This window comes from Marinifilum breve, assembly GCF_003202155.1.
Taxonomy (GTDB): domain Bacteria; phylum Bacteroidota; class Bacteroidia; order Bacteroidales; family Marinifilaceae; genus Marinifilum; species Marinifilum breve.
The window spans coordinates 1-57,671 of the sequence record NZ_QFLI01000009.1; the positions used below are offsets into that span (position 1 = coordinate 1).

A 57,671-nucleotide genomic window follows, 5' to 3' on the forward strand; every position below is an offset into this window, starting at 1 on the left:
GTGTTTATAGCGACGGGGTTCCACCTCTTCCCATTCCGAACAGAGAAGTTAAGCCCGTTAGCGCCGATGGTACTGCAGAGATGTGGGAGAGTAGGTCGACGCCAACCTTTAAAGAGTCTTATTCCAATTGGAGTGAGACTCTTTTTTTATAGAATACTTTTACAAATAAGATATACGGTTTTAATCAGTTTGATTAAGGCAAAACGATTTTAGGTGTTTATTGCAACAAGGTTCCACCTCTTCCCATTCCGAACAGAGAAGTTAAGCTTGTTAGCGCCGATGGTACTGCAGAGATGTGGGAGAGTAGGTCGATGCCGACCTTTAAAGGATAGCAAGTCTTTGGATTTGCTGTCCTTTTTTTATGTATTTGATTTTCTTTTTATAGGTAGTCAATTGTTGGAGAAAAAGAATTGCGATTTATTGACGACTTGTATAAGACATATTTTCCTTAATAGTATATCACATTCCTTTGGGAATATGGATGGATCATTAATTGTATAACCACTTTTGATATGTATTTTTGGAAGAGAGAGTAACCTGACAAAGCCAATAGTAATAAATGCAAACAAAAAAAGCAGCTACAACATCGTTGTAACTGCTTGATTCAGAGGGTGGGCCCACCTGGGCTTGAACCAGGGACCCCCTGATTATGAGTCAGGTGCTCTAACCAGCTGAGCTATAGGCCCTCGAATAACTTATAAAATAAAAGCAATGTTTTATCTTTGTTTTCGGTGTGCAATATTACATATTTGTATCGAATAATTCAATAATTGAAGGAAAAAAATTATGCAAAAATACGATTCAATACCCAATATTATCTTCGACTTTGGAGGAGTGCTATTAAATATCGATCCACAAAAAGCGGTTAACAGTTTTAAGCAGATTGGTTTACATGATGTGGAATTGATTAAAAGAGAATATTCGGAGAATGGATTGTTTGATAATTTGGAAAAAGGAATTGTCTCGCCAGATGAATTTAGAACTCAAATCAGAAAGTTTATTTCGAATGGTGTTACTGATGCTGACATAGACACGGCTTGGAATTCGATGCTATTGGATTTGCCTTTTGAGCGTTTAGAGCTTTTAAATCGTCTAAAAAAGAATCATAGGGTATTTCTACTTAGCAATACTAATATCATCCACTGGGAAGCTTATATGAGCATGATTCAGGATGTACATGGAGTTTGCTTATCAGATTTTTTCGAAAAGGATTATTACTCGCACAATATGGGCTTAAGAAAGCCGGATCAGAAAATATATACAGAGGTTTTGAATGCGGAAGGCTTAAAAGCAAGCGAAACTTTATTTGTTGATGATATGCTTGCAAATGCCGAAGCTGCAAGATCAGTTGGTATGATTGCACATCATTTAAAAATTGAGGAAGGAGAAACGGTATTGGATCTGTTCTCAGAATAGAATTACTTCTTTCGAAAACTTCCCATGGTGTTGTCGTAGTTGATGTAATATAAACCTGATTGAAGATTTTCAAGATTCACTTTATTTCCGAAACCTTTAAAAATGATATTTCCATATTGGTCATAAATCTCGTAAAGGGTTTCGGAGGTAAATAAAAGTTCATCTTTTACTTTTTCTGGTCCAAATTCAACTTTTGGCTTTTGCGACTCATGGGTTATTCTTGGAGAATAATTAGCATTTCCGGTATAATCGGTTTGAGATAATCTAAAAATATTTTTTCCGGTATGAGTTCTTACGTTTAACTTGTACTTGTTGATGGTTGGTAATCCGTTACCTTCAACTTCGCCCACAATGATCCATTTGTTCCATCTGTATTGTTGAACAACAAAAGGTATTGAACCACTTTCTTCTCTAGTAGTCCAATGTAAAATGCCATTTTTATCAACTTCGGCAGTCTGAATTTCAAATGTCGATTTTGGTTTTATAGCTTCCGGATTTGTAATACGTGGCAAACATCCACCTTTATAATGTAGAACGATGTTCACCTTTTCCCCTATATCAAAGCCAAATTGAGAAAGATCTATTTCGAATGCACTACTACCTATTTCATCAGAAGAGGTTTGACCGTTTACCGTAACCTGATAAACGCAATATCCCACCCCTGAATCTGAAAATGGATTCATTACATATACATTTTTCCCAAGATAAATTCCACTTAGCTCTAGTTTATCGGCATAAGCGAATGAAGTCAGAAAAATGAAAAATATGAATAAAAGATTCTTCTTCACACTGATAGATTAGTGGTTACATCTATCTGCAAGATATAAAACAATGTGTATTAAAAAAAAACATTAATCAAGTTAATTGATATTATCGTCAATCCAATCGCCATTATTTTTAATGATGTTCTTTAATTCTTCAATAGCAGTTTCACTTGGGATGTTCTTTATTAAAACATCATGACCTTTATACAATGATACTTTTCCAGGCCCTGCTCCTACATAGCCGTAATCAACATCCCCCATTTCACCAGGACCATTCACAATACAGCCCATTACTCCAATTTTTAAATGCGTAAGGTGAGAAAATGCCTTTTTCACTTCAGCAACTACTTCTTGCAATTGGAATAGAGTTCTTCCACAGCCTGGACAGGATACAAACTCTGTTTTGGTAGTTCTTACTCGAGCTGCTTGCAAAATCCCAAATTCGGTTGATAATACTTCGTTTTGAGGAAGATTTCCCCGGTTCACAATGCTGATGCCATTGCCCAAACCATCGAAAAACAAAGAACCTAAATCAGCAGATGATTTTAAGTGAAGATCTTCCAGATTTGCATCGGTAAATTCACGTTTAAAAATTACTGGCGCCTTGCATTTTGCTTGAACCAATTTGAAAACAAAAGCTCGTTGTTCGGCAAAGGCATTTTGGTGATTCGATTTACAAACCAAAACAATCTTGTTATTCTCTTTTACTTTGGAGATAAATTCCTCACTTAGATCTTCGTATTCACATTCTACAAAATGAATGCTGCTGGCAAAAGCTGTTAGATTGTCGTGAAGAAATTCCTCTGCCTGGAATAAAGGATAGGATTTATCGGTATACTGATCGGAATATTCCCAACACTCCTGATCCACTATAATTCCCAAATCTTTTGGGTAATCGGTGAAAACCGGATCGTAACCACTTACATAGATAAAGTCGGCGGCCAAGTTTCCTTTTTCCCATTCCAATGTATCCTGATCTTGTTTGAATCCTGCTTTTTCAGGCAAATCAGCAGTCAAGTATCTTTCGTGCGATAAATCGCAGATAACCACAGGAACTTTTGAACTGCCTATATTTTCAACCAAATTTGTTGATCGCTTGTAAAAATTTATCAAATCAAGCTCGGTGTTTTCAACCTGAGTAATTGGTGCGTGATTTTCTTTTTCCAATACGTAATCAACCAGTTTTTTTCCAACTGGCGATTCGATTTCCGGATCTTCAGTAAGAGAAATTCTAACCGTATCCCCAATTCCATCATTCAACAAAGCGCCTGTTCCAACGGCCGATTTAATTCTTCCATCTTCTCCTTCTCCAGCTTCTGTTACACCCAGGTGCAATGGAAAATGCATGTGTTCTTTTTCCATTTCGCAAACCAACAAACGAACAGTTTTCACCATCATTACCGTATTGCTGGATTTTATTGAAATGGCAACATCCGTAAAGTTTTGCTCTTTACAAATGCGAAGAAATTCCAAAGTGGCTTCAACCATTCCGCGCGGAGTATCGCCATAGCGACTCATGATTCGATCTGACAAAGAGCCATGATTGGTACCAATTCGAAGGGCCGTGTTGTTTTCCTTGCAAATACGAAGCAATGGAATAAATTTCTCACGAATTTTTTCTAAATCTTCCTGATATTTTAAATCTCCGTATTCGCTGTTCTTGAAATCGGCACGTTTGTCCACAAAGTTTCCCGGATTAATTCGAACCTTGTCAACATATTTTGCTGCAATTGTAGCGGCTTTGGGATTAAAATGAATGTCGGCAACCAAAGGTGTTTCATATCCTCTTTTTACCAATTCCTCTTTTATGAATTTTAAATTCTCAGCTTCTTTTGTTCCCTGTGTAGTTAAACGAACATATTCTGCTCCCGACTCTATCATTCTGATTGCTTGCTCAACACTAGCTTCGATATTATTGGTATCGGTGTTGGTCATCGATTGAATTCGAATAGGATTATTGCTACCCATTGGGGTATTGCCAATATTTGATTCGCTTGATTCGCGACGAGAATAATTGAAAAGATCTTTACAGAAATGATTATGCTGTGAAAAACTCATTGTTATTGATTTGAATTGAGCAACAAAGGTAAGTATTTCAATTATCAATTATGAGTGATCAATTATGAATTGTAATGGAAAGAGAGTTAGAATATTTAAATTTACACTTAATTTGTATTACAGTACTTAAATGATTTTAAAGTTTGATTTTCTTTAACTTTAAGTACTTGTAACTCTAAGTACTCTAGGCACTAAAAAATCTCTTATGTCGATTAAAGTTCAGGAATTAAGCAAGCTATACGGAAAACAAAAAGCACTTGACAATATTAGCTTTGAAATTAATCAGGGGGAAGTTGTTGGATTTTTAGGACCCAATGGGGCGGGAAAATCAACAATGATGAAGATTATAACTGGTTTTATTCCACAATCATCTGGTTTGGTTGAAGTAAATGGATTGAATATAGAGGAGTATTCATTGGAGGTGAGAAGGAAAATTGGATATCTGCCAGAGCATAATCCGCTTTATTTGGAAATGTATGTGAAAGAGTATCTCGACCATGTTGCTTCCATTTATAAATTGGGAAAAGCTAAAAAGTCGAGAATTGCTGAGATGATTGACCTTACTGGACTTGTTTTGGAACAGAACAAAAAGATTGGTGCACTTTCGAAAGGATACCGACAAAGGGTAGGAATTGCACAGGCTTTAATTCACGATCCAAAAGTGGTGATTTTGGATGAACCAACCACTGGTTTGGATCCCAATCAATTGGTTGAAATTCGAAATCTGATACAGGAAATTGGCAAGCAGAAAACCGTTATGCTTTCAACTCATATTATGCAGGAAGTGGAAGCCTGTTGTGAGCGCGCTTTAATTATCAACAAAGGAAACTTGGTTGCCGATAAAAAGATTGAAAACCTCAGTTCCGAATTGTCTTCAAAGATGATTGAAGTGGAATTCGCCAATGAGATTTCCTTGAATATCCTAAATCAACATGAGGGAATTAAAGAGGTAATTTCTTTGGGAGATAATAAATTCAGTATCTCAAGTTCTGATGATATCCGTAAGGAAATATTCCAAATGGCTGTGAAAAACAATTGGGAACTTCTTGAAATGAAGAGCCAAACCCAAAGGCTCGAAGACTTATTCCATCAGTTAACAGTTAACAATGATCAGTAATCAGTTATTTGTTTGAGATTTAGGATCGGATTCTAAATGATTTAACCACAAAGGGCACAAAGTGAAAAAACATGAAGGATGATGGAATTGCAGAAATATACAGATTTCGGGAATATTCTAAGTAATTTAGTAGCTTAAATTCACCCCTCTCCCTGTCGGGATCTCCCCTGAAAGGAGGAGAATGTTCTAATCAAGTGTAGCAAGTCTTTCAAACTGTTAATCTATTTCATTATTGAGTGTTTCCCTTTAAGGGAACCGGAACGAAGTGGAGCTCGTGAATACATTAATGTAAAAATTGTATGTGAACAAACTGTCGACAGACTAAAGGGTGAAGGAAGAGTTTAGTTTAACCCCTATAATTAAGACTTTATACTCTTTTTCCACCTGAAACCACCTGTTTCTCAGGACTACGAATTGTTAAAAAGCATTAAAAACACCTATTATAATATTGTTTCTTTCCAAAATAATGTTTTCCTTTGCCGAGAATTCAGTGGAAAGATTTGGCTGCTTGCAACCACAGAAAAAAATGCTAAATGGTGTTATTATCCTTTTTCTGCGTTAATACAACAACCAATTACTTTCCCGTAAATTTTATTTATAAAGTGCGTAATGTCTGGGGGACTTATGTTACTAAGTAGACTTTTATGCGCTCAAAACTTTAAAAATTATGGGATATTTATTTACATCAGAATCTGTTTCTGAAGGACATCCAGACAAAGTATCTGATCAGATTTCAGATGCCATTTTGGATAAATTACTGGCTTTTGATCCTAATTCGAAAGTTGCAGTTGAAACTTTGGTTACTACTGGTCAGGTAGTAATTGCCGGTGAGGTAAAAACAAAAACTTACATTGATGTTCAGGAAACTGCGCGTAAGGTGATCAACCGTATTGGTTACACAAAAAGCGAGTACATGTTCGATGGATCATCTTGTGGTGTTTTAAATGCACTTCACGAACAATCAGATGATATCAATCGTGGTGTAGATCGTGAAGATCCAATGACTCAAGGTGCTGGTGACCAGGGTATGATGTTCGGTTATGCTTCTAAAGAAACCGATGATTACATGCCATTGTCGCTTGAATTGTCGCACCGTTTGTTGATTGAAATGGCTGCCATTCGTCGCGAAGGCAGAGAGATGACATATCTTCGTCCTGATTCAAAATCTCAGGTAACCATTCAGTACAACGATCAGGATGCTCCTGAAAGAGTTCATACGATCGTAGTTTCTACTCAGCACGATGACTTTGGTCCAAACGATGAGTTGATGTTACAAAAAATCAAGAAAGATGTTCGTAACATTCTTATTCCTCGTGTAATTAAGCAATTGCCAGAAAGAGTTCAGGCTCTTTTCGATGATGAGTTCATTTTGCACGTAAATCCAACAGGTAAATTCGTGATTGGTGGTCCTCACGGTGATACTGGATTAACAGGTCGTAAGATTATTGTTGATACTTACGGTGGTAAAGGTGCTCACGGTGGTGGTGCTTTCTCAGGAAAAGATCCTTCGAAAGTAGACCGTTCTGCAGCTTATGCTTCACGTCATATTGCTAAAAATATGGTTGCAGCTGGAGTTTCAGATGAAATTTTGGTACAACTTTCATATGCAATTGGTGTTGCTGAGCCAGTAGGTATTTACGTTGATACTTACGGAAAATCGAACGTGGAATTAAGCGATGGTGAAATTGCTGAAAAGGTTCAAGAACTTTTCGATCTTCGTCCGGCAGCAATTGAGCAGCGTTTGAAATTGCGTAATCCAATTTACGAAGAGTCGGCAGCATATGGCCACATGGGACGTACGCCAAGAACAGTTACCAAGAAATTCGAATCTCCATATTTCGGAAATATCGAAAAAGAGGTTGAATTGTTTACTTGGGAGAAACTAGACTATGTTGAGAAAGTAAAAGAAGCTTTCGGGCTTTAATCTTTCAATAGAATGATATAATAAAGAGTCATTTCCTTTGGGAGATGGCTCTTTTTCTTGCCTATAAGTTTGATAAGATAAGCTGCAAGTGTGATTGTTGATGATTTTTTAGATAAAATGATTGATGAATTCGTGATATTGATTTAGAATTTTTGGAAATAAGCTAAATTATCTATGATAATCATGAGTAATCCTATATAAATCAATATTAGTTCATTAAAAATCAATAAATAATCATTAATATCTACTAAAAATTAGGATAAAGTATCGTAAATTTAGAAGAAAATCACAGCTAAAAGCATTAAAATCAAGCCTAAAATGAGTAAAAAGTATCCTATAAACGAGCTAATCTTAAAAGAAATGAAGAGACATGGGATGCGACCACCAGACTTGGCCGTAGACTCGGTTTAAGTGTATCAACAACCTATTATTTATTGAGTAGAAATACCATACAGGTGGATCGACTGCGTCAGATTTGTAGGATTTTGAATACAAACTTCTTTCAAATATTGGCCGATCAGATGAATATGGATAATGATTCGGATGCCTTTAAAGATGAAGAAAAAGAGGCATTAAAAGCCGAGAATGAGACTTTAAAGAGTGTAATTAGAATGTTGGGGGGAAAGTGATTTCCACGCAAAGGGCGCAAAGAATTATTTTCAAACTTTGCGATCTTTGTGAAAAACCTTAGTGTACCTCGTGGTTAACCTCATTAACTCTTCACTTTAGCCTGCAATGGATAATGCTGCACCGTATCCTTTATACTTTTTTCAATATCAATAAACTCAAAGTTTAGAGCATTTTTAATTTTTTGATTTGAATATTTTCTGATGTTGTGCGAAGCTCGCGCAGTTTCTTTGGTGAAACTTGGCTGTTTAAACAAAAATACCTTTTGCAAAGACGCCAAACGCCATCCAATTTCGGTCATTTTTGGAGAGGCATATTTTGTAGGTCCTTCTAGCCCAATATGTTTTGCGATGGTCTTAAATATGAATTCATAAGTACAGTCGTCGCCGTTTAAAACAAAGCGTTCGTTCACAATATCACTTTCCATCAATTGAAGCATGGCTTTGCTCACATCTCTAACATCAACATAGCCAGTAATTCCCCTGGTGAAATACTTTAAACCATTGGCAACAGTACTAAATAATAGCGAGCTGCCTTTGTCCCATTGTCCCGGACCCAAAATGATAGATGGATTTACTATTACGGCATTCAGCCCTTCCTCAATTCCTCTCCAAATTTCCAATTCCGATTGAAATTTACTAAGCGAATAACCCGAACGTTTATCCTCAGGACTCCACGGAGTAGTTTCGTTTACAGTATCTTCGCCTTCTTCCGGAGTCCCCAATGCAGCAATGGAACTTACCATACAAAACTTACGGATATTATTGTCGATGCAAGCATTTACCAGGTTTCGAGTTCCTTCTACATTGATGTCAAGTAGTGTTTTTTTGTCTTCTTTTTTGAAAGAAACCAAGGCTGCACAATGGTATACATCCTTTACTCCTTCCAAGGCCTCTTCCAAAGAATCGGAATCCAACATATCTCCATTAAACCATTCAATTGATTCGCAAAGCTGATCAGCATCTTGTGAGTAAAACGAAAAGGTTTTTCGAACCAAATCGATATTACTGCTCGATCTTTTTAAAGCACGAACTTTGTTGCCATTTTTCAGTAAATCAAAAAGTAGGTGTGAACCAACAAGACCGGTTCCTCCAGTAACTAAAATCATATGTTGGAGATATTTTAAAGATTAAAAAAAGGGGTGAAAATTATTTCACCCAATTCATTTTAATTGTCTGTTTCATATTGTCATGCACACTCAAAGGTACAGGACTTGTTCCGGCTACCGATTCAATAATTTTTTTCTCTTCATCGGTATATTCCTTATCTGGGAAATTGAATTCTACAATCACTTCAGCTACTCTTCTTGGATCACTTGCCATGATTTTGGTAATGTCCAATTCTGTACCTACAATATCAATATCATTATCGCGTGCTACAATGCCCATAATGGTCATGATGCATGAGCCTAATGAAGTTGCCAATAAATCGGTTGGTGAAAAAGCTTCTCCTTTACCTCTGTTATCAGTTGGCGCATCGGTAAAAATTTTATTTCCTGATTGTAAGTGAACACATTCGGTTCTTAAATCACCCAAATATTTGGATTTTATAGTAGTCATGGTAATTTGATTTAAAATTTAAAGCTAAATATATCTATTAATTTCGAATTATAAGCAAGATCATCACTTTGTCATTTTTCATTCATGGATGTGCTGATTAAAAAACGCTTAACTCTTTGAATATACTGGAAATATGATCATTCGCTTTTGTATTTTTTCTATATTTGTAAACTTTTTAGAAAATACAAGATTAAATTAATATAAATGAGCACGAAATTTCCAGAATACAAGAATTTTGATCTTTCGCAGATCAATAAGGATATCTTAAAAGATTGGGAAGAAAACAAGACTTTTGAGAAGAGTTTGGAGACCCGTGAAGGTCATCCATCGTTTGTTTTCTACGAAGGACCTCCTTCGGCAAACGGAATGCCAGGTATTCACCACGTTATGGCTCGTGCACTTAAGGATATTGTATGTCGTTACAAAACTCTTAAGGGCTTTCAGGTGAATCGTAAAGCAGGTTGGGACACACACGGTCTTCCTGTAGAACTTGGTGTAGAAAAAGAACTGGGAATTACAAAAGAAGATATTGGTACTAAGATTTCGGTTGATGAATACAACGAAGCTTGTAGAACCAATGTAATGAAGTACACTCGCGAGTGGGAGGATTTAACTTCTAAAATGGGTTACTGGGTGAATATGGAAGATCCATACATCACCTACGATAACCGTTATATCGAAACGCTTTGGTGGTTGTTGAAGCAATTGTTCGAAAAGGATTTGCTTTACAAAGGATACACTATCCAGCCATTCTCACCTGCTGCAGGTACTGGTTTGTCAACGCATGAGTTGAACCAGCCAGGTTGTTACCGCGATGTTAAGGATACCACTGCAGTTGGTATGTTTAAAGTAGCTCGTGACGAAAAGAGTGAATTTTTATACGAAGGTATTGATTGTGATGCATACTTTATTGCATGGACAACTACTCCATGGACACTTCCTTCAAACACTGCTTTGGCTGTAGGTCCTAAGGTTGACTATGTAAGAGTTCGCACTTTCAATCCATATACAGGAATTCCATGTGTGGTGATTCTTGCAAAAGATTTGTTCTACAATTTCTTCGATAAGAAATATGAAGGACTTGAGTTGGGTGAATACAAGCCAGGAGACAAGCGCTTGACATTCAAAACTCTTTCTGAGCACAAAGGAACCGACTTGGAAGGAATTCGTTACGAACAATTGATGCCATTGGTAAAACCAGAAGGTGATGCTTTCCGCGTAATCCTTGGTGATTTCGTAACTACTGAAGATGGTACTGGTATTGTACACATTGCTCCAACTTTTGGTGCGGATGATGATAGAGTAGCAAAAGCAGCCAACATTTCTCCACTTATTCTTCGCGATAAGGAAGGTAAGATGCAGCCAATGGTTGATCGTACTGGTAAATTCTTCTTGATTGAAGATTTAGATCCTGAGTTTGTGAAGAATTATGTGAATGTTGAAGCTTATGGCGAGTATGCAGGTCGCTTTGTGAAGAACGCTTACGATCCAAACTTAACAGAGAAAGATCCTACTTTAGATGTTGATATTGCAGTTTCTTTGAAAAAAGATAGCTTGGCATTTAAAGTTGAAAAGCATGTTCACAACTACCCACACTGTTGGAGAACTGATAAGCCTGTATTGTATTACCCATTGGATTCATGGTTTATCAAAACTACGAATGTTCGCGATCGCATGATCGAATTAAATAAAACCATCAACTGGAAACCTCAATCAACTGGTGAAGGTCGTTTCGGAAAATGGTTGGAAAACCTACAGGACTGGAACCTTTCTCGTTCTCGTTACTGGGGAACTCCACTTCCTATTTGGGTAAGTGAAGATCGTACAGAAATGAAATGTATTGGTTCGGTTGCTGAGTTGAAAGCAGAGATTGAAAAATCAATCGAAGCAGGTTTCATGACTGAAAACATTTTGGCTGATTACGTTGAAGGAGATAACAGCAAAGCGAATTACGAAAAATTCGACTTGCACCGTCCGTATGTTGATGGAGTATACCTTGTTTCTGAATCAGGTAAGAAATTGGTTCGTGAATTAGACTTGATTGATGTTTGGTTCGATTCAGGTGCTATGCCATATGCACAGCAGCATTATCCATTCGAAAACAAAGAGGAATTCGATAAGTTGTTCCCTGCACAGTTTATTGCTGAGGGTGTTGACCAAACTCGTGGTTGGTTCTTTACACTTCACGCAATTGCAACTATGTGTTTCGATGGTGTTGCTTTCGAAAATATCATTTCTAATGGTTTGGTATTGGATGCAAAAGGAAACAAGATGTCTAAGCGTCTTGGAAATGCTGTTGATCCATTCGAAACTATCGAGAAATACGGTTCAGACCCATTGCGTTGGTACATGATTACAAATGCTCAACCATGGGATAACTTGAAATTTGATTTAGGTGGTGTTGAAGAAGTTCGTCGTAAATTCTTCGGTACACTTTATAATACATACTCATTCTTCCAGCTTTACGCTAACATCGATGGATTTAATTATTCAGATGCTGATATCAAGATGGAAGAGCGTCCTGAGATCGATCGTTGGATTCTTTCTCTTCTGAATTCATTGATTAAAGAAGTTGAAGAGTGTTACGAAGCTTACGAGCCAACTCGTGCAGGTAGAGCAATTCAGAATTTCGTGAACGAAAATCTATCTAACTGGTACGTTCGTTTGTGTCGTAAAAGATATTGGGGTGGAGAGTATGATGCAGACAAGATTTCGGCTTACCAGACTCTTTACAAATGTTTGGAAACCATTTCTGTCCTTGCATCTCCAATTGCTCCATTCTACATGGATCAGTTGTTTAAGGATTTGAATTCTGTAACTGGACGTTTCTCTGAAGAATCAGTTCACTTGGTTGATTTCCCTAAATACAATGAGGAAGAAATTGACAAAGCACTAGAGGAAAGAATGGACATGGCTCAGAAGATTTCTTCTATGTCGCTAGGATTACGACGTAAGGTGAAAATCCGTGTTCGTCAGCCACTTCAGAAGATCATGATTCCTATTTTGGATGAATCAATGGTTCCTCAGTTGGAAGCTGTTAAGAATATCATTCTTTCTGAAATTAATGTGAAAGAAATGGAATTCATTACTGATACTTCCGGAGTATTAGTGAAGAAGATTAAGCCAAACTTTAAGACTTTAGGTCCTAAACATGGTAAAATCATGAAACAAATTGCAGCTGCTATTGGTCAAATGACTCAAGAAGATATCGTGGCATTTGAAAAGGCTGGAGCATACGCGATTACTGTAAATGAAGAGAATGTAGATCTTACTTTAGAGGATGTTGAAATCATTTCGGAAGACATTCCAGGATGGTTAGTTGCCAACGAAGGGAAACTTACTGTGGCAATGGACGTAAACATTACCGATGAGTTGAGACAAGAAGGTATAGCTCGTGAATTTATCAACAGAATTCAAAATTTAAGAAAGGATAGCGATTTTGATGTTACTGATAAAATCAAACTTGAAATTATGATGCATGATTCTATCAATGATGCGGTACTTGCTCATAAAGAATACATTGGAAGTCAAACATTGGCAGTAAGTGTTGAGTTGGTAGAAAAATTAGCAGAAAACGAAGCTAAGGCGGTAGAGATTGAACAAGGTGTAGAAAGCTTCATTAAGATTGAAAAAGTTAGTGAATAATCGATTTTTTGTTATCTTTAGAAAACGAATAAAACTATAGAAGCAATGACAGAAAAGAAGCGATATACAGACGAGGAGTTACAAGGATTCAAAGAATTAATTAACTCTAAACTTGCGAAAGCCAAGAAGGATTACGATACATTAAAAGCTGTTATTTCTAACAGTTCAGGTAATGATATTGAAGATACATCTCCAACTTTTAAAGTGTTGGAAGAAGGTGCATCTGTTCTTTCAAAAGAAGAAGCTGGCCGTTTGGCTCAGCGTCAGGCAAAGTTTATTTCTCATCTGGAAGGCGCTTTGATTCGAATCGAGAATAAAACGTATGGTATTTGTCGTGAAACAGGAAAGTTAATTTCACCTGAAAGATTACGTGCAGTACCACATGCAACTTTAAGTATCGAAGCTAAAAAGAAGCAGTAAACTATTCAACTTGAATATAGAAAATGATTGGAAGAGTATATTCTTCCAATCATTTTTGTTTAGAAGTAAAGGTTTTCATTTCTTTAAAACCTGAAAACAAACGAATAAAACATTTAAAGTTAAGATATGTCGCTATTTAAAAAATCGGTAGCATTTATTGTTGTACTTCTGATCTTGGATCAGGCACTAAAAATTTGGATCAAAACCAATATGATGTTGGGAGAATCTTACCACATTTTTGGTGATTGGTTTCAAATCTATTTTATTGAGAACAATGGAATGGCCTTTGGAATGGAATTGGAAGGCGAATGGGGAAAAATGCTATTAAGTTTGTTTCGCATTATAGCAGTTTGCGGAATTGGCTGGTACTTGCTTGATATTTGTAAGAAAAAAGCACCTCTGGGATTGATTATTGCTATTTCGTTGATTTTTGCTGGTGCTATGGGGAATATTATCGATAGTGCTTTCTATGGTATGGTATTTAATGATAGCTATTACCAGGTTGCTCAATTTTTGCCTGAAGGAGGTGGATATTCAAGTTTTCTGCACGGGAAAGTTGTTGATATGCTATATTTCCCATTGGTAGAAGGAAATTTTCCTGATTGGTTTCCAATTTGGAAAGGTGAACACTTCGTTTTCTTCCGCCCGGTATTTAATATTGCCGATTCTTACATCACCATTGGTGTTGCATTCATTTTGCTGTTTCAACGAAACTATTTCGTGAAAGAAGAAACTAACTAACGAGAAGATATTATAAATAGAAAAAGCCCTTTAAAGGGCTTTTTTTATGACTTGGCTTGTGCTGCTTTTCTTCTGCGCTGAGCTTTAAAATAATTAATCTGACTTCGTAAACTCCATATTCCACCAAGAATAACTACAAGGAATATCCATTGTTTACGTCCCCAACCTGCATCTCCAAAAATTCCTTTCGAGAGCATTACAACAGCTGTAATTACCAATAAACTTGTTAGCAGAGCTGCAACATGACCTATGGCTGCATTTTCTTTTCTGATTCCAGGAGTACAAAAGAATAAGATTACACCAAAGAATAGTGGAATAAGTGCTGTGAATTGCCAATCTCCTATTTCGTAGTACCTGGCAATAAAACCGAATGCTCCTGCCAATATTAGTATCAGCGAGTATACTTTGTTAATTTGATATGCTTCTTTCATATTTGCTATTTTTATTTAGAAAAAATCTAAATACTAAAATACAAAAAGTCAGGAACATTCAAAATGAACTTGGCAATTCATTAAAATAAGAAAGGCCGCCCTACTGGACAGCCTTTCTTGGACAACCTTAAAACTCAACCATGAATTGATTATCGTACCGCAACTACTAAATACTTTGAAGATTTCCAGAATTCAGCTGGATCAAGTATGGTAATTCCTTCAACCGTATCGGTTCCCTCAACCTTATAAGAACCTGTTGGATGACTTGTTACCAAACTAATCTTCTTTCCTTTTACAGGAATCGTAGTAGTTTGCGTGATATCAATTTTTTTAAATTCACTTTCTTTAAAATCTTTGTTAAGAACTGCAGTTTTACCAATTCCGATGAATCCACCATCCTTAGTAATTACCTGCTTTTCTTTTAATTCTTTGCTAGTACCACAAACGTAATAACCAGTGTTAAGAGCAGCAGTTTTTTCTACAATCTCTTGAGTTTTGGTTTCGTTCTCGGTATTAAGTGCTAAAACAGTACCGTTTAATTCAGTTACCTTTCCATTTAAGTTTTCAACTTCGATGTTTAGTTTAGCAACTTTATCATTTAATGCAATAATCTCAGTTTCTTTGGCTTCCAATTTTGTTTTTAAACGATCGGTAAGCTTGCGAAGCTTCGAGTTTTGATACCAGCTATTATTTAATTTCTTCTCTAAATCAGCAATTTTCTCTCTGTTTTGCTCTAATAAGTTATTGATTGAAGTAAGATCGCTAGCAATCTTTTGCTTCTGTGATTTATTAGGATTTTCAGAGTTTACTGATATAATTGTTTCCTTTTCTTTAATTATTTCAAGATTCTCTTCAATGGTATTTAAAGACTCAATAAAATCATTAATTGTAGAATCTTTTTGTTTTGCCATTGATGTTAGTTGCTGATTCTGCTCTCTTAGCTGTTTTAACTCTTTTTGGTTACATGCCACGAAAAATGGTAAAATCAACAATACTAATACTAGACGTTTCATATAAATATATTTTAGAGATTAGGTTTCGCAATGTATGTTACTACTAGTATGTGAATATCGTGCCGAAAAGGACAAAAGTTTAATAAAAAGCAAACTGTCAATTGTAAGTTCCATTAAATCAAGTGTATTTGATTATGGTATTTATTTTGCATTTTTTATTAAGTAAGCAATTATGGGAAACGAATTGGGGAATTATTCCACACTTTTCGTGTAAATATTCCACATGTGTGGAAACAATTTGATTGTTCTACACAAGCTGTTTTACTTAGAAAAATCTTTTTTTAACTTTACTATGTTGAGGTAAATAAGAAAGCGAACCTATGAGTCCAGAGAAAAGAAGTAATATTAAAATAAAAGTTGTTCTAGGATACATTCTAGTATTCCTGGCCATTATAGCTTCATTATTTATAGCAAACAAAGCATACAACAAATTACTCGATTCAGTAGCTATTCTATCTAAACCCGATGCTGAAATTACAAGAATGAATCGGGTACTTACCAATTTATCAGAAGCAGAAAATAAGATCAGGGTTTATTCTTTAACCAGGGAAGAAAAGTTTCTAGCTAATTTCTATGAGAATATTATTGAGATTCAGAATGATTTGGATTCGCTAAGAAAGTTTAGTCCCGATTCGGGTAGAGCCATTGTTTTGATAGATTCAATGAATTATTTGTTGGAAGAAAGAGCTGAGAAGTTGGAAAAGTTTGTGAAGTTGAAGCAGTCCAAAGAGCGAGTGAACCTTTCCCAAAATGCAATGAGGCAATTGAGTGAGGCTACAGATTCTGCAAAAACACAAATCAAAACCACAACCACCACAACCACCATTCTTGATACAGTAAAAACAGCAAAGAAGGTAAAACCCAAGAAAAACAATTTCTTTAATCGTTTATTGGGTAAAAAAGAAAAGGTAGATACCTTAGAAACTGTGATACAACGAACAGAAGTACAGGTGGATACTAGTTATTTACCTCAGTCGGATAGTTTGTTGATGAACTTGCAAAATCAGTTAGTAAGAGCGCAGGAAATTGAGAAGCTAAACAGAGAGATTGTTTATCGTGAAGAACTTCGCCTTGTTGAAGAAAATACACTCATATGGGATAAAATTAAGTTGTTGCTGAGGCAGCTGGAATCAGAAAGGTTTACTCAACTTCAGAAAGAATCTACTAAGGCGAAAGAAATTGCCAGTAATACCATTTCGATAATCTCCATTATTATTATTGTAGGATTTGTGTTGGGTATTTTATTCATCATTTTTATTCTAACCGATATCTCTAAGAGTAATTATTATCGTTCTGAGTTAATTATAGCTAAAGGAAAAGCCGAAAAATTAGCGAAGGTAAAGGAAGATTTCCTGGCAACCATGAGTCATGAAATTAGAACCCCTTTGAATGCCATAATTGGCTTTACCAATCAGTTGAACAAAACCAATTTGGAAAAGAAGCAAAAGAATTTCGTGAGTGTTTTGAAAAGTTCATCCAAACATTTGCTTGGGTTGGTAAATGAAATACTTGACCTTTCTAAAATTGAAGCGGGTAAACTGCATGTTGAGAATATTAATTTTAATCCTCAGGCTTTGGTTTACGAGGTATATGATCTTTTAAAGGTAAATGCAAGCAGCAAAAACCTCAATTTCGAAATTGAATATAGCGGAGAAAATGATATACGCTTGTTGAGTGATCCTTTCCGCATCAAACAAATACTATTGAATTTAGGATCGAATGCCATAAAATTTACAGAGCAGGGACAAGTATTGATCAAAGCATCGGTAACCTCTAAAGGTGATGTATACTTGTTCGAGGTGGATGTTGAAGATACGGGAATTGGAATTGCTGAAGACAAACAAGAAAGTATATTCGAAGACTTTAGCCAGGCTGATTCTTTTTCGGCAAGAAAATATGGTGGCACTGGGTTGGGATTGGCCATAAGCAGACGATTGGCTGTTTTATTGGGAGGTGATTTATTTGTAGACAGTGAATTGGAGAATGGGTCAACTTTTACATTAAGTTTGCCATTAAAAGAGGCTACAAAACCAGTTGCCGTGGAAGTTACGCAACAAGTAGTATCGATTTCGGAAGAGCTGAAAGACAAACATTTCTTGATTGCCGATGATGACGATTACAGTTTACTATTGCTACAAACCATTTTTAACACATGGAATTTAAAAGCTGAATTTGTTGACAATGGAGAGAAAGCTTGGAACTTGATTCAGAAGAAGCATTACGATATGATTCTTACCGATATCCATATGCCTAAAATGGGAGGAATTGAACTCTGTCGTAAAGTGCGAGAACTGAATAATAACTACAAGGATATTCCAATTGTGGCACTAACTGCAAACGTGTTGGAATCTGATTTAAAACAATACATTGCGTCAGGAATGACTGAATGCTTGGTAAAACCGTTTGATGAAGAACTTTTGCGTTCGATGATAAGCGAACTTTTATTGGGAGAGTACGAACTTCAGCCAAAGATTAATGATATTGATATCACTGCAATTGAAGATGAACCACTGTTTGACCTTTCTCAAATTAAGCAGTTTACCTCAGACGATCCAGAATTAATCAAACAGATTTTAAATCAGTTTATAGATTCAGCCAGGGAAAATTTAAAAGCTCTACGCGAGGCAGCTGAAGCCAAAAATTACCTTGAAATAGGATCTATTGCTCATAAAATGTTGAGCTCTTTTAATCAGTTAAAAGTGGTGAGCGTTGCGCCATTGCTTAAGGAGTTGGAAGATTTATTGCATAAAAAATCCGAAGTTGTTGAATCTCCGGATTATATCAATGAATTGGTTGATGAGGTAGAGCAGAACTCTCAAATTGTAATTTCATCAATTGCAGATGAAATTGTTGCTTAATTATACCTCAATCCCGTATTGTTTGATCTTATTATAAAGTGTTTTTCGGTCGATATTTAACAGTCTAGCAGCTTTCGATTTGTTGAAATTAACTTTGCGTAAAGTTGAGATGATCAATTCTTTTTCGTTTGCTGCCTGAATCAATTTTAAGTTCGATCCTTCAATAACAACATCATTTTTGGGTTGATCGTTCAGAATTTCAGAAGGCAAGCTGATGATTTCAACCTGATCTCCCTGACTCAACAGTACCGAACGACGTACTACATTACGAAGTTCACGAAGGTTACCCGGCCAGGAATAAGTCCTGAATTTTTCCAAGACTTCATCTGAGAACTTGTCAACTTCCTTATTGAGCTCATTGTTCGATAAATCCAAAAAGTAGTTAGCAAACAGAATAATGTCTTCTCCACGGTTTCGAAGAGCAGGAACTGTAATTTTGAATTCATTTAATCGATGATACAAATCTTCTCTAAACTCACCATTATTCACTGAAAGTGCCAGGTCTTCATTGGTAGCCACCACGATTCTAACGTCAACATCAATGTCTTTGTTGCTACCAATTCTACGAACTTTTCTTTCCTGTAAGGCACGTAAAAGTTTCACCTGAATTTCGTAGGATAAGTTCCCAATTTCATCCAGGAAAAGCGTGCCACCTTTTGCTGCTTCAAACTGTCCTTCCTTATCGGTAATTGCTCCTGTAAACGATCCTTTTACATGACCAAACAATTCACTTCCGGCCAAATCGGTTGATAGTGCGCCACAATCTACAGCTACAAATGTTTTGCCTTTTCGGTTACTTTCTGAATGAATTCTTCTGGCTGCAATCTCTTTACCTGTTCCACTTTCTCCTTCTATTATTACCGACATATCGGTAGGAGCTACCAAGCGGATGTACTGGTCTATTTGAAGAGAACTGGAACTTTCGCCACGAACAAAATCAACAGCTGATTTCTTCTTTTTTTCCTTCTTCTTAGGAGCCTCCTGTTTTTCCTGAGCTTTTTCCAATGCTGAGTTGATCAGTAATAAAATCTCATCAGGATTTAAAGGTTTGGTAACATACTCGAATGCTCCCATTTTTATGGCACTCACCGCTGTGCGAATATCTGCATATGAAGTCATGATAATTACAGGAACAGATGGATGCATGGCTTTTATTTTCTGCAAAAGTTCCAAACCATCAAAATCAGGCAATCGAAAATCGCTTAAAACCAGATCAAAAGTTTCATTCTCTAGCTTTTTAATGGCTTCGCCTGCCGAGAAAACAGTGTCGGCATCAAATCCTTTACGTTTAAGCAAACCCTGAAGCATCAGGCATATGGTAGCATCATCGTCTATAATTAGTATTCTCTTCATGCGGAACAGTAGTGTTTTGTTTATCAGATCTTAATCAGTGTAGCTTTTGTGGTAGCATCAGTATTAAGGCCTACAACCAAAATTACACAAAAAGCTCGGATGTATGAAATCCCGAGCTTTCTTTTATGATTTATTAAGATATTAACTTTCCTATTAAAATTCTGCTTTGTCTGCCAGAACAAAATCAAGTTGCTTTGCAACCAGATTGGCCTTGGCAACACGTATGTTAATCTTATCTCCCAATTGGTAAATCTTGCGATGATGACGACCAACAATGCAGTAGTTGTCTTCGTCGAATTCATAGAAATCATCCTCCAACTCTCGGATAGAAACCATTCCTTCGCACTTGTTTTCGTCTATTTCTACATAGAATCCCCATTCGGTAACACCAGAAATGGTTCCTTCGAATTCTTGTCCCAAGTGATCTTGCATAAATTCAACCTGCTTGTATTTGATGGAAGAACGTTCGGCATTTGCAGCCTTTTGCTCCATCTCACTACAATGCTGACAGAATTCTTCGTACTTATCTGCATTTACCGATTTGCTACCATTCGCATATTTTTCCAATAGTCGATGGGCCATCATATCCGGGTAACGACGAATTGGAGAGGTAAAGTGAGAGTAGTGATCGAAATGTAAACCGTAGTGACCAATATTCACAGTGGAGTATTCAGCTTTTGCCATTGATCGGATAGCCAATGTTTCTACCAAATTCTGAATGTTTTCACCCTTTACGCTATGCAGCAAATTGTTCATCGATGTTGAAATCGCCTTTGCATTGGCAGTTTTGATTCCATATCCAAACTTGCGAATGAATTGATTGAACGAATTCAACTTGTCAGGATTTGGTTGGTCGTGAGTTCGGTATATAAAAGTTTTTGCTTTTATACCTTTTGTTACTCTTCCAACCGATTCTGCAACTTTTTTATTCGCCAATAGCATAAACTCTTCAATCAGTTTGTTCGAATCTTTCGATTCTTTAAAGAACACACGAGTAGGCTTTCCTTTCTCATCAATATCGAACTTCACTTCATATCGATCAAAGTCAATGGCTCCTTTTTTGAAACGCTTCTCACGAAGAATTTTTGCCAATCTATCCAGGCAAAGAACTTCTTCTTTAAAGTCACCTTCTCCTGTTTCGATTACCTGCTGAGCTTCTTCGTAGGTGAATCTTCTGTCCGAGTTGATAACGGTTCTACCAATCCAGGTATCCAAAACTTCGGCTTTGTCGTTCATCTCAAAAACCGCGGAGAAGCATAGCTTTTCCTCATTAGGTCTTAGAGAACAAACACCATTGGAAAGTCTTTCCGGTAGCATCGGTACTACTCGGTCAACCAAATAAACCGAAGTTGCTCTTTCGAATGCTTCCTTCTCAATAATGCTTCCTTTCTTCACATAGTGGGTAACATCAGCAATGTGAACACCCACTTCCCAGTTGCCATTTTCCAATTTTCTTAATGATAATGCATCATCAAAGTCTTTGGCATCATGTGGGTCGATGGTGAAAGTGGTAATTTCTCTGAAATCTCTTCGCAAAGCAATTTCTTCCTCAGTAATCTTATCGGAAATTAGTTCGGCTGCTTCGTTTACTTTCTCAGGAAACTGGTAAGGCAAATCGTACTCAGCCAAAATTGCATGCATTTCCGTATCATTTTCACCTGGTTTACCAAGAACATTTACCACCTGTCCAACCGGGTTTTTCGATTTCTTCGGCCATTCGGTAATTTGTACAATTGCTTTTTCACCATCTTGTGCACCATTTAGCTTGGTAAGTGGTAAAAAGATATCGTAAGGCATTTGTCTGCTATCGGAAATCAGGAAAGCATAGTTCTTCGAAATTTCGATGATTCCCACAAAAGTGGTTTTCTTTCTCTTTACGATTTCGACCACTTCGCCTTCAGGTTGCTTGCTTTTTCTTCTGGCATATAGGTAGACTTTTACCACATCGCCATGAAGAGCTCGATTCAAATTGGCTTGCGATACAAATACATCTTCTTCCAAATCATCAGAAACAATGAATGCTGCACCTCTTGCGGTCATATCAACAGTTCCGGTGATGTGACCAATTTTTGATTTTAATTTGAACTTTCCAGTTGAAACTTCGTGAAGGAAATCAAGATCGGTAAGGTCATACAGAATGCCTACGACCAATTGTTTCACTCCCATTTCTTTAATTTCCAGTTGTCTGGAAACTTGCTTGTAGTTAAATGTTTTCTCAGGATTGTTGCTGAAAATCCCTACAATTAGATTTTCTAAGCTTTTGCGATTATATCTTTGACCTGATTGTTTTCTTCTTTTTCTAGTCATATTCTTTAAATCTTAGCCATAAGATTTTCTGAGTTTTTACCCAATTATTAATGTAGTGATAATAATCTTAAAAATGGGTATTGAACTCATTACTTCTCTTTTACTTTTTTATTATCTGCATAAAATACAAATGCAGAATTGTACTATAAATCAAATTTGTAGTACGTTTTGTTGAGTTCTGATAAAATTCCGTTAGAGAGGTAAATCCGGAATTATCAATCTTGTCGAAATTACTACCAAACAAGATGTTCAAGCGCGGTATTACTGTGACAAAGATAGAAGTACAAATCTATTTCAGCAAAAACTTAGGTAAAATAATTCTTAAACTTGGTTTAGCTATCTATCAGGATTCTAAAGATATTGGCAAGAATAAGCCACAAGAGCCATAATTTTTTATAATTTTACAGCCCCAAACAAAAATTCGAATTATATTACGGATATGGAAAACAAGTTGTTCATTTATAATACACTAAAGCGAAAGAAAGAATTGTTCGAACCACTTAACGCACCATTTGTTGGTTTGTATGTTTGTGGTCCTACAGTTTATGGCGATGCCCATTTAGGTCATGCTCGTCCTGCTATTACTTTCGATTTACTTTTCAGATATCTTACTCATTTAGAGTATAAAGTTCGCTACGTTCGTAACATTACTGATGTTGGTCACTTGGTGAACGATGCCGATGAGGGAGAAGATAAAATTGCTAAGAAAGCTCGTTTAGAGCAGCTTGAACCAATGGAAGTTGTTCAATTTTTTACCGATCGTTACCACAAGGATATGGACGATTTGAATGTACGCAAGCCAAGTATCGAGCCACGTGCATCGGGTCATATCATTGAGCAAATGGAAGTGATTGACAAATTACTGGACAATGGTTTTGCTTACGAAAGCAATGGTTCTATCTATTTTGATGTAGAAGCTTACAGCAAAAAGCATGAGTACGGAAAATTGTCAGGCCGTAAGATTGAGGAGTTGATCTCAAATACTCGTGAATTGGATGGTCAGAGTGAAAAGAAAAACTCATTCGACTTTGCACTTTGGAAGAAAGCTGCACCTGAGCACATCATGCGTTGGCCATCGAAATGGAGTGATGGTTTCCCAGGATGGCACTTGGAGTGTACTGCAATGGGCGAAAAGTATTTGGGTGAGCAGTTCGATATTCACGGAGGTGGATTGGATTTACAGTTCCCTCACCACGAATGTGAGATTGCACAATCAACCGGAGCAAACGGCAAGGAAGCTGTAAAATATTGGATGCACAACAACATGATTACCATTAATGGTCAGAAAATGGGTAAATCCTTGGGCAACTTTATTACACTTTCGAACATGTTCTCGGGCGAAAACGATGTGTTAGATCAGGCTTATAGCCCAATGACCGTTCGTTTCTTCATGTTACAGGCACATTATCGCAGTCCGCTTGATTTCTCGAACGATGCATTAAGAGCAGCAGAGAAAGGATTCAACAGAATGATGGCTGCAATTGCTACTTTAGATAAAATCCAGGCATCAGCTTCTTCGAGCATTAATGTTGCTGATTTGAAAACCAAATGTTACGAGGCATTGAACGATGACTTGAACACGCCAATATTAATCGCTCACCTGTTTGATGGTGTGAAAATGATTAACTCATTGGCAGCAGGAACAGAAAGCATTACTGCTGAAGATTTGGAAAGCCTGAAAACACTATACAATACTTTGGTATTTGATGTTTTAGGTTTGCAGATAGAAGGATCGGATGATGGTGGCAACAATGAATTGCTTGATAAAGTAATTGCCTTTTTGCTTGAAACCAGAAACGAGGCCAAAAAGAACAAAGATTGGGCTACGGCCGATAAGATACGAGATGAATTGACCAATTTAGGCATCGTGGTGAAAGACACCAAAGATGGTTTTGAATGGGAAATCACAAAATAAACATTGAAACTGTCCTGAGTAATCGGGACAGTTTTTTTATTTTTATCAAACCAAACACTAAACGAAATACAACAATGAAATTTCAAATTCTCTTCTCTTCTCTATTTTTTATTTTATCGGGATGTGGTAGCAATGGTGCTACAAAACCTGAAACTGAGAAAAAGGAAGTTGCTCCTGCTGCTAAAACCATCGAGTTTGTAAATAGTATGCGATTAAAAGCACCTAAAAGAGGAGATGTATTTGCTTATGGCGAAGAGATTGAAATTTTGGTTCATCCGAAGAAAAAATCTGGTGATATTGATTCCTTGCAATTGTGGGGCGATGGCGAATTGGTAAAAACCATTACTTCGAAACCCTGGAATTTAAAATGGACGCCAACAAAGGATAAAATGGGTAAGCACAATATGAAGTTGATGGCTTATCATGAAAATGGAACAGTTGGTTTGGTAAGCACTTACATCAACTTAAAGTCGAATCAAGCTCCTGCTGATTACGCTTACGAAATTGTAAATTCATTTCCTCACGATAGACGCGCTTACACACAAGGATTGTTTTTTCATGATGGATTTTTGTACGAAGGAACAGGCCAGCATGGCGAATCGTCTTTAAGAAAAGTGCGCCTTGAAAATGGTGAAGCCATTTCCATTAAAAATTTGGAGCAGGAATATTTCGGAGAAGGAATTACCTACAGCAAAAACAGAATTATTCAGCTAACCTGGCATGCACGAAAAGCATTTGTGGTTGACCCTGAAACTTTCGAACAAATAGATTTCTTCGAAGTGCAAACTACCAATGGCGAAGGTTGGGGAATTACCGCCATGAATAATGAATTGGTAGTTTCTGATGGCTCGAATGTACTTACCCTTCTTGATGATACCAATTATGGAAAGAAACGTACCATTGAAGTGTACGACAACAATGGTGCTGTTACCAACCTAAACGAGCTGGAGTACATTAACGGTAAAATTTATGCCAATGTATGGTTAACCGAGCGAATTGTAATCATTAATCCTGAAACGGGTAGAGTAGAAGGTAGCATTCACTTGGGAACAATTCTAAAGAAAAAGGATAGAATTAACCTGGACAAAAACGACGATGTTCTAAACGGTATTGCCTGGGATGAGGCTACACAAAGAATGTTTGTAACCGGTAAACGCTGGCCTAAGCTATTCGAGATTAAGATTGAGAAGAAGTAGGTTTTATAAACTTGGCGTAGAAAGTAATTCTTACTTGTTATGAATCAGTGCAGCTCTATATCAATAATATGATTTAATTCTGCCCATTCTACAAAATCATATTTTTCAAATTTCTTTTTCCATTCCATTCCATTTCCTTTCCCTCGGGAACATGAAAGAAAATTATACAACCAGCGGTTTCACCTTCTGTTTGTTCTTTTAGTTTTAAGATTTTCATAGAATCGAGCCAATCTAACTGATAAGGTTTGTTCTTAATATCAAAAAACCTAGGAAATATAGTTATCACTTTTGTTTGATAATGTAAGTATCCATTAACGAACCAAGTGTTGCCATCATTGGTATATGGCTTTTTATTTAAATAGTTCAGGACATACTGCAAACTATCTGAAGGAAGATTTGATGTATAAACTTGTGAGTGTATGTTTTCAACATCAAGATCTAAGCTATTTATAAAATCAAAGACTTTATTGATTGTAAAGGATCCTTTAATTTTTACTAAAACATCCGTAGGTACAAACTCATAATCTGGTTTCTCTATATCGTTGTCAGTATCTTGCTCACAAGCTAATACCGAGATCAAAACAATAATTAAAATGAATTTGTATGCTTTCATAGTAACGGCTTTTTTAGTAGATGTTATTATGAGTTAATGGTTGCGTTAGAAGCCTTAAATAGAGTCTGTTCTTTAAAGTTGGCTCAATGAATATGGAGTACTTTTCCGTTACATAGTTCAATTACGCCACATACAAAACTGTAACGGCCACATAGTTTCCAAACACATCCACATATAAAAATAATAGGGCCACATATGAGATGACTAACTCCACATACAAAACTAGTATTTGCACATATTGGTTTATAACATCCACATTATGTGGAGATGACTAAATATTATGTGGAAAGTATATGAATGTATGTGGAGCTAATAAAATACTATGTGGAGATGCTAATTAGATATGTGGAGATAAGGATTAAGTATGTGGTAATACTGAAATGGTATGTGGAAGATATTTTTATACACAAAGAATTACACTACTCCTCAATCTCAAGCTTGCCCTTGCGTTTTTTGAAAAAGGAATTTTTGGAGTTTCTCAGGCCCTCGTAGGAATCCAGAATTCCTTTTACACTTCCAACCAAAACCTTGGCTTCAACCTGTATGGGAATGCGGTTGTCGTCGTTGCTTAGCCAAACGGTCATGTCTTCACCGCCTTTAAACATGGTTCCCTTTACCAATAGTGGCGAAAACTTTAGGCATTCGAACCTTTCGCCCGATTTTGTTTTAATAACTTCCACCCCTTTGTAACGAATGTATAGCGAATGAATCTCGTTATCAACCAGCATCGATAGGGGAATTTTATCGCCCTTTTTGTATTTGCTAAAATCGAGGTTGCGCACATAGTAGGCCACCGATAGTATATCGAAGGTGCATGGCTTGTTGGCCAGGGTATCTAATTTTTCAGGCTTTTCACGCTTCTGAATTTTCGAAAGTATGGTGCTGTCAGCGTAATTGAACCAATACTCGTGATGGGCATTGTACTTCGCCTCATGCGTTCGTCTATCGAAATACAATGGTCTTAGGTTCTCTCTTTCGGTATAGGCAGTAAGGGTATCACGCAAGTGGAAAAACCAATCGAAAGCCTTTAGGTTTTTACCTGTACCATAAAATTTGTAGGCATCCTTTTCCTTGTATTTGCTCTGCTCAACGCTAAGTTGTACCTCGCCGGCAGCAACCCATATAAATCCCCAGTTGTAGTAACCACGATAGGTTAATTTCTCTCCAGCCTCGAAGGCAAAATTCTTTTCGAGGCATTGTGCTGAAGCATTGTTGCCAAATGCACAATACAAGAGTAAAAATACAAGTAGTGTTTTTGTACACTTAATTACTGATGAGGATAAGGGCATTAATTGATGATTTATAATTGGAAAATAGACTCTGACAGCTTTTAAGAAAGGCTGTTGGTTTATTAATTTATCTCTTCACTTACGAAATGAATTTTTCCCTTTTAGGGAATCCCGAAAGCTTTCGCGGAGCCTACAGGCAAAAGGGTGTAATAATAAAAAAACACAAACTAAAAGCACCCCTCTGGCTGTCGCCATCTCCCCTTAATAAGGGGAGAAAGCCAGAATTTATGGTATGCTAACTTAAATTAGCTAATCGTCATTTATACTTGCATTACCTGCTTACCTTTCCAATCTTCTCCTCAATGGCTTCAACCTTTGTTTTTAGGCGATTGTCTTTGCCTTTTTGGCTGTCGATATTCATGGTGCAATAAATGCGATTCGAGTTTTCGGCCAAGATATCGTGCGATTGGTTCACCACCTCTAAAGCCTGTGCCATGGTGTCGGTCTCCAGTAAAGTTCCCATGGCAGTAAGTTGGTAATTGTACCCGCTTTCGCGGATCAGGTCGATTACCTTACTAACTTCCGAACTAACGCTATCGCCTTTATCGGTTGGAAATATTGCAAATTCAACTAAAACTGACATTTTATATCGTTTTTAAATGAAACAAGCATGATTAAAATAATTATTAATCAAACTCTATAATGATTATTTTAATCTTGCGGCTTCCATCTGACCTAAAAATGAAAATTATAATCAGATGAAATTATTGATTGATATAATGCCGATCTATTAATGAGAAGTATTTAGGAGTGAAAAGAACTAAATATTTTCTTCATTAAAGAATCGGTATCATTTTTTACGTTTGTTTTTCTTTGCCTTTTTGTCGATCGCCTTTTTCATCTCTTTGGCTTCATGATCGTGGTCGTGATGTTCATGATCGCAATTTGGATCATGACACTCGTCATCGTGATCATGCGATTGGAACATGACTTCTTTGCTTGCAGGAATCATGATTCTGTCTTCAACCTCCCAATTCGATCGTACTTTTAATTCTTTATAGAAATAGTATACCTGTTCAGGCTGAACTTTTTCTTTGTAGTTACCAGTATCCCAAACTCCATTTTCGTTACGATCTTCAATTATTTTAACAATGTAAGTTTTAGGTTCCAGGTAATCGAAAATTATGGTTTGATCTGATTTTATTTTCTTGGTTTGAATTATTTTTTCCTCTTTTCCACTTTCGAGCAATTGTACCAAAGTAGGCATTTTTACACCAGATACATTCATGAACAATTTGCCGTAATGTTCCAGTTCACGAGTGGTAATTTTTCCTTCGAATGAGTCGCTGTATATACCGTAAATGTTTTGGAATGCGGTTGAGTCGATGTCGATTTTATAACTGGTTTCCGGCTCCCAATCAACAATGAAATTGTATTGCAACAAATTTTTTGGATCTTTCTCGATTTTAAACTCAGCAGGAATTTCCAATGTATCTTTCAACTGGTAAAAATGAATGCTGTCGTAATTGATTTTAGCCAAAGGTTCATCGAAACGCATTGCGATGTTTTTGTGCAAATCTTGTGACGAACTGGCTTTAAAGCTAAACTGGTATTTAGGCTTTTGAATTTTTACTTGCTTCTTTTTCTTCTTCTTCGATTGTTTTGCCTTTTTCTTGTCTTTAAAGTTCAGCTTCACGGTATCCTGAAATAAGCTAAGCTGATTGGTGGTATCCGTTTTTAGGTATTCCAGTGCCGCCAATAAAGTATCTCGTTTGTAGATGGTCGAATCGGTAATCCAGAAAGAAAGTGTGTCTTTGGTTGGATTGATTTCGGCCAAGAACCAATCTGGATTTTCTTCAAATCCTACAAAATCAATTTTTAAACTATCAGTTCTTTTTGCATTGAATTCAAATTCTAGTTTCTCTCTTCTTGGTCTTTTATATCCGGTAAGGTATTGCAAAGGATTTTCTTCATCGAACATTCTGATGTGAACGTTGTTTGGCTCCAATGCTGTAGCTCTGCTTACTACTACAGAATCGCCACCAATTGAATCCAATTGCTCAAAACGATGAGCAGAAGGAACGATCAATTCATCGAAAAAGCCAATCATCTCGCCCGGACCATTGTACAAATAGTCTTTGTTGCCATCAACAATGGCAAATAGCTTGTAAGTTCCTTCGCGTAGATTATTCAATTGAAAATATCCTGCCGAGTCGGTTAATGCAATGTAATCGGGAGTAGTGGTTAAAGGCACCGAATCGTGAGTGTTCAGGTATGCCATTACCATCGATTTCTCAACTGGCAATTCATCAAAAGCATTGTCAATTTTTCCTTTAATACTTAAAGAGTCGATTGTTTCGCCTGTTGAAAATACAAATTGATATTCGCCCAGTGGATTTCCCTCGTTGTTATCCACAATACCATCACCAAAATCAAGAGTGTAAGTAGTATTTTCTTTTAATTCCTCTTCAAGTTTTACATATATCGATCTTCCTTTTAACTTTACGATCGGATTTTTCTTAAAAGGAGGCGAAACCACAAACTTTTCATTGATATTTTCAAGTCTGACAAATTCGTCGAAGAAAATCTCTACTTTGCCGCCTTTAAAGTTTAGTGCGTAATTTTCAGGTGTAGTTTTTACAACTTTTGGAGGAGTCTTATCTTCAGGTCCTCCGGTTGGGTAACCCTGATTAGCACAAGAATATATAAATAACGAAACTGATAATCCCAGAAGGATATTTAAAGCTATCTTTTTCAAATTGATTGGTTTTGATAATTGATATTCGCAACAAAATTACAAAGTTTAAGTACAAAAATAAGTTAATAAAAGTAAAATGGTTGATTCATCTTCATTTTCGATAGAAAACAGGCAAAAATTTTTAGAGGAGGCTACAGGCAATAAGTTTGATTTTGTATTTACAAGCTGTGGTTTCAAAGAGGCTTTGTTCTGTTTAATTGCTTCGGGCTTAGGCTTTCGTTGTGCTTTGTTTTGTGAACACGATTTTGAGAATGTGCTGCACACAGTAGTTGATACCAAAGATGCAGGCAAGAAATCCATTATCAGTTTGCGCGAGCGTTTTCCTCATTTGATTCTTCCGGATGAATATCTTCATATTCAGAAGGAAAAGAAACGTTTTTCAGGATTATTTTCCAACACCATTAAAGAAAAGGATTTGCCTCGATATGAACCTACACTGCAATTAAGCGATGGTGCTTTGGTTAGCCTGGAAAGAGAATTCAAAATAAATGCAAACCGTTTGTTGATTTCGATCATTAAATCGGCAGTTGACAATGGGGTGTGTATTTTGAATCATGTGAATTGCGATCTGGGAAATGAAGGAGAATTAATCATTTCTGATCGATTGAATTTAATAGAGAATTCTTATTCGATTCATTACGACAAACTAGTACAGTTTTCTAATCCGGATAATGAGCAAAGAACCGAACTGCACATTTATTTGAATAAGAAAGGCCTGTTTTTAAAGCGAAGTGTAAAGTTTCGTGTCGAAGATAAATTGGTTCGATTGATCAGGTATCAGGATCATTTCTTGTTGATTTGCGAAAGTGATAACATGAATCTTGATTTTGTAAAAAAGGTATTGGATGAGTTGAGTTCCATGTTTGTACACGAAATTTCTTTTAATGAAGATGATATTATTTCTTCTCAAATTGTTTCGGTTGATAGTAAAGCCAATTTAAAAGATCAGCTTTCTGCGTTAGAGAAGTATTGCAAGCAGTATCTGAATGTTTCAGGATCGGAATTTGTAGAGCGATTGCATAAGTTTTCAGTTATCGATTCGCACTTTGAAGGGCGAAAGGAAATACAGGAGTTGATAGAATTTGCCGATTTTAAGTACGATGAGGCCAAACAAACAGGAATTGATCCCATTTCATTTAAAAATGTTTTCTACCGATTTGGTTCAGAATCCGAGCAGCTAACCGAGCTGGCTTACGAGTGGCGAGCAAAATATGGTCCTGGCGAAAAATTGTGGCAAAATGTGCAATTGTGGTACTTGTACAAACATGAAATGATTTGTAGCATGAACGATTATTACGCTCGTATTAACTCTATAGATAAGACAAATCCATCGAGTTTATCTATCGATGAAGAGGTTATGAACAAATGTCTTTTCGTATAATCACCCTAAAAATGTTGTAAAACATACTGTTTTGAAAATATACCTACAATTAGGTATTGTTTGAACATTATTGTGCATTTATTTTTGTGCCGTAATTAGTGATATAACACAATTCATAAGTGAACTTACTACAGAAATACAGAAAAACAATTGTTTACATACTTATGCCAGCATTATTAATGTTGGCGGGTAATGCTGTATTCAACTGGCACGTTCATAAATCTGAACAAGGACAATTATTTGTTCATGCTCACCCTTTTAATAAAACTGAAGCATGCTCTAAAGCTTGTGAAAATGCAGATAGTCCGGTAAATAATGGCACTAAGCATTCTCATAATTCAAGCGAATGTTTCTCAATTGACAAAATTACCAGCTTTCTATTTGTAATATCTGCTATTGTCGTAGTGGTGTGCAATAGAAACAGATTTGTTGAGACCTCAAAGGTTTATCACTACCATGTTAAAAAGAATTTATTAGCCAGTCTTTTACCTAATCGGGCTCCTCCTATATTGGCTTAAATTAATACACCCTTGAATTGAGAGGGTGGCTTTTCAAATTATTTTATTGGAATATATGATAATGTATAGCGAATTGTTAAGCTGTATGATTGAATATATAATCCCCACAAACATTTACATTTTATATAAACTATGAAAAAATCACTTAAGTTATGCCTAAGCGTAGCGCTTATGGTATTATCTATGGTTTCTTTTGCGCAACAACACAAAAGAACCGACGCAAATGTATATGGTCATGTGTTGGCTGGTGGAGAACACCTTCCATTCGCAACCATTAGTATTGAAGGTACAACAATCGGAACTGCTGCCGATGAAACAGGTCACTTCCAAATTGTAAACCTTCCATTGGGAACACTTAAAATTAAGGCACAGGCTTTAGGTTACAAATCTCAGGTTGTTGAAGTTGAATTCAAGAAAGGAGAATCAAAAGAAGTACACTTCGAGCTTGAAAAAGATGTATTGGGTATTGATGAGGTTGTTGTTACAGGTGATAGAAATGAGAAGAATAGAACTGAATCTTCTACCATTGTAAACACTTTAACTTCTAAATTATTTGCTACAACTCAATCTGTAACTTTGTCGGAAAGTTTGAATTTTGCTCCAGGTTTAAGAATGGAGAACAATTGCCAAAACTGTGGTTTTACTCAGGTAAGAATGAATGGTATGGAAGGTCCATATTCTCAGGTGTTGATTAACAGTCGCCCTATTTTCAGCGGTTTAGCTGGAGTTTATGGTCTAGAATTGATGCCTGCCAATATGATCGAAAGAATTGAAGTTGTACGTGGTGGTGGATCTGCCTTATATGGTAGTAATGCTATTGCTGGAACCATCAACTTAATTTTGAAAGATCCGGTAAACAACTCTTATGAGTTCGGTGCAAGTACTGGTTTAGTTGGTGTTGGTGTTGATGGCGGTGGTGATGCTGCTGAAGATCATACCATAAATATGAATACTTCTTTGGTATCTTCTGATGGTAAAACAGGTCTGGCAGTATACGGTTTCTTCCGTGACAGAGCACCTTTCGATGCTAACGATGATACATTCTCTGAAATTTCTCAACTTAAAAATACTACTGTAGGTTCTAGGTTTTTCCACAGATTTAGTGCTCGTAGTAAGGTTTCTCTTGACTTCTTCAACATTAAAGAAAATCGTAGAGGTGGGGACAAATTTGCTTATGTTGAGCATGAGGCAGGAATTGCAGAGGCATTGAGACATGATATTACAACAGGAGCTGTAACTTACGATCAATTCTTCAGAGAAAAAGATTTATGGTCGGTATATGTATCTGGACAGAAAGTGGATAGAAATTCATATTATGGAGCAGAGCAATCTTTAAGCGATTACGGTAAAACCAAAGGATTTACTTACACTGTAGGATCTCAGTACAATGCGAACTTCGAAAATTCAAACATTACTTTTGGTATTGAGAATGTTGCAGAGACTTTGAAAGATAGAAAATTAGGATATCTTGATGTAGACAATGCGGTTGTAAACCCTGATGGAAGTGTTACTATTCCTCATACTGACAATACAACTGTAGCAGATCAGGATAAAAATACATTAGGTATTTTCTCACAATACGAAATTGAGTTTAACAGATTAAGTGTATCTGTTGGAGCACGTTTTGACCGATATTCTGTAAAAGACAAAGATCATGGTGGTAAAGAAACAGGTAATGTATTCAGTCCACGTGTAACTTTGAAATATGATATCAAAGAGCACTTACAAGCAAGAGCAAGCTATTCTAAAGGTTACCGAGCTCCACAAGTTTTCGACGAAGACCTTCATATCGAAACTTCAGGTTCAAGACAAGTACTTCACGAAAATGCAGATGATCTAGAGCAGGAAACAAGCCACTCTTATATGGCATCTCTTGATTTTAACAAGAAAATAGGTAATACTTTCGTAGGATTCCTTGTTGAAGGTTTTTATACAAAGCTTGATAATCCATTCGCTAACGAGTATGGTGAGCCAGATGCTGACGGTACAGTAATTTACACTCGTGTAAATGCTAAAGAAGGTGCTGTTGTAAAAGGTTTGAACATGGAATTGAATGTTGTACCAAGCGATAAATTATCTGTAAAAGGTGGATTTACTCTACAAAGCAGTAAATATAAAGAAGCTCAGGAATTTAATGAGAAAAAATTCTTTAGAACTCCTGAAAAATATGGATACTTTACTTTAGATTGGAGACCAGCTAAAAACTTTGGTATCTCATCAACTGGAAATTACACAGGTTCAATGCTTGTTCCTCATAACGATGAAGTGTTGGTTGACTCTGATTCATTCTTCGATTTAGGTATGAAATTCCGTTATGACATCAAGTTGAATGGTGCGAAATTACAGCTGTATACTGGTGTGAAAAATATTTTCAACTCTTATCAGGATGATCACGATCGTGGAATTGATAGAGATCCAGGATATTTATATGGTCCATTAAATCCAAGAACAATTTACTTCGGTATTAAAATTGGGAACTTGTTGTAGAAATTATCTACAATCAACAAAAGTAAAAACTGTGGGTTAGTTTTAACGGGACTGTTTCATTTCGAAACAGTTCCGTTTTTTTTTGCTTCAAACTTTGGCTTGGTATAATAATTGATCGAAGTATGATTGTGTAAGCATTATAAATCAGAAATTATGACCTGATAACATGATGGATACAACGATTTTTTAAAAAAGATAAGTAAATTTGCACGAAACATTAAAAAGACTGAATTACCACGGGAGATATGGAAAACGAGAAGAAAGATAAGATTTACAAAGGCGTACTAATAGGATTGGGAATAGTATTGGTTGTTGTTGCAGTAATGTACTACTCGGAACATCGCGAAAACAAAAGATATATTGGTGAAATTACCGCTGAAAAATTGAGCTTGCAAAGCGAACTGGAATTGCTTTCTGCTGACTATGATTCATTGCAAACAAGCAACGATACATTAAACGTTCAGCTAAAAATGGAGCAAGAGAAAATCTCGGAGCTTTTGGAGAGAATGAGAGTGTTCCGAAATAATTCGTATGCTGAAATTAACAAGTACAAGCGCGAGTTAGGAACATTGAAAGAAGTGCTTAGAGATTACATCGTTCAGATTGATTCCCTAAATACTCGCAACCAGTTACTGACAGCTGAAAATGTTCGCGTTAAAAAGCAAATTAACTGGGTAAAAGAGAGAAACCAAAAGCTTGAGGAATCAACCGAGAATATGAAGGAAGTAATCAGTAAGGCTGCAGCTCTTGATGTTGCCGGACTTACTTGTTATCCTATCAATAAAAAAGGAAAAACGGTTAAAAAAATATCTAAGACAGTAAAGTTGAAAACTAGTTTTACTTTACGCAAGAACATTACTGCAGCTACAGGTGCTAAAGAAATTTTTGTTCGTTTAACTCGTCCTGATGAGGTGGTTCTTGGAAATCCACAGAATCTCTTATTTGACTTTGAAAATACCAAGTTGGTTTATTCAGCAAAGCGTGAAATTGACTATGAAGGAGATGAGCTGGAAGTAGCAATTTTTTGGGATAATGATGGAAGTTTAATTTCAGGAGAATACAAAGTGGACGTATTTGCTGAAGGAAATCATATCGGAAATGCTAAGTTCTTGCTGAAATAGATTATTCTACAGTACAAGATAAAAAACAAGCTTGCCAAATTTGGCAAGCTTGTTTTTTGCGATAAACTTTTGTCAAGCAATAAATGTTTACTTAAATATTGTTCTTGATCCGAATGCTCTAAATCCAACCAGAATCGAAACACAACCACTTTCAATTTCTTCTTTGGTCATATTTTCTGGAACTAATACACGAATAATAAAATCATCGGTACTTTCAACCATAAAATCCCAAAGATTGGTATGATCTTCGTCTGCATTATCGTAGAGCAGGTTGTATTCCGTATCGAATAATTGGAACTGTAGTTTTCCCAATTGCTCTTCTCCTTTTACAAGAATTCGATATTCCTGATCCTTATAGAAAGTCAACTGCAGTTCCGCGGTCTCTCCTTGCGAAAGCACTGCATTATTTAATTGCCCATTAAAGGTATATGGATTTAATTGAGGAATACATTCTTTTTTTGTGTATTCATTGCACTGGGCCAAAGTGAATTCTGGTAATGCTAAAATACAAATGGTAAATATGGCGAGTTTTAATAATATCTTCATAAGTAGTGAGTTTTAATAGAAATTATAATTCGGTAAGTTTGGCTCTTATACGATTGTTAATTTCGTGAATCCCTTTAATCGTTTCGTTCGAAGCGCTTAGTGTAACTTTATTTTGAATTATAGTTTTTCCATTTTTCGATTTTAAGCTTGATGGTGTTTTTTTAACTTGTTCAATCTCTCGGAACTTTGAATCTAGCTTTTTCAGATCAGGTAAAATCTCATTAATTTTTTCATCATTTCGATATTGATTTAGCAAGCCAATTAAATTTTTAACAGAATGTTTTTGTTGAGCAATTAAGCTTACCAACTCTTTTTGAGGTTTATCAAGATCGATAATATTTGTGGCCAGGTATAGGGTTTCAATCCATCCACCAAACACGATTAATGCAGCAGTTCCTCCACGTTGATTCTCCTTTAGATAACTATCCGATTTGGTAAAAGTTTCCGATATGATATTTAATAAGGAATCTTGGTTTTCAATGTTTTCCTCAACTCGTTTGGCTGTAATTTTTTCCTGCTCTTCAGGAATGCCCAATTCACGAGTAAATTTCTTGATTACAGCAAGATATCGGGCAGCATCCTGAAACTGATTATAAATGCGAATATAGCTTAAATCAGCACCATAAATTCCAATATTTATGGCGATATCAGCTTGTGATAAATAATTATCAGCATTGTTTACAGAATTCATTAAATCAGGCTGATAAGGAAGATCCATTTTCTTCATTAATTCTGTTACCTGTAGAGGACTAGGAACATTATAGAAGAGATTTTTTACTGGACCAAACTTCTGAGGTTGTGCGAGATTATTTTCCAGTTTACTTTCTTTTGAACTGTTACCGTTGTTGCATGAAAAGCACAACAATGTATTTGTGAAAATCAGTAAAAAACAGATAGCTCTGATTGTAATTTTTAACATAGTTTATGTGTTTACTCTAAGTTTAGTAATGGTAATAAACTTAAAGTTATACTTTTACCGTCAATAAGCAAGCAAAAAAATAATATATCTCACCTTCCATAAAAAACACTTAACTTGTAGAAACAATTGGAAAATACTGTCGTAAATAAAAAGTTACAAAAAAGAATTTGGTATGAGAATCGGGATACTTATAGGACGAATAGGAGGTGTAGATGGAGTTGCATTAGAGACTGAAAAATGGATTAAAGTATTTCGAAAAATGGGTCACGAAGTGTTCACATTATCTGGACAGTTCGAGGAAAGAAAATTAGATCCTCAGTTTGAAACATTGGTTCCGGAAATGTCTTTTTTCTCACCAGAAGGATTTTGGGGACAAAAGAAAGCTTTTCATTTTCCGGATAATAACTTGTCAGAGCTATTGGGGCACATAAACTTCTATGCCGATTTAATTGGGAATAAAATCATTGATTGGGCAAGAGAAAAGAAAATTGATGTTTTCGTTTCAGAGAATGCTTCAGCTTTGCCAGCGCATCTGGAAATGGGCTTAGGCATTAAGAAAGCAATTGTAGAACTTGGCTTGCCTACCATTACTCACGATCATGATTTCTATTGGGAAAGAGGAGACAGATATCTGTCTCCATATCCAGAAATTAATCAAATAGTTGCCGAGAATTTTCCATTGCGATTGCCAAATGTTTTTCATGCAGTAATTAATACTTACGGAAAAGATACTCTGCAAACACGATTCGATAGGGAATCAGTTGTTGTGCCAAATGTGATGAATTTTGATTTGCCTTTTGGTGAAATCAACGAAACCAATATCAACTTAAAAAGAAATTTGGGTTTTAAGGAGAATGACTATATTCTTGCCCAAGTTACACGAATTGTTCGCCGTAAAGGGATTGAAACAGCCATTCAGTTAATTCACATGCTCGATGATGCAAATGCGAAACTGGTAATTACTGGCAGTCATTCCGATGATGAGGGCAACGTTTATTACAATGAGCTGATTGAACAGATTCATGAATTGAAGTTGGAAGGACAAGTGATGTTTGCATCGCATATTATCAAGAACAATAGAAGACAAACACCAGGAAGCAAATCCTATGCGCTTTCCGATGCCTATGCTCATGCCAAAGCAAGTACTTATTTTAGTACTTATGAAGGTTTTGGGAATGCATTTATTGAATCGGTACTGGGAAAATGTCCAATATTTGTGAACAATTACAAGCCAGTTTATTGGCCTGACATTGGTAGCAAGGGATTTAAAACAGTTATGCTTGAGGACAATCTTATTACCGATAAAGCGTTAGAGGAAATGGAAGAGGTGATTCATAATGAAAAGCTAAATCGGGAAATCGGTGAGTACAATTATCAGTTGGGTAAGAAATATTTCTCTTTTGATACGCTGGAAGAAAAATTGGTTGAGCTTCTGGATAAAGCTGCCAAGTTCTCGGGTTAGATCAAAATTTTAAGCTCTGCCTGATTTGTTAGTTGATTGTTGGTAAAATCAATTCCTGAAATTAGATTTAATCCTGGCTTTTTACCGATTTCTAAAGATCCAAATTCATTATCGATTTTTAAATTTTGTGCAGGATATAAACTTGCCCATTTTATAAGTTCCCAAACAGATAGTTTAGGGAATTTTTGCTGAATCAATTTTATTTCTTCAAAAATGGAAAGTCTTTGGTGTGTACCAAGCGATCCGGTTCCAATGCAAAATTGATGGTTATTGCTAACTTCCACTTCGCATATGTCCATTATCAAATGGTTTATTAATGAAATGGAATTGGTATACACTTCATCATTACCTGCAAGCTGATAGATTAAATTTTCATCAGGTGTAACAAATTGAACCTTCGACTTCTCTTTATTTGATTGTGAATCTTGATAAGGAAAGAGATCAGCAGCTGCTTTTGTTCCAAAAGCTTCCAAATGATTAATACTTCTTTGCACAGAAGAGAAATCAACTTGTAATGAATTTACTTTTGATTTAAGATTGGCATTAAAATCACCAGTAGAACATGCTTTTAAATCTTTAGCTGTAAAACCACTATAAGAAAGCAAAGTAAAGGCATCAACAAAGCCTGGTACTATGGTTCCACCATAAAACTCAAGGTTTTCAATTTCCTTAAATTTGTTCTTGGTATCAATAATATCAATTATTTGGTTGGTATCATCAAGTACAATTATGCCATTTTTTAATGGGACTGAGCTGACTGGAAAAATATAATTTGCAGTTATTTTTCTCATCTTAAATCAGGAATAAATTCTCCTCGATCGATGTGTCTTTCGATTTCACGATTAATCTCAGTTGTATCAGGTTTCATTTCAGGATTATAAATTTTAATATTCTTAATCTCATACTCCTGAGTAAATATTTTAAGATCATTATCCCATTTGAACAGATCACCTACCAAATGTGTATATGTGGTATCAGGATATTCTAACTGGATAGTGTAATTTTTAAAAATGGAATCTTTTTTAATCTTGATTGGATCGAAATGTACTTTTTGTGGACCGTTAGTGGTATCTTTTTTCCAGAAATAGGCTTCCATTGTAGGATTTTCCGTTTGGTCCTTTTGAAATATTCTGATATCAGCAGATACTGTGTAAATACCTCTTTCTTTGATAGGAATTCTAAAACTAAAAGTTGGTTTACCTTGCTTTGGAACAATCCAATGTTTTTTTCTTTTCCACAGGTTAATAGTATCCTGTTCTAGCTTTGCATTTTTTATATCAATGCGATACTTAGTCTCTAATCGGTTTAGAGAGTCAATCACCTTATCGTAAATTTTTGTGAAATTTGAAGTGTTCTCAGCATAATATGCAACGCATGAATCGAATTCTGCAGGTTGTAAATTATACTTTTCGTAAATGGAATTGTAGTAATAACTTGGGCGATAATTTTTGCCAGCTCGGTAAATATTCTGCGCAGACATAGTACCATCTGCAATGTGAATATCAATTAGCATTTTTGTAAATTCTTCCTGATTTAGTTTAGGAGGATTCTTTTTTTCCTTAGAGCAGGAAAATAGAAAAACCGAAATGGTGGCTATGGTAATTATCAATATCTTATTCATCGAAAACTTAACTTGTTTGTGGGCAAAGATAACAATTGCTTGCGTAATCTTTGGATTTAGAAGCAATCAGGTTGATTTTTTAATGTTTTTAAACAAATCGGAAGCAAATACAAAATCATTTAATGCCTGATTTTCGGTATTGAAGATTTGATCTTTGTTGCCTTCCCATGCCTTATATCCTTTACTAATGAAAAGTATTTTCTCACCAATTTCCATAACTGAATTCATGTCGTGAGTATTAATAATGGTTGTCATATCAAACTCTTTGGTGATTTCCTGAATCAAATTGTCAATAACAATTGCAGTTACTGGATCTAAACCAGAGTTTGGTTCATCACAAAATAGATACTTTGGATTTAAAGCGATTGCTCTCGCGATTGCCACACGTTTTTGCATACCACCACTAATTTCAGCAGGGTAAAGATGGTTAGCATTTTGAATGTTTACTCTATCTAAACAAAAGGCTACCCTTTTACTCTTTTCTTTTTCCGACATGGTCGAGAACATGTCCAATGGAAACCTTACATTCTCTTCTACATTTAAAGAATCGAATAAGGCTCCACCTTGAAAGACCATTCCCATTTCCTTTCGGATTTCTTTTTTGCCTTTGTGATTTAGCTCAGTAAAATTTCTGTCGTTGTAGAAAATTGCACCATTATCAACATCATGTAAACCAATTATAGATTTAAGCAATACAGTCTTTCCTGATCCACTTTGGCCGATGATTAAATTGGTTTTACCTGATTCGAAGGTAATGGAGATATCGTTTAAGACTTTTAAATCGCCAAATGACTTATTTACGTTTTCCAGTCTGATCATTTTAAGAGAATTTGTGTAAGTATCACATTAGCCAATAGTATTAAAATACTACTGTTTACAACTGCTTTTGTACTTGCTTTTCCAACTTCGAGTGCTCCACCTTTTACGTAATAACCATAGTATGATGGTACGGCTGTGATGATAAAGGCAAAAACAACTGTTTTTATTAATGAGTAAGTGATATAATAGGGGATAAAGCCATATTGAATACCATAAATAAATTCTGAAATTGGAACGGTTCCTGTTAAGTATCCTGCCGATAATCCACCCAATATCCCTACAAATACACTTAAAACATACAAGAATGGGTTAATAAAAATAGCGGCTACTATTTTGGGAAGGATTAAGTGGTTTGCAGAATTAATACCCATTATTTCCAATGCATCAATTTGCTCTGTAACTCTCATCGATCCAATTTCTGAAGCGATATTTGAACCAACTTTACCTGCAAGAATCAAACCTACAATGGTTGATGAAAACTCAAGAAGCATAGATTCCCTGGTTGTATAGCCTACCAAATAATCTGGCAAAAGTGGGTTAAGCATATTATATGCCGTTTGCAACGAAATAACGGCCCCCATGAATAGAGAAATAATTACTACGATCCCAATTGAATTGATTCCAAGCTTATGAATTTCCTTCACAATTTGTGAGAAAAATAACTTTCCCTTTTCTGGTTTGGAAAGAACCAAAAGAAGGAATCTAGAGAATTTACCAACGTGTTCAAACAGATTCATAACTTAACTTGTTTACGATAAAAGTACAAATAATTTACTTATTGAATCAGTTGAGTAGTTCGTGTTCAGTAATACCAAAACTATTTTTGATTTGAATTGAGTTTTCTGTATTTTAGGATATCTAATATTTATATGCATATTATTAATAATCAAATATGAATCCTAATAACTACTGCGTAATAATGGCAGGTGGAGTCGGCTCTAGATTCTGGCCATTGAGTAAAAATCTGCGACCGAAACAATTTCTTGATATTCTTGGAACAGGTAAAACTTTAATTCGACATACCTTTGAAAGGTTTGCTTCTGTTTGCCCTGTTGAAAATTTCTTTGTGGTTACTAATGCCATTTATAAGGATTTGGTATTGGAACAGATTCCTGAAATGAAGGAAGATCAGGTATTGTTGGAACCTTTAAGAAGAAATACAGCACCTTGTATTGCTTACGCGAATTATAAGATTTTAAAAAGAAATCCTAATGCGTCAGTAGTGGTTACTCCTGCTGATCATTTAATTCTGAACGAAGTAAAGTTTTTGGAGGTTTTAAAAGAAGGAATCGAATTTGTAAGTAATGAGGATAAACTACTAACACTAGGAATGAAGCCTAGCAGACCTGAAACTGGTTACGGTTATATTCAGGTTGGGAAAAAATCGGTAGAGAAATCTTCGGATATTTATCCTGTAAAGACATTTACCGAGAAACCGCATTTAGATTTGGCAAAAATATTTTATGAGTCAGGAGAGTTTTTCTGGAATTCAGGAATATTCTTGTGGTCATTACAAGCCATTCAGAATGCATTCAATAAGTTCTTGCCTGATGTAAATGCACTATTTGATTCAATTCTTGAGGATATTGATACAGCAAAAGAGCAAGATGCAATTGATAAGATTTACCCTGAGTGTCAGAATATCTCTATCGATTATGGCATTCTTGAAAAATCAGATAATGTATACGTATACTGTACCGAATTTGGTTGGTCTGATTTGGGAACCTGGGGATCAATGTATGAACACTCTACTAAAGACGATAATCAAAATGCCATTCAGGGAGAAAATGTAATGTTGTACGAATCGAAAGATTGTTTGGTAAATGCACCAAATGAAAAGTTGGTGGTTGTACAAGGTCTAAAGGATTATATTGTTGTGGATACCGATAAGACTCTGCTAATTTGCCGCAAGCGTGATGAGCAGGAGATTCGAAAGTTTGTGAACGATGTAAAAATAACAAAAGGAGAAGAGTATATTTAATCTCAATATTTCAGCAAAAGAAAAGGACCTCAAATAGAGGTCCTTTTTTATTTTGAATGCTTATTAAATTCTACCATTCCCAAAGGTCATGCTCATATTCGAAAATATCGTTCTTAATTCTTTCAGCTTCTAGCATCGAATTAATACCAACTGTATATTCGCTAATTCCTCGGTTGTTGTGTACGTTAGAAATTTGAGTGATGTAACTTGAAAATCTTCTCTTCATGAATAAATCATCGAAAGAATAACGAGCTGCATCGTTAAAAGGATTAAATACCTCGTGGGTTGCTAGCAATGGTCTTGCCTCTGGAAAGTAGATCCAAAATAGCTGTTTCTTTTGTACACCATCCATTGCTGTATCGCCATCTTTTACATACTCACGAATTGGGCAAATACCAATAATTCGAACTTGCATGGTTGAAGTTTGCTTATCGAAGAACCATTGCTCTTTTACCATATAGCGCTTCACATCGTCGGTGTGCATTTCTCCAGGAATAATGACTGGTTCTAACTCACCGGTTAGCCTGTTGCGTTGCATTATGGTGTCAGCTTGCGCATCGAACTTCGCATGAATTTCGTCCAATGTCATTGGCTCTTTAAATTCATCATCGGTTGTTGAATAGGCAGTTAAACCTTCATTCTCGATGCCGTACATCAATAAATCAATTAAGCTGTAACGATCGTCTTGTGGAGTAGTTGGATAATACATAGGAAGGTTCATTTTTTCCCTTAAATCCACAATTCTCCAAACCAATTTCGACCACATTACATCCGATTCACGAATGTTTGAGAAAGGAATTGGTTTACGATTCTTAATGTGATTTTTACTGTACACACTGGTTGCTTTTGTTTGCGACATTACATTCGCAGAACAAAATAGTGCCAGACCAATTAATAGTAATAAGCTTTTTTTCATCGTATGTAAATTTTATTACTCTATTCTAAATACAATAGCTGGTAGATTTCTGGTAACACCATCGGGACCTACCGCCCTAATATCTTCGATATAAACTTTGTTATTTCTTCTCAAATTTCTGAACATTTTAATTTGTTCAGGAGTGAAGGTATCCGTTCTTGAGACTTCGTCAACTGTAAATCCTTTTTGAATGGTTGATACCGTAAATCCTGTAATTTTAAATTCAAGATCAAAATCAAAATTATCCATTACAGCATCAACACCTTGTTGAGCCATCAGCAAGTTTTTCTTGATTTTACCACCACTCTTGTCTGCAATTTTGGCAACAGGATCTGGAATTGGTTTTACTCTAAAATCAACAGTTCTTAACGGTCTCCAATCTCCATCGAAATTCGCTTCTACCTTAACTTTAGCAACACGTCCAACAACCTGAGGTTTTGCGATGTAATCATCACCTCTCTGAATTAGTTTTCCATTGGTCATTGTTGCTCGAATCTTATCTGAAGAGAACCCTGGAGCAGAAATACTCACTGGATTATCAACTCCAACATAGAATACATTCATTTTGGTTGGAGAAACTACTACATTTGGTTCTGCCACAATGTACTCTGATGAAAATTCAAGTTCTTTTTCAATTCCGGAAGGAGTTGTGTATGTAAGGATTCCTCCCCATTTTACCGGTCCAACTTTATCTGCCTTAGCAGTGTAAGTTGCTCTTCCATCATTGTCATACTCTGTTAAAGCACCTCTTCTATCAACTACAACAGTAGGATACTGAGTGGTATCTACAGCAGCTAAAAATACTTGAGCTTTATAAGTTTCACCCTTTAAAATATAACTTGAAGGGGCATATACTTCAGCTTTCAACTTGTTAAAGCTAAAAGATTCTGCTTCAATTTGGTTGAATAGATAGTTTACGATATCAGATTCTGTATTCCTGATATCAGACTGCATTTTTGATAGAAGAGTAACCGCACCTACCAATGGAGTATGGTTAAATAGTTTGGATTCCCATGAATAATTTGGATCTCCTTTTTTACTTTTCTCAGGTTTTGAAGTATCTAATGTTTCTTGAATTGCATGACGAAGTCTTTCATCATTTTCATCAACATGATTCAAAACCAATTCTCGATAATTAGAAATGGCTTGTCTTAAATCTTTACCATGTCTTCCCACTATCATTACTTCACCAGGAATATCAATATTATCTCTACTTTTGATATTCTTCATGTCATACTCTGGGCCATCAGCTTTCTCAACTATTTTTTCTTTTAACATTTGAATATAGTTGAATAGACTATCAGATTGTATTCTAATATTTTGAGCGTATTCCCAAGATTCTTTTACTTTATTTTCATTTGCTTCGTAAGCAGTTTTGAATTCTCCGTAGGTAACGGCAGTTTTTTCTTCAAAAGTCGATATGGTTTTTGATAAACCATTATCAATTGTTGTAAAAGCGTCCAGTACTTCGTTTGATACATTTATCGCCAACATTGCTGTCAGAAATAAATACATCATCCCAATCATCCGTTGCCGTGGCGTTTCTTTACAATTACTTGCTCCCATTTCAGCTTAGCTTGATTGTTAATACTAGTTCTTCTTAGAATGATCCATTGCACTTAACATGTTACCGTAGATGGTATTTAATGCAGATAGATTTTGATTCAATTGTTCAGTTTCTTTGCGATAAGTTTGTGCATTCTCTAACGTTGCAGTAAGAGTTTGAAGCACCTTATCTAAATCCTGATGTACATTTTTGGCATTTTCCATCTGCTGATTACCTTGCTTTAATTGCAATTCGTAAATCGCATTCAGTGATGAAAGATTATTATTCATCGCCTCCATAGAGGTAATGAAATTGCCACTGTTTTCAGAAATTTTACCAAAGTCATTCTGTAATGATTGATCGATTTTCTGATATGAATTCAATAGGTTATTACCTGACTCGTTTACTTTATCCGCAAATTCTTTTCCTGAATTTTCAACAGAAGAAGCTGCATTTTGGTATGAAGCACTTAGTTGATTTGCAGAATCAGAAAGTTGTTGTGTGCTATCGGCATATTTACCCGAAAATTCCCCAACAGATTCTGAAGCTTTTTGCATGGTTTGAATGTATCCATCAGTAGCTGTAGCAGCATCTGATAGATTTGACAAATTATCAGCAGCATTGGTAAGCTTAGCTATACCTTGGCTTAGGTGTGACAATTTATCTGGTTCAACACTAATTTTTTCAAGTAATTGTTGCAACTGTTCTAAGCCTTCAACTTGAACTCCGCCACCTTTTACCATTTGTTCGCGTGGTTCCAAACCAATTAGTTCAGGATATACCAAACTCCAATCTGGTTGTTCGTGTGGTGGTTCAAATGCTGAAAAGAAGAAAATAATTGCCTCAACAGACATACCTACTGACAAAAGTAAGCCTGCATAAGGGTAATGCATAATTTTAAACAAGGCACCAATTAGTACGACGGAAGCCCCCCAACCATACACGTAGCCCATAAATTTTTTCCATCTCGGAGATTGTACCAGTTCTGTAATATTCATGTCGGATTTATTGAATAGGTCTAAAAATAAATAGTTAATGAGTAGATTATCTACCTAAATGAGTTCTTACACAGCGGAAACCGATATACGACTTTGCAGTATCCTGATATTCGTATGTTCTGGTTGCGCATTGCATGTAATATCCAATGTCTTTCCAGGATCCACCTCTAATCACTTTTCTCTTCAATGCTGGAGGATCATCAGGAAGTGCATTGTATTCATAATTCGGATTCATATCGTGTGTAAAAGAATAGGCTGATTCATCGTAAGCTCCAGAAGTCCATTCTGCAACATTACCTGCCATATCGTAAAGACCATACTCGTTAGGTTCATAGCTTCCAACTGGAAGAGTAACCAAACCACCATCGTCTACATAATTACCACGCAAAGGTTTAAAGTTTGCCAAGAAACAACCTTGATCATTTCTAGTGTAATTACCACCCCAAGGGTACATATTTTGTGCAATTCCACCACGTGCGGCATACTCCCATTCCGATTCGGTTGGTAGGCGGTAGTCCTGAACTGGATAATCTCCTTCAGCTTTTAATGCTGAATTGTGGAAACGAGTTCTCCAAATAGAGAAAGCCGTTGCTTGTTTCCATGATACACCCACTACTGGATAATCATCATATCCTGGATGCCAGAAATATCTTTTTGTCCAAGGATCATTATATGAATAAGTAAAATCTTGAATCCAGCATAGAGTATCTGGGTAAATATTTAATGCTTCTTTCATGATAAAAGAAGATCTGTCTTCAATTTGTTTTCTACCACCTTTGTAGTCATCTACCATACCTTCGTACTCGCCCGTTTCGTAATTGTAACGGTTCGATTTTTTAGCTGCTTGCTGAAGGTCAACCCATTCATACTGATATTTCAGTTTTCTGGTATCAATCTCTTTGTTGCGGAAAAATCTTTCATGTTCAGGAAGATACATTTCTTCAAGAATTTCAACATACTCTTCATCATTCCAATCTAATCTTTCGTCCCAGTTAATGAAAGGAGGGTCGATAGGATTACCATTGTCATCTTCTGCAATCAGGAACTCCTCAAATTGTTGTCCTAATAACTGACGAGCAATAGAGTCGCGTACCCAGTATACGAACTGACGGTATTCATTATTGGTAATTTCTGTTTCGTCCATCCAAAATGATTCAACAGAAACAGTTTTTGTTGTTGCGTTCAGTGCCCAAGCTACGTCTTGGTCGTTTGGCCCCATAGTAAAGCTTCCTCTCGGAATTTCTACCATACCGTAAGGTTTCGGCTCAAACCATTTTCCTCTCTGACCGACACCAACAAGTTCTCCATTTCCTGTGCGGCTTCCACACGATGATAAGAACAATAAAACAATTACACCTAGTGTTGTAAGTAGTTTATTCATAGTGGTTTTGTAAATTGTGCTAAAAGCACAGATTTTTAATATTTTTTATAAAAATCGAATACTCTTATATTTTTGATTTCGGCTTTCCAATTTAGTGTTGAATCTGTACGTTAACAGAAACTCATGAGATGCTTTTGCAATTTTCGATGTTGAAATATCATATGCATATCCAACTTGAATTCCATTATTGAATAATACACCTACCATTCCAACAATCGCATCATCAACTCTATATGAAACGCCTCCCCAAATCTTTTTATTGTATCGTAACAAACTGTTTATATCAATTTGAGAAACAACAGCATCTGTTTTATAAAATACAGATGGTATAACTTCCCAGCTTTCATCAAGCTTAAAGGTATATCCGGCAGTTGCGTAATAATGCCTTGCCAAATAGGTTTCTACCGATTCACTATATCCAACAGAAGGCTCCGTGACATGCAATACGGAAACTCCGGCATAAAAGTTATCGGTTTGGTAAAAAATTCCCAATCCAGGATCGAAAACCATTTTACCTTCATCAATTGTTCCTCCTCCTAAATCATCTTGAACTGAAGAATATTCATCTCCATCGGGAACAAACCATTCTCCTTTTAACGCATTGTTTTGTAGTCCAAGACTTGCTCCAAAGTACAAAGAACCTGTGCTAAGCTTCTTCTCATAGGAGTAACTTAGTCTAAAAACAGTATTTTTTTCAAAACCCAATTCGTCTCTAACAATACTTAATCCTAAACCATGAGTTCTGCCTCCAAATCGCACGGGAGCACTTAGGTTTACAACCGTTGTAACGGGTGCATTTTCGAAGCCAACCCACTGTTGGCGATTAATTGCTGAAACGACAATATCCTTCTCGGCTCCAGCATATGCTGGGTTTACGGAAAGGATATTAAACATATTTTGACTGAACTGTGGATCCTGTTGTGCCCTCAAAATCAGAGAGCAACAAATAAATATTATGACGAAAAATATTCTTTTCATGGAACTTTATATAGTTCAGTAATTTTCAAAAACTGTGAGGAGTAAAGTAAATAAAAATAAATCTTCCTTACAAGTTTTATCAGAGGTTCAAGCGCTTTTATCAACAATTTTCAGATGTCTACTTTTTAAAAATATTTAGCTGTCAAAATATTAAATTAAACAAATAAAATCTATAACTATTTATAAATCTGATTAGCGCATATAAATAGCGTAACCATTATTTACGATGATTTTATTATTTTGTTAATGTATTTTTAAGGTTTTATTTTTGAATTAACAATATAATGAAAGACTTGTAAGAAAGGAATTCCCCAAAGATCAATAAAAAAGGGCTGTTCGTTGATTGGAACAGCCCTGAAAAATTTCTTTTAGGAATTTATTTTTTTGCCTTTTTGGCAGTTGTAGTTTTTTTCTTCGTCGTTGTAGTTTTCTTTTTAGTCACAGTTTTTTTAGCAGTCGTCTTCTTTGTAGCTGCTTTTTTAGTGGTTTTCTTTTTAGGACCCTCTTTGATGATCTTCATGCAATCCTCAAAGCTTAATGCCTTAGGATCTTCAATATCTTTTGCTAAACGGAAATTCTCTTTCTTGTAAGCAATGTAGGGTCCCCAACGACCATTTAATATTTGTAGATCTGGATCTTCATCAAATGCTTTGATGAATTTTTCTCTATCCTTCTTTCTCTTTTCTTCAATTAATTCAATAGCTCTCGGAAGATTAATCTCCATAGGATCATCTACATCCTTTTTAAGGGATGCGAATTTACCATCGTGACGCACATATGGACCAAATCGACCAATTGCCACAACTACCTTTTTATCTTCGTACAAACCTAAATCTCTAGGAAGTTTAAATAAATCAATGGCTTCTTCAAGCGTGATGGTTTCCAAATGTTGTCCAGGTCGTAAGCTGGCGAATTTAGGAGCTTCAGCTTCTTTATCTTCTGGAGTTTCTCCTAACTGTGCCATAGGACCATATCTTCCGATACGAACCAAAATCACTTTGCCTGTTTTAGGATCTTCACCTAAAATTCTTTCACCAGTTGATCTTTCTGAATGTTCAAGCGTCTTTTCTACATTTTCATGGAAAGGATTGTAGAACTTTCCAATCATTTCATGCCAAATCAACTTACCCAAAGCAATATCATCAAATTCTTTCTCTACATCAGCAGTAAAGTTGTAATTCATTACATTCGGGAAGTGCTCATTCAAGAAATCGGTAACCACCATTCCTATATCAGTTGGGAAAAGTTTTCTTTTCTCAGCACCAGTGATCTGAGTTTTTACTTCTTCAGTAATATTATTTTCCTTCAGGTTGATTACCTCATACTTTCTCTCAACTCCATCTCTTGATTCTTTTACTACATATCCACGGTTTTGAACGGTAGTAATGGTTGGAGCATAAGTAGATGGACGACCAATTCCAAGTTCTTCCAACTTCTTCACCAAACTAGCTTCGGTAAATCTTGGTGGACGATAGGTGAAGTTTTGAGTCGCATTCAAGAAATCTTCAACAACAGGATCGTTAACTTTTACCGTTGGTAATAAAGTTTCTTCTTGTTTTCCATTTTCATCATCGGTAGATTCCATGTATACTTTTAGGAAACCATCGAATTTGATCATTTCTCCAGTTGCGATAAATTCCTCGCCATTGGTTGATGCAGCAATTTTAATATTGGTTTTCTCCAATTTTGCATCACTCATCTGAGAAGCAATGGTTCTTTTCCAAATTAGGTTGTACAAACGAATCTCATTCGATTCCCCATTAATTACCTCTTTATTTAAATAGGTAGGACGGATGGCCTCGTGAGCCTCTTGTGCACCTTTATTTTTGGTTTGATATTTTCTGATTTTCACATACTCTTCGCCATGACGCTTGGTAATTTCTTCTTTAGCTGCAGCCAATGCAGTATCAGCAAGATTTACAGAGTCAGTTCTCATATATGTGATATTACCGGCTTCGTACAAACGCTGGGCAACGGCCATGGTTTGTGCCACTGAAAATCCTAGTTTTCTACTTGCCTCCTGTTGTAAGGTTGAAGTAGTAAAAGGAGCAGCAGGTTTACGAGTCGAAGGTTTCTTCTCAATATCGCTAACCTTATATTCTGCATTTTTACAACTTTCTAAGAACTGAAGAACTTCTTCTTTTGTAGCGAAACGTTTTGGATACTCAGCTTTTAAAGTTTTCTGATTTCCATTTTCTTCAGTTATAAAGAAGTTGGCAACTACTTTGTAGTAAGCTTCAGGTTTAAATGCAATAATTTCTCTTTCTCTTTCCACCAAAAGTCGAACAGCAACCGACTGTACACGACCTGCCGAAAGTTGAGGTTTTACTTTTTTCCACAATACTGGCGAAATCTCAAAACCTACCAAACGATCTAATATTCTTCTTGCTTGCTGTGCATTAACAAGATTATCATCAATATCGCGAGGATTTTCGATTGCTTTTAGAATTGCCGGCTTTGTAATTTCATGAAAAACAATTCGTTTGGTGTTCTCTTTTTTCAATTTCAACACTTCAAACAAGTGCCATGCAATAGCTTCTCCTTCGCGGTCTTCATCGGATGCGATCCAAACCGTTTTTGCTTCCTTTGCAAGTTTCTTTAATTCGGTAACTACCTTTTTCTTGTCAGTAGATACAATATATTTAGGTGTGAAATTGTTTTTGATGTCAATCCCAAAATCCTTTTTTTCCAAATCCCGAATATGCCCAAAACTAGACTTAACCAAGAAATCTTTGCCTAAAAATTTCTCGATTGTTTTTGCTTTTGCAGGGGACTCAACTATTACTAAATTCTCTACCATCTCGAATCTGTTCTTTGGGAAGTTTAGGTTAAAATTTTTTGCAAAGTAAAACAATAAGGTGCCTAAGTTCAAAATTTTGTTGTAATTATTTTGATATTACCTTATTATAATGTAGGTCAAAAATCCAATAAAATGCCGAAAAATACGTCTTATATGTTAGAATTTAATTTGCTATTTTTACAGCTCATAAAAAATACCGTAGTATGTCTGAAATCAATCCAAATATGGAAATAGATCCTAATGCAGAATTGAATCCTGGAAATGAAGAGGTAAGCAAGTCGAAAATTAAGACTTACAAAAAGCCATTGCTAATATTTTGGTCGATCTTTATTGTAGGACTTGTATGTGTTGTTTTGTTTTTTGCAGGTGTATCCAATGGTACTTTCGGATTTATGCCATCATTTGAAGAGTTGGAGAATCCTAAAAGTAGTTTGGCTACCGAAGTTTATACTGCAGATGGAGAATTATTAGGAAAGTTTTATTTCCAAAACCGGTCTTTTGTTGAACATGATGAGCTGTCGCCATACTTGATTGATGCACTAATCGCAACAGAGGATGTTCGATTCGAGAGTCACTCGGGAATTGATCTTCGAGGTTTAGGACGTGTTTTTAAAGGATTGTTAACTGGTGACAGTAGTGCAGGTGGTGGTAGTACCATTTCTCAGCAGTTGGCTAAAATGCTTTTCCCTCGCGAAGAGTTTAAAAACAAATTGAGTATTGTTTTCAGAAAATTTAGAGAGTGGGTAATTGCAGTTAAGCTGGAAAGAAGCTATACCAAAGAAGAAATCATGACCATGTATTTTAACAAATACGATTTCTTGAATCTTGCTGTTGGTATCAAATCGGCCGCAAATGTATATTTTAATACAACTCCTGATTCATTAAAATTGGAACAAGCTGCCATGTTGGTTGGTATGGCAAAGAACTCGTCATATTACAATCCACTAAGAAGACAGGAGCTTACCAAAGGGCGACGTAATACGGTTCTTTCACAAATGGTAAAGTATGGTTATTTGGAAAATCAGGTGGCTGATTCATTGAAGCAGTTGCCATTGGGAATCGATTACCAAAAAGTGGATCACAAGAGAGGAATGGCTCCATATTTTAGAGAGTATTTGAGAATGTCTCTTACTGCCAAGAAGCCGGAAAGAAAAAATTATCCTTCATGGAATATGCAAAAGTTCAAGCAAGATTCTTTGGAATGGGAAATCAATCCTTTCTATGGCTGGTGCAATAAAAACCAGAAAGCTGATGGCACACCATACAATATATATAAGGATGGTTTAAAGATATACACCACTCTTGATTCCAGAATGCAGAAGTATGCCGAGCAAGCAGTTGAAGAACACTTGGGACTAGATTTGCAGAAAGGATTCGACAGAGAAAAGGAAAAGCATAGAAACCCACCTTTTTCTGATGATTTGAGTGATGAAGCCTTCGAACATCAAATGGATCTTTCGATTCGCAGAAGTGAAAGGCACCGTGTTCTGAAAAAGAAAGGCTTGTCATTTGATCAGATCAAAGAGAATTTTAAAAAGCCTGTTAAAATGAAAATATTCACCTGGAAAGGTGAGCGAGATACCATTATTTCGCCAATGGATTCTATGTTGTATTACAAAGGATTTTTACGTGCTGGTTTCATGTCAATGGTGCCACAAACTGGTGAGGTAAGAGCTTATGTTGGTGGTCCAAATTACAAGCACTTCATGTATGATATGGTTACACTTGGTAAACGTCAGGTTGGATCTACCATTAAACCATTTTTGTACACATTGGCTATGCAGGAAGGTTTAACGCCTTGCGATAAAGTGCCAAATATTCCGCAAACTTTTATATTGCCTGATGGTACACCTTGGACATCCAGAAACTCAACAGAAGCTCATAGTGGTGAAATGGTAACTTTAAAATGGGGATTGGCTCATTCGGTAAATAACATTTCGGGATGGGTGTTGAAGCAAACCAACCCTGAAGCAGTGGTTTCTATGGCTCGTAAAATGGGAGTAGTGAGTAAAATAGAGGCTGTGCCTTCTATATATTTGGGAACTTCTGATATTTCGGTTTACGAAATGGTTGGTGCCTACGGTTCGTTCGCCAATAAAGGAGTTTACATTAAACCACGTTTCATTACCAAGATTGAAGATAGCAAAGGCAACTTAATTGCACAGTCGGTTCCACAAAAAACCGAGGTAATGAATGAAAGAACCGCATATCTAATGGCCAACTTGTTGCAAGGTGTGGTTAGGGAAGGAACAGGTAGAAGATTAAGATTTAAATATCATTTGTATAATCCAATTGGAGGAAAAACAGGCACAACACAGAATCATTCCGATGGTTGGTTCATGGGAATCACCCCAGAGTTGGTTTCAGGAGTTTGGGTTGGTGCTGAAGATAGATCAATTCGTTTTGAAGGAATTCGATTAGGACAGGGAGCGAATATGGCTCTTCCAATTTGGGGATTGTACATGCAAAAAGTATATGGTGATAAAACTTTAGGCATGAAAAAAGGAGATTTTGAAAAACCTCGAGGTGTTAATATAAACTTAGATTGTGAAGCTGTAAGCAACGATAATTCGAACAACACTACGGAGGATTTTGATGATGAAGATTTCTTTTAAGAATCAGATTTAAAATCTGTTGCAAGATCAAGTAATTTTTTTTAAAATTGTACTGCGATTCAGGTTCTCCGACAGGAGAATAATAGGGAATCCTGTTTAAATCAGGAGCTGTCCCCGCAGCTGTAAGTTCCGATTCAATTGTGAATCTGTGTTTTTAACAAGTGTTCCACTGTTCCGATACTTCGGGATGGGAAGGAGTTAAAAACCGGAACAAGCCAGAAGACCTGCCTGGGTTATGGATTTTAGCTTTCGGGCATGAAAAGCAGAAAAGATTCAGTTTATCCTTTCTATTCCGATGCTAGCAGATTCGGTAAGCCAAACCGACTCGAAAAAATTCATAGTAACTGTTTTACTATTGAGGATGTCTCGCCAAGGCATCCTCTTTTTTTTGCCTTAAAATCTATAAAAGTCAAATGGACGAATGGTCAAAAGTCGATATAATCATCACTTAATATTCCTTGACTTTATAAACTTCGCACCTGACACTTCTGCTTTTAATCTCTTACTTGGACGAAAGGCAATTTTGGTATTTGTAATTTTTCTTGCGGTAACTTCCTCTTCTGTATCGCATCCTTCTCCCGACGCATGAAGTGAGAAAATACCCAAGCCTTCCAAATCGATACTGCAATTGTCTTTTAATAAATCTGGTATTTCAGTTATGAAGGTATGTAGTACACCCATAACATCTCCTTCGCTAAAGGTTGACATTAAGGCAATGTGTTCACATAGCTCCTTCATTTTAACGGTTTTCCGATTGGTAATTCGTGGATAATACTTGTATTTTCCACCACCTTTAACACCCGGACTTGCATATTTTACAATTTTATATTCTACGCTCATAACAATAGGTTTAGGGTAATTTGTAGTTTCGTTTTAATGAGCCTTTGCTTATGTACAAAAACTTGATACCTTAAGTTATGAAATTATAACAGGTGTAAAAAATAAATTTAACACGTGTTAAAAGTTATTATAACACGTGTTGAAAAATGAAGCCGTAGTTTGAGAATTTACAAGTTCACAGTTAAGCTTGTGGATTTGTAAGAGTAGTTTGTATGAATTCCTACTGTCTGAATAAGGTTTGGAATACCTGTCCCACCTTGCTTACCAAATGCACTTTAATTTTAAACTTGGAGATATCTAATCCTTTTAAGTTGTGTTTTGGAACAAAGATTTGCTTGAAACCTAATTTCTCAGCTTCGCTAATTCGTTGATCGATTCGGTTAACCGGACGAATTTCGCCTGATAGACCAATTTCTCCAGCAAAACAAACTTCCTTGGGGATAGATATATCGGTGCTTGATGAAAGCACTGCTATAATTACTGCCAAGTCGATGGCGGGGTCGTTCACCTTAATCCCTCCGGCAATGTTTAGGAAAACATCTTTGGTGGAAAGTCGGAAACCTGCACGTTTCTCCAAAACTGCTAAAAGCATGTTTAGGCGGCGCAAGTCGAAACCTGTTGATGAACGTTGCGGCGTACCGTAGGCAGCAGAACTTACCAACGCCTGAATCTCGATTAGGAATGGACGCATGCCTTCTATTGAAGCAGAAATAGCCGTTCCGCTCAGGCTTTCATCTTCCTGCGAAAGCAACAACTCCGAAGGATTGGAAACTTCTCTCAAACCGGTATGTTGCATTTCGTAAATTCCCATTTCGGATGTGGAGCCAAAACGGTTTTTGGTAGCTCGCAGAATTCGGTACATGTGGTTCTGATCGCCTTCGAACTGAAGAACGGTATCGACCATATGCTCCAAAATTTTTGGTCCGGCCAAACTTCCATCTTTGGTAATGTGACCAATTAAAAGAACTGGAACTGCCGATTGTTTGGCATACTGCAGCAGTTGCGAAGTACATTCCCTGATTTGAGAAACGCTTCCCGGACCTGCCTCGATTCTTTCTGTTGCCAGAGTTTGAATAGAATCGATTACCACAATATTAGGATTGGTATTTTTAACGTGAGAGAAGATGTTCTCCATCGAGGTTTCGCTTACAATTAAGCAATTGTCGTTATCGGCATTTATTCGATTTCCCCTCAGTTTAATTTGCTGTGCGCTCTCTTCTCCCGAAACGTAAAGTGTTTTGTAGTTTTTAAGATGTAAAGCAATTTGAAGTGCCAATGTTGATTTTCCAATTCCTGGTTCACCACCAATCAGGATTAAGGATCCCGGAACCAATCCACCTCCAAGAACACGATTCAACTCCATATTTTGGGTGTTGAACCTTTTCTCTTCCGAGGATGAAATTTCGGAAATCTTTAAAGGTTTGTTTTTGGAGTCACCGTTTGAACCAACCACATTTACGTTTTTCGATTTTACAACAATCTCTTCTACAAATGTGTTCCATTCGCCGCATGAAGGACATTTGCCTACCCATTTGGCAGATTCTACTCCACAATTCTGGCAGAACCAGGCACTTTTTGTTTTTGCTTTAGCAACCACGTTTTTACAATTAACAATTAATAATTAGCAGTGAATAATAAATGTTTCAAAGCCTTACTTGAAGTTTGATACTTATGGCTTGTAGCTTTAAATTAACCTTCTCGTTGTATTTTTTTGATGATTCCTGTTGATGAGAATCCTTCGATAAAGTCAAGGGTTTTAATTTCTCCACCTTTTGCTTTAACGATATCATATCCCACAATATCTTCAGCTTTGTAATCGCTTCCTTTTACCAGAATATCAGGCTGAACGAAATTAATTAAATTGTATGGAGTATCTTCTTCGAACAGAATTACCATATCCACAAATGCAAGTGAAGCCAACAGAAGGGCTCGTGAGTATTCATCGATAATTGGGCGAGTAGCACCTTTTAACCTTTGGGTTGATGAATCGGTATTTAAGCCGATAATCATTTTATTTCCCATGGAAGCTGCCGAAGCTAAATATTCAAGGTGACCACGATGAACAATGTCGAAACACCCGTTCGAAAATACGATCTTTTCTTCTTTAAATCGCCAGGTTTGCAATAGGTTAAAGGCATCTTCTTTTTGGAAGATGATCTTATCTTTGATCAATTTTAGCTTATCCATTTTTAAGATTTTGCTTAAAGGTAATTTATCGGCAAGAGAGTAGCAAAAGAATTATTGAATGAAGATTCTTAGATGTATTCACAAAAAAAAGGCTGATCTCGAAAGAACAGCCTTTGCATGTATTCTAAATGAATTTAGATCAATTTATTAGTTGCTGTGTCAGGGAACACCAAGCTTGGTTCCCAGCTTTTAGCTTCTTCAAAATCCATAGATGCATACGAGATGATGATGATTACATCACCAACAGCACATTTTCTGGCAGCAGCCCCATTCAAGCAAATTGTACCTGAACCTCTTTCGCCACGAATCACATAAGTCTCTAAGCGTTCACCATTGTTAATATTCACAATCTGAACCTTCTCATTTTCAATTAGGTTTGCTGCATCCATTAAATCTTCATCAATGGTTACGCTACCAACATACTGAAGATCTGCACCAGTTACCGATGCCTTGTGAATCTTCGATTTACAAACTTCAATGTACATTTTAATTTTAACTAATATTTAAAAAGTTATATTATCAATCAATCGAATTTTTCCTACCTGAACGGTGATACATCCAACTTTTACATTGTTTTCTTCCCAGCTGTTGATCGGCTGCAAGTATGTATC

General features: G+C 36.2%; 46 protein-coding genes, 1 tRNA gene, 2 rRNA genes and 1 riboswitch (1 of these 50 running past the window's edge). Of the genes, 19 read left to right on the forward strand and 30 right to left on the reverse strand.

The window, feature by feature from the left end; genetic code table 11:
- Window positions 1-107 (forward strand): 5S ribosomal RNA (rrf, locus tag DF185_RS17280); the annotation flags it as partial.
- 102 nt (window positions 108-209) lie between these two features.
- Window positions 210-320, forward strand: a 5S ribosomal RNA gene (gene rrf / locus DF185_RS17285).
- Window positions 321-612: 292 nt separating this feature from the next.
- Here the strand turns inward: rrf (DF185_RS17285) and DF185_RS17290 are convergent.
- Window positions 613-686: transfer RNA gene (locus tag DF185_RS17290), tRNA-Ile, on the reverse strand.
- A 100-nt stretch (window positions 687-786) separates the two neighbouring features.
- Between DF185_RS17290 and DF185_RS17295 the strand changes: the two genes are divergently transcribed.
- On the forward strand, window positions 787-1,416 hold the full coding sequence (locus tag DF185_RS17295; RefSeq protein ID WP_110362019.1) for an HAD family hydrolase: 630 nt from the start codon (window positions 787-789) through the stop codon (window positions 1,414-1,416).
- Between the two features lie 2 nt (window positions 1,417-1,418).
- Here DF185_RS17295 and DF185_RS17300 read toward each other — a convergent pair whose 3' ends face one another.
- Both DF185_RS17300 and ispG read right to left on the reverse strand, forming a co-directional pair.
- Window positions 1,419-2,204: a hypothetical protein gene (locus DF185_RS17300; protein WP_110362020.1), complete on the reverse strand. Its 786-nt coding sequence runs from the start codon at window positions 2,202-2,204 to the stop codon at window positions 1,419-1,421.
- Between the two features lie 72 nt (window positions 2,205-2,276).
- Window positions 2,277-4,238, reverse strand: a complete 1,962-nt coding sequence (ispG, locus tag DF185_RS17305; protein ID WP_110362021.1) for a (E)-4-hydroxy-3-methylbut-2-enyl-diphosphate synthase — start codon at window positions 4,236-4,238, stop codon at window positions 2,277-2,279.
- Between the two features lie 205 nt (window positions 4,239-4,443).
- On the opposite strand from ispG, the gene gldA reads away from it, so the two are divergent.
- The 3 genes from gldA (at window position 4,444) to DF185_RS23505 (ending at window position 7,908) form a co-directional block, all read left to right on the forward strand.
- Complete coding sequence (gene gldA / locus DF185_RS17310; RefSeq protein ID WP_110362022.1) at window positions 4,444-5,355, forward strand: gliding motility-associated ABC transporter ATP-binding subunit GldA; 912 nt, start codon at window positions 4,444-4,446, stop codon at window positions 5,353-5,355.
- Between the two features lie 667 nt (window positions 5,356-6,022).
- A complete protein-coding gene (metK, locus tag DF185_RS17315; RefSeq protein WP_110362023.1) occupies window positions 6,023-7,279 on the forward strand; it encodes a methionine adenosyltransferase in 1,257 nt (418 codons plus the stop codon).
- A 434-nt stretch (window positions 7,280-7,713) separates the two neighbouring features.
- Window positions 7,714-7,908, forward strand: coding sequence for a hypothetical protein (locus DF185_RS23505; RefSeq protein ID WP_133250074.1), 195 nt, complete (start codon window positions 7,714-7,716; stop codon window positions 7,906-7,908).
- Between the two features lie 83 nt (window positions 7,909-7,991).
- On the opposite strand, the gene DF185_RS17320 is transcribed toward DF185_RS23505, so the two are convergent.
- Window positions 7,992-9,014 (reverse strand): NAD-dependent epimerase/dehydratase family protein, encoded by a 1,023-nt coding sequence (locus DF185_RS17320; protein WP_110362024.1) that lies wholly within the window; start codon window positions 9,012-9,014, stop codon window positions 7,992-7,994.
- A 40-nt stretch (window positions 9,015-9,054) separates the two neighbouring features.
- Complete coding sequence (locus DF185_RS17325) at window positions 9,055-9,465, reverse strand: OsmC family protein (protein ID WP_110362025.1); 411 nt, start codon at window positions 9,463-9,465, stop codon at window positions 9,055-9,057.
- Window positions 9,466-9,669: 204 nt separating this feature from the next.
- On the opposite strand from DF185_RS17325, the gene ileS reads away from it, so the two are divergent.
- From ileS to DF185_RS17340, 3 genes are all read left to right on the forward strand, one after another.
- The gene (gene ileS, locus DF185_RS17330; RefSeq protein WP_110362026.1) at window positions 9,670-13,110 is read left to right on the forward strand and encodes an isoleucine--tRNA ligase; all 3,441 of its coding nucleotides are present in this window, start codon (window positions 9,670-9,672) and stop codon (window positions 13,108-13,110) included.
- A gap of 45 nt (window positions 13,111-13,155) precedes the next feature.
- A complete protein-coding gene (locus DF185_RS17335; protein ID WP_110362027.1) occupies window positions 13,156-13,530 on the forward strand; it encodes a TraR/DksA family transcriptional regulator in 375 nt (124 codons plus the stop codon).
- 126 nt (window positions 13,531-13,656) lie between these two features.
- Window positions 13,657-14,271, forward strand: a complete 615-nt coding sequence (locus DF185_RS17340; RefSeq protein WP_110362028.1) for a lipoprotein signal peptidase — start codon at window positions 13,657-13,659, stop codon at window positions 14,269-14,271.
- 44 nt (window positions 14,272-14,315) lie between these two features.
- Here the strand turns inward: DF185_RS17340 and DF185_RS17345 are convergent, their stop codons facing one another.
- Window positions 14,316-14,702 (reverse strand): hypothetical protein, encoded by a 387-nt coding sequence (locus DF185_RS17345; protein WP_110362029.1) that lies wholly within the window; start codon window positions 14,700-14,702, stop codon window positions 14,316-14,318.
- Between the two features lie 149 nt (window positions 14,703-14,851).
- The gene (locus tag DF185_RS17350) at window positions 14,852-15,715 is read right to left on the reverse strand and encodes a Cbp1 family collagen-binding glycoprotein adhesin (protein ID WP_110362030.1); all 864 of its coding nucleotides are present in this window, start codon (window positions 15,713-15,715) and stop codon (window positions 14,852-14,854) included.
- 320 nt (window positions 15,716-16,035) lie between these two features.
- Here DF185_RS17350 and DF185_RS17355 point away from each other — a divergent pair, with 320 nt between their 5' ends.
- A complete protein-coding gene (locus DF185_RS17355; protein ID WP_110362031.1) occupies window positions 16,036-18,573 on the forward strand; it encodes a hybrid sensor histidine kinase/response regulator in 2,538 nt (845 codons plus the stop codon).
- Here the strand turns inward: DF185_RS17355 and DF185_RS17360 are convergent, their stop codons facing one another.
- Complete coding sequence (locus DF185_RS17360; protein WP_110362032.1) at window positions 18,574-19,926, reverse strand: sigma-54-dependent transcriptional regulator; 1,353 nt, start codon at window positions 19,924-19,926, stop codon at window positions 18,574-18,576. It abuts the gene before it with no gap.
- A gap of 153 nt (window positions 19,927-20,079) precedes the next feature.
- Window positions 20,080-22,233 carry a ribonuclease R gene (gene rnr / locus DF185_RS17365; protein ID WP_110362033.1) on the reverse strand — a complete coding sequence of 718 codons (2,154 nt, stop codon included), beginning with the start codon at window positions 22,231-22,233 and terminating at the stop codon, window positions 20,080-20,082.
- 439 nt (window positions 22,234-22,672) lie between these two features.
- Here rnr and cysS point away from each other — a divergent pair, with 439 nt between their 5' ends.
- Together cysS and DF185_RS17375 are read left to right on the forward strand one after the other, a co-directional pair.
- The gene (cysS, locus tag DF185_RS17370) at window positions 22,673-24,148 is read left to right on the forward strand and encodes a cysteine--tRNA ligase (protein ID WP_110362034.1); all 1,476 of its coding nucleotides are present in this window, start codon (window positions 22,673-22,675) and stop codon (window positions 24,146-24,148) included.
- Between the two features lie 74 nt (window positions 24,149-24,222).
- Window positions 24,223-25,344 carry a glutaminyl-peptide cyclotransferase gene (locus DF185_RS17375; protein WP_165836060.1) on the forward strand — a complete coding sequence of 374 codons (1,122 nt, stop codon included), beginning with the start codon at window positions 24,223-24,225 and terminating at the stop codon, window positions 25,342-25,344.
- Window positions 25,345-25,432: 88 nt separating this feature from the next.
- On the opposite strand, the gene DF185_RS17380 is transcribed toward DF185_RS17375, so the two are convergent.
- From DF185_RS17380 to DF185_RS17395, 4 genes are all read right to left on the reverse strand, one after another.
- On the reverse strand, window positions 25,433-25,957 hold the full coding sequence (locus DF185_RS17380) for a hypothetical protein (RefSeq protein ID WP_110362036.1): 525 nt from the start codon (window positions 25,955-25,957) through the stop codon (window positions 25,433-25,435).
- Window positions 25,958-26,376: 419 nt separating this feature from the next.
- A complete protein-coding gene (locus DF185_RS17385) occupies window positions 26,377-27,246 on the reverse strand; it encodes a DUF3108 domain-containing protein (protein WP_110362037.1) in 870 nt (289 codons plus the stop codon).
- Between the two features lie 271 nt (window positions 27,247-27,517).
- Window positions 27,518-27,829 (reverse strand): MTH1187 family thiamine-binding protein, encoded by a 312-nt coding sequence (locus tag DF185_RS17390; RefSeq protein WP_110362038.1) that lies wholly within the window; start codon window positions 27,827-27,829, stop codon window positions 27,518-27,520.
- Window positions 27,830-28,036: 207 nt separating this feature from the next.
- Window positions 28,037-29,944, reverse strand: a complete 1,908-nt coding sequence (locus DF185_RS17395) for an Ig-like domain-containing domain (protein ID WP_165836061.1) — start codon at window positions 29,942-29,944, stop codon at window positions 28,037-28,039.
- Window positions 29,945-30,020: 76 nt separating this feature from the next.
- Here DF185_RS17395 and DF185_RS17400 point away from each other — a divergent pair, with 76 nt between their 5' ends.
- The 4 genes from DF185_RS17400 to DF185_RS17415 all read left to right on the forward strand — a co-directional run bounded on the left by DF185_RS17400 (window position 30,021) and on the right by DF185_RS17415 (window position 35,451).
- Entirely contained in the window at window positions 30,021-31,325 is a 1,305-nt protein-coding gene (locus DF185_RS17400; RefSeq protein ID WP_110362040.1) for a hypothetical protein, read from the forward strand.
- A 119-nt stretch (window positions 31,326-31,444) separates the two neighbouring features.
- Window positions 31,445-31,843 (forward strand): DUF8478 family putative metalloprotein, encoded by a 399-nt coding sequence (locus DF185_RS17405; RefSeq protein WP_133250075.1) that lies wholly within the window; start codon window positions 31,445-31,447, stop codon window positions 31,841-31,843.
- Window positions 31,844-31,975: 132 nt separating this feature from the next.
- Window positions 31,976-34,330, forward strand: a complete 2,355-nt coding sequence (locus DF185_RS17410) for a TonB-dependent receptor (RefSeq protein ID WP_110362042.1) — start codon at window positions 31,976-31,978, stop codon at window positions 34,328-34,330.
- A gap of 245 nt (window positions 34,331-34,575) precedes the next feature.
- A complete protein-coding gene (locus DF185_RS17415) occupies window positions 34,576-35,451 on the forward strand; it encodes a DUF8429 coiled-coil domain-containing protein (protein WP_110362043.1) in 876 nt (291 codons plus the stop codon).
- An 87-nt stretch (window positions 35,452-35,538) separates the two neighbouring features.
- Here DF185_RS17415 and DF185_RS17420 read toward each other — a convergent pair whose 3' ends face one another.
- Window positions 35,539-35,997, reverse strand: a complete 459-nt coding sequence (locus DF185_RS17420) for a hypothetical protein (RefSeq protein WP_110362044.1) — start codon at window positions 35,995-35,997, stop codon at window positions 35,539-35,541.
- A gap of 22 nt (window positions 35,998-36,019) precedes the next feature.
- Window positions 36,020-36,916 (reverse strand): hypothetical protein, encoded by an 897-nt coding sequence (locus DF185_RS17425; RefSeq protein WP_110362045.1) that lies wholly within the window; start codon window positions 36,914-36,916, stop codon window positions 36,020-36,022.
- 172 nt (window positions 36,917-37,088) lie between these two features.
- On the opposite strand from DF185_RS17425, the gene DF185_RS17430 reads away from it, so the two are divergent.
- Window positions 37,089-38,378, forward strand: coding sequence for a glycosyltransferase family 4 protein (locus DF185_RS17430; RefSeq protein WP_110362046.1), 1,290 nt, complete (start codon window positions 37,089-37,091; stop codon window positions 38,376-38,378).
- On the opposite strand, the gene DF185_RS17435 is transcribed toward DF185_RS17430, so the two are convergent.
- The 4 genes from DF185_RS17435 to DF185_RS17450 form a co-directional block, all read right to left on the reverse strand.
- Window positions 38,375-39,169: an amidohydrolase family protein gene (locus DF185_RS17435; RefSeq protein WP_110362047.1), complete on the reverse strand. Its 795-nt coding sequence runs from the start codon at window positions 39,167-39,169 to the stop codon at window positions 38,375-38,377. The two genes, DF185_RS17430 and DF185_RS17435, sit on opposite strands and share 4 nt — an antisense overlap.
- On the reverse strand, window positions 39,166-39,999 hold the full coding sequence (locus tag DF185_RS17440; RefSeq protein ID WP_133250076.1) for a DUF4296 domain-containing protein: 834 nt from the start codon (window positions 39,997-39,999) through the stop codon (window positions 39,166-39,168). The genes DF185_RS17435 and DF185_RS17440 overlap by 4 nt, the downstream gene beginning before the upstream one ends.
- Window positions 40,000-40,065: 66 nt before the next feature.
- Window positions 40,066-40,818, reverse strand: a complete 753-nt coding sequence (locus DF185_RS17445; protein ID WP_110362049.1) for an ABC transporter ATP-binding protein — start codon at window positions 40,816-40,818, stop codon at window positions 40,066-40,068.
- Window positions 40,815-41,555 (reverse strand): MlaE family ABC transporter permease, encoded by a 741-nt coding sequence (locus tag DF185_RS17450; RefSeq protein WP_110362050.1) that lies wholly within the window; start codon window positions 41,553-41,555, stop codon window positions 40,815-40,817. The genes DF185_RS17445 and DF185_RS17450 overlap by 4 nt, the downstream gene beginning before the upstream one ends.
- Window positions 41,556-41,710: 155 nt before the next feature.
- Here DF185_RS17450 and DF185_RS17455 point away from each other — a divergent pair, with 155 nt between their 5' ends.
- The gene (locus DF185_RS17455) at window positions 41,711-42,799 is read left to right on the forward strand and encodes a mannose-1-phosphate guanylyltransferase (RefSeq protein ID WP_110362051.1); all 1,089 of its coding nucleotides are present in this window, start codon (window positions 41,711-41,713) and stop codon (window positions 42,797-42,799) included.
- A 70-nt stretch (window positions 42,800-42,869) separates the two neighbouring features.
- Here the strand turns inward: DF185_RS17455 and porN are convergent, their stop codons facing one another.
- From porN to topA, 6 genes are all read right to left on the reverse strand, one after another.
- Entirely contained in the window at window positions 42,870-43,715 is an 846-nt protein-coding gene (porN, locus tag DF185_RS17460; RefSeq protein ID WP_110362052.1) for a type IX secretion system ring subunit PorN/GldN, read from the reverse strand.
- 15 nt (window positions 43,716-43,730) lie between these two features.
- On the reverse strand, window positions 43,731-45,281 hold the full coding sequence (gene porM / locus DF185_RS17465) for a type IX secretion system motor protein PorM/GldM (protein ID WP_110362053.1): 1,551 nt from the start codon (window positions 45,279-45,281) through the stop codon (window positions 43,731-43,733).
- 24 nt (window positions 45,282-45,305) lie between these two features.
- Window positions 45,306-46,259, reverse strand: coding sequence for a type IX secretion system motor protein PorL/GldL (gene porL, locus DF185_RS17470; protein WP_110362054.1), 954 nt, complete (start codon window positions 46,257-46,259; stop codon window positions 45,306-45,308).
- Window positions 46,260-46,305: 46 nt separating this feature from the next.
- Window positions 46,306-47,640, reverse strand: a complete 1,335-nt coding sequence (gene porK / locus DF185_RS17475) for a T9SS ring complex lipoprotein PorK/GldK (RefSeq protein WP_110362055.1) — start codon at window positions 47,638-47,640, stop codon at window positions 46,306-46,308.
- A gap of 45 nt (window positions 47,641-47,685) precedes the next feature.
- On the reverse strand, window positions 47,686-48,618 hold the full coding sequence (locus DF185_RS17480) for a PorP/SprF family type IX secretion system membrane protein (RefSeq protein ID WP_110362056.1): 933 nt from the start codon (window positions 48,616-48,618) through the stop codon (window positions 47,686-47,688).
- A gap of 376 nt (window positions 48,619-48,994) precedes the next feature.
- The gene (gene topA / locus DF185_RS17485; RefSeq protein ID WP_110362301.1) at window positions 48,995-51,418 is read right to left on the reverse strand and encodes a type I DNA topoisomerase; all 2,424 of its coding nucleotides are present in this window, start codon (window positions 51,416-51,418) and stop codon (window positions 48,995-48,997) included.
- 203 nt (window positions 51,419-51,621) lie between these two features.
- On the opposite strand from topA, the gene DF185_RS17490 reads away from it, so the two are divergent.
- Window positions 51,622-54,033, forward strand: a complete 2,412-nt coding sequence (locus tag DF185_RS17490) for a transglycosylase domain-containing protein (protein WP_207784689.1) — start codon at window positions 51,622-51,624, stop codon at window positions 54,031-54,033.
- Between the two features lie 44 nt (window positions 54,034-54,077).
- A riboswitch (cobalamin riboswitch) is annotated at window positions 54,078-54,279 on the forward strand.
- Between the two features lie 198 nt (window positions 54,280-54,477).
- On the opposite strand, the gene DF185_RS17495 is transcribed toward DF185_RS17490, so the two are convergent.
- The 5 genes from DF185_RS17495 to panC all read right to left on the reverse strand — a co-directional run.
- Entirely contained in the window at window positions 54,478-54,873 is a 396-nt protein-coding gene (locus tag DF185_RS17495; RefSeq protein WP_110362057.1) for an HU family DNA-binding protein, read from the reverse strand.
- A gap of 220 nt (window positions 54,874-55,093) precedes the next feature.
- Complete coding sequence (radA, locus tag DF185_RS17500; RefSeq protein WP_110362058.1) at window positions 55,094-56,470, reverse strand: DNA repair protein RadA; 1,377 nt, start codon at window positions 56,468-56,470, stop codon at window positions 55,094-55,096.
- Between the two features lie 92 nt (window positions 56,471-56,562).
- The gene (gene rfaE2 / locus DF185_RS17505) at window positions 56,563-57,060 is read right to left on the reverse strand and encodes a D-glycero-beta-D-manno-heptose 1-phosphate adenylyltransferase (protein WP_110362059.1); all 498 of its coding nucleotides are present in this window, start codon (window positions 57,058-57,060) and stop codon (window positions 56,563-56,565) included.
- Window positions 57,061-57,194: 134 nt separating this feature from the next.
- Window positions 57,195-57,545, reverse strand: coding sequence for an aspartate 1-decarboxylase (gene panD, locus DF185_RS17510; RefSeq protein WP_110362060.1), 351 nt, complete (start codon window positions 57,543-57,545; stop codon window positions 57,195-57,197).
- 18 nt (window positions 57,546-57,563) lie between these two features.
- A protein-coding gene (gene panC, locus DF185_RS17515; RefSeq protein ID WP_110362061.1) for a pantoate--beta-alanine ligase crosses the window boundary here: on the reverse strand, window positions 57,564-57,671 show its end. It continues 732 nt past the right edge of the window; 108 of the gene's 840 nt are visible here — the last part of the coding sequence; the start codon falls outside the window, past its right edge; the stop codon is at window positions 57,564-57,566.

Coding starts and splice junctions, on each gene's coding strand:
- DF185_RS17295 (WP_110362019.1), top strand. CDS start 787: ATGCAAAAATACGATTCAATACCCAATATTATCTTCGACTTTGGAGGA.
- ispG (WP_110362021.1), bottom strand. CDS start 4,238: ATGAGTTTTTCACAGCATAATCATTTCTGTAAAGATCTTTTCAATTAT.
- gldA (WP_110362022.1), top strand. CDS start 4,444: ATGTCGATTAAAGTTCAGGAATTAAGCAAGCTATACGGAAAACAAAAA.
- metK (WP_110362023.1), top strand. CDS start 6,023: ATGGGATATTTATTTACATCAGAATCTGTTTCTGAAGGACATCCAGAC.
- DF185_RS17320 (WP_110362024.1), bottom strand. CDS start 9,014: ATGATTTTAGTTACTGGAGGAACCGGTCTTGTTGGTTCACACCTACTT.
- DF185_RS17325 (WP_110362025.1), bottom strand. CDS start 9,465: ATGACTACTATAAAATCCAAATATTTGGGTGATTTAAGAACCGAATGT.
- ileS (WP_110362026.1), top strand. CDS start 9,670: ATGAGCACGAAATTTCCAGAATACAAGAATTTTGATCTTTCGCAGATC.
- DF185_RS17335 (WP_110362027.1), top strand. CDS start 13,156: ATGACAGAAAAGAAGCGATATACAGACGAGGAGTTACAAGGATTCAAA.
- DF185_RS17340 (WP_110362028.1), top strand. CDS start 13,657: ATGTCGCTATTTAAAAAATCGGTAGCATTTATTGTTGTACTTCTGATC.
- DF185_RS17345 (WP_110362029.1), bottom strand. CDS start 14,702: ATGAAAGAAGCATATCAAATTAACAAAGTATACTCGCTGATACTAATA.
- DF185_RS17350 (WP_110362030.1), bottom strand. CDS start 15,715: ATGAAACGTCTAGTATTAGTATTGTTGATTTTACCATTTTTCGTGGCA.
- DF185_RS17355 (WP_110362031.1), top strand. CDS start 16,036: ATGAGTCCAGAGAAAAGAAGTAATATTAAAATAAAAGTTGTTCTAGGA.
- DF185_RS17360 (WP_110362032.1), bottom strand. CDS start 19,926: ATGAAGAGAATACTAATTATAGACGATGATGCTACCATATGCCTGATG.
- rnr (WP_110362033.1), bottom strand. CDS start 22,233: ATGACTAGAAAAAGAAGAAAACAATCAGGTCAAAGATATAATCGCAAA.
- cysS (WP_110362034.1), top strand. CDS start 22,673: ATGGAAAACAAGTTGTTCATTTATAATACACTAAAGCGAAAGAAAGAA.
- DF185_RS17375 (WP_165836060.1), top strand. CDS start 24,223: ATGAAATTTCAAATTCTCTTCTCTTCTCTATTTTTTATTTTATCGGGA.
- DF185_RS17380 (WP_110362036.1), bottom strand. CDS start 25,957: ATGAAAGCATACAAATTCATTTTAATTATTGTTTTGATCTCGGTATTA.
- DF185_RS17385 (WP_110362037.1), bottom strand. CDS start 27,246: ATGCCCTTATCCTCATCAGTAATTAAGTGTACAAAAACACTACTTGTA.
- DF185_RS17390 (WP_110362038.1), bottom strand. CDS start 27,829: ATGTCAGTTTTAGTTGAATTTGCAATATTTCCAACCGATAAAGGCGAT.
- DF185_RS17400 (WP_110362040.1), top strand. CDS start 30,021: ATGGTTGATTCATCTTCATTTTCGATAGAAAACAGGCAAAAATTTTTA.
- DF185_RS17410 (WP_110362042.1), top strand. CDS start 31,976: ATGAAAAAATCACTTAAGTTATGCCTAAGCGTAGCGCTTATGGTATTA.
- DF185_RS17415 (WP_110362043.1), top strand. CDS start 34,576: ATGGAAAACGAGAAGAAAGATAAGATTTACAAAGGCGTACTAATAGGA.
- DF185_RS17420 (WP_110362044.1), bottom strand. CDS start 35,997: ATGAAGATATTATTAAAACTCGCCATATTTACCATTTGTATTTTAGCA.
- DF185_RS17425 (WP_110362045.1), bottom strand. CDS start 36,916: ATGTTAAAAATTACAATCAGAGCTATCTGTTTTTTACTGATTTTCACA.
- DF185_RS17430 (WP_110362046.1), top strand. CDS start 37,089: ATGAGAATCGGGATACTTATAGGACGAATAGGAGGTGTAGATGGAGTT.
- DF185_RS17435 (WP_110362047.1), bottom strand. CDS start 39,169: ATGAGAAAAATAACTGCAAATTATATTTTTCCAGTCAGCTCAGTCCCA.
- DF185_RS17440 (WP_133250076.1), bottom strand. CDS start 39,999: ATGAATAAGATATTGATAATTACCATAGCCACCATTTCGGTTTTTCTA.
- DF185_RS17445 (WP_110362049.1), bottom strand. CDS start 40,818: ATGATCAGACTGGAAAACGTAAATAAGTCATTTGGCGATTTAAAAGTC.
- DF185_RS17450 (WP_110362050.1), bottom strand. CDS start 41,555: ATGAATCTGTTTGAACACGTTGGTAAATTCTCTAGATTCCTTCTTTTG.
- DF185_RS17455 (WP_110362051.1), top strand. CDS start 41,711: ATGAATCCTAATAACTACTGCGTAATAATGGCAGGTGGAGTCGGCTCT.
- porN (WP_110362052.1), bottom strand. CDS start 43,715: ATGAAAAAAAGCTTATTACTATTAATTGGTCTGGCACTATTTTGTTCT.
- porM (WP_110362053.1), bottom strand. CDS start 45,281: ATGGGAGCAAGTAATTGTAAAGAAACGCCACGGCAACGGATGATTGGG.
- porL (WP_110362054.1), bottom strand. CDS start 46,259: ATGAATATTACAGAACTGGTACAATCTCCGAGATGGAAAAAATTTATG.
- porK (WP_110362055.1), bottom strand. CDS start 47,640: ATGAATAAACTACTTACAACACTAGGTGTAATTGTTTTATTGTTCTTA.
- DF185_RS17480 (WP_110362056.1), bottom strand. CDS start 48,618: ATGAAAAGAATATTTTTCGTCATAATATTTATTTGTTGCTCTCTGATT.
- topA (WP_110362301.1), bottom strand. CDS start 51,418: ATGGTAGAGAATTTAGTAATAGTTGAGTCCCCTGCAAAAGCAAAAACA.
- DF185_RS17490 (WP_207784689.1), top strand. CDS start 51,622: ATGTCTGAAATCAATCCAAATATGGAAATAGATCCTAATGCAGAATTG.
- DF185_RS17495 (WP_110362057.1), bottom strand. CDS start 54,873: ATGAGCGTAGAATATAAAATTGTAAAATATGCAAGTCCGGGTGTTAAA.
- rfaE2 (WP_110362059.1), bottom strand. CDS start 57,060: ATGGATAAGCTAAAATTGATCAAAGATAAGATCATCTTCCAAAAAGAA.
- panD (WP_110362060.1), bottom strand. CDS start 57,545: ATGTACATTGAAGTTTGTAAATCGAAGATTCACAAGGCATCGGTAACT.